The sequence below is a fragment of the Endozoicomonas acroporae genome, from assembly GCF_002864045.1.
In the GTDB taxonomy this organism is placed as follows: domain Bacteria; phylum Pseudomonadota; class Gammaproteobacteria; order Pseudomonadales; family Endozoicomonadaceae; genus Endozoicomonas; species Endozoicomonas acroporae.
Genome location: NZ_PJPV01000045.1, coordinates 53,824 through 109,288 on the forward strand (window position 1 = coordinate 53,824; position 55,465 = coordinate 109,288).

The following is a 55,465-nucleotide window of genomic DNA, read 5'->3' on the forward strand; positions in this document are numbered from 1 at the left end:
CGAAGAAATCCTGCAGATGGTCGAGCGGGGCATTCCGGTGTGGGATTTGCTGCAAAAGGTGACCGGTAAAAACGTTCAGGAGCTGCAAAAGCTCTCTTCGGCTGGCCTTATTGGCCGGGATGTGATGAGGGAGCTGATTCTGGAAATTGGCCGATCCTCCGAAGGCGCTGCCGCCAGGAATATGAGTCTTCTGTCGGGTTATGTCAGTAACCTGAAAGACAGCTGGCAGCAGTTCCAGGACGAGGTGGCCAAGAGCGGGGCTCTGGATTATGCCAGAGAGTCCCTGGCAGGCATCGCTGGTGAAATTGAGCGGATGAACCGTAATGGCCAGCTGTCTGAATTGGCTAAAAAGGTCAGTGATGCCTTTATCGCCATGGGTGACGCTATTAAGCATGCCTTCACTGGAGTTACCGTTGATGGTTTTGTCACCAGTATCCAATCAGGCTTTACCACCATCACAGAATCCATGGCGGCTCTGCGCACTGCCTTTGATTTTACCCGCTTCACCGTCATGGGCTTTTTTAATGCCTTTTCTGCGATGGTTAAGGGCTTTGGCACTGTTTATTCCGGTGTTTTATACGGCATTGTCAGGGTATGGCAGGAAGTAGCCGATGCCTTGGGCTTGGATGGCATTGCTGAAAAGCTGAAAGGAACCACCGATTTTCTTGGCGGCTTGACCAGGGAGTTTGCCCGACAGACGGTTGAGGATGCCAGGGATGTCCGGAATGCGCTAGTCGGGGTATACGACAGCTTTGCCGAAGAAAGCCGAGATGCGGTAAAGACAGCAAACAATGCAGCCAAGACCATGACCCAAAGTCAGAGGTTGCTCTGGCAAAATTACGCCGATGAATTGCTCCAAGGGCAGAAGAAAGTTAAGGAAGCGACAGCCGAAACAGCCCAAACCGTCAAAAGTCATTTTGAGAATGCAGCCGATGCTCTCAGCCAGGTAAACGCAGCTGAAACCCGAACGGAACTGGCCAGCCTTGGGGTAGCCTTGGCTGAAGCTTTTTCTCAGGGCACTTTGTCTGCAGAGGAGTATTACGAGGCGACCGAAGCCAGTCGCAGGAAGCTGGCCGAGCTGAAGACCGAGGCAGAAAACACCAGGGACAGCATAAAAGAAACAGGCGATGCTGCAGAGGAAGCCGGGGATAAGCAAGAACAATCTTTTGAAAACGCCCAGTCTATTTCCGCTGCTTTAGCCGGTCACTATAACGCCATAACCGCCGAACTGATAGGCATGAGCAGTGCTGCTCACGACGCTTTTGTAGCCATACAACAAGGCGGCGGCTCTGTGGATACCACCGCAGCCAAAGGCAGTATTGAAGACCTGAAAAATGAGCTTAAGGAAACCTCCGCAGAAATTAGCCGGTTGCAAAGCAATCAATATCAATTTGACGTGACAGGCATTGGTCGCTGGCTCAATCAAACATCAACCGCTGCCGCTTATGTGAAAAAACAATTTTTAGAGCAAAGAATTGCCCTTGAACAGCTGTTTGAAAGCTATGAACAAGGCGAGATCAATGCCAGAAGTTTTGTCCGTGAGGCCGAAGATGCCGCACAAACCATGAACCTGCTCAATCAAACGGATTTAGACCGCCTCAATAACGCCATTGTTACAGCCAAACAAAACATGGCCAGCTTAGGCGACAGTTCCCGCAATACCCTCAACAGTCTGCAAGATGAACTGGATGAATTGCAGGGCAGGCAATCCGATATTGAGCAGCGCCGTTATCAAAATCAGCGTGACGATCTGAAGGCACAGCACGCAGAGGCCATCGCAAATGGGGATCAGGAGGCGATCAGGAATATTACCTCAGCCCTGCGGATCAGCGAGCAGATTTACAATGAGCGCAGGCGGCAAGCTAATAATGAGAGAACGCAAGCTCTTAAAGAGCGCCAGGGGAGCGCAGACTTATCTACCCCACGCACCATTTCACAAACCCCGCAGCGTATTATCCGGCTCGAATATCCGGGGGGCGATGTGAATGTTGGGGTAACACCGGGGGATGAAACCAAACTGCTGGAAGCCCTGAAAAATGCTGGCATGAGGACGGTCTGATGCAACTGGATACTATTACCCTCCCGGATGATCTTCTTTGGATCAATGAGTTTGAATGGAACCCTGTGGAGCAAAGCACAGAGCGCAGTTTAACAGGAGCATTATTAGTTCAAGAGCAAGCAAAATTACAGGGCCGCCCCATTGAACTGACCGGTGGGCAGCAGGCCGGTTGGGTCTCCCGCAAAACAGTTTTAGAGCTTCAGGATTTAACCGCAGCTCCGGACAAGGTAATGATCCTGACTCTACCTGACATGCGACAGCTTAATGTTATTTTCGACCGTAGCTCTGGCAGCCCGGTTTCAGCCTCCCCGGTACTCGAAGAGGCGTACCCTGCCGATAACAGTTATTACCATCTTTCATTAAGGCTCATAACCGTGCCATGATCAATCGGTTCATGGGTCAGGGAGAGTAATAACGATGACCGTTCAATTATCAGACCATCTAACCCTTGATGGTGTTTTGTATACAGTGACTGGCGCAGAACCTTATCCGATATTTCATCCAGATATGTTGGGAATTGAAGTATCCCCTATGGGTACCTGGTGTTGGGCTGGTTTTCTCGTTGAGTATGAATACAAAGAGGGTCAGCTTTTCGCCAGATCAATGAACTTAGGGGTCTTTGATGATGAGCCGTTGGTCAATGGCAGGAAGCCTGACCCGCGTCCAAAGCATGCTGGCTCGGCTCTTGACTTGACGCCTAACTTAATGCCTGGCCTCAGATACACCGACGTATGGTTGCCTCTCGAATATAGTGGTGAGGTGACTTTTGGAAGAGACTGGTGGGATTATCCGAGGCGTCGGTATTACGGCAGTGCTCGATCTGTTGATTTCAACGAGATCAAACAGGTTTTGTTCTTAGAAGGGAAGATTCAGAAAGTAACGAACATCTCGGAACGGTTCATTGAGGAACGGAACACACTGATTGAACAGGAAGAAGAAAAAAGAGCAAAAGAGTGGAGTATTAAGGAGCGTAGGCTACGGAGAGTCCGCTTTAAACGAAAGATTATGAAGTTTATTACCAGAAAGAAGCAGCCCATGGCTACCCATCTTTTTGACTAATTGGGCATAACTGAAATCAGAAATTACCGCCTGACTGGCGGTTTTTTTTCGCCTGAAAAAAAGGAAAACCGATGGCAATTAGCAACAGCGATGTAAAACTCTTCGAAAGTCAGCGCCTTAGCGATGAGGAAGACGGTGGCGGTCGGATCACTGGTAATGAGGTCATTGATGGCAACGTCAATAACCTGTTTCAGGATATTTCCAGAATCGACCGAACCATTGGTGATGTGGCTCTGCGAAAGGCGTTTATCGGGATCAGCACTGATAACAATGACATTTATCTCGGCAGTCATCTTATCTTGACTGAGCCTCCCAAAGACAAGAATGTCTCGGTTCTGCTGTTCAATACCGACAGTCAGACTGATGAACGCCTGGATGCCAGAGACCGGATCGAGAGTTATGTGGTTCCGGGCATTAAAGCAGCGTGGGAGCTGGTGGGCGATCAGCTGGAAGGGCAGCGATCCGTTGTCGGCTATCAGCGGGAGGAATCGGCGGTTCCTGAAATTGGCGAGGTCTATAAGCTGACAACGCCAGATGAGACAGTCAGCCAGTTCATCCGTATTACAGCCGTTGATTATTCCAATGAGATTTTTACCTATTTCACTGGAGCTGAGTATATCGATTTTACCCGGCGAAAGGTGGAGATGCAGATTAGCGCACCTTTGGTGACCAAATTTATCGGGGCATCTCCCGTTCCCGGCGAGCCGGAGGAGGCAACCAGCCGCATTCAGGAAACGCAGATAGCCGATACCAGCCGTTACTATGGCATCCAGTCTATGAGCGCCAACATTACCGCAGGCGACCTGACGGTAAAGGCTGAGAGCGTTTATGCGCCTTTGGTGCCGAGTGCCAAGGTGGAAAGCCCATTACTGGATCAATATGGCGGTTATACCGGCAAAACCATGGTGGCGACTTCGGCCAGTAGCCGATCAGTCAGCTGTCGCTTTGTTCATATCACTGGCACCCAGAGTCGCACCTATCTGCAGCGGGGTGTTTTGCCCGGAACCCTGACCCTATCGGTGGATGGCGGCACCTTTGAAGATAACGGCACAGGCAATCTGATCCATAAAAGCGGCACCAATAATTACAGCAAGCTGACCGTGGATTATGACCTTGGGGAAGTAAACGTCTGGCGAGTAAGCGGAGTTCTTTCGGCCTCCGGTAATGCGACTTATCAGCCAGCGGTGGGAATTACGGGCTCTGCGATCAGTGGTGCTATTCCCATCACTAACCAGAACCGGGGCTTCAACTACACCCTGAACATGGCTGAGGCCAAGCCAAGGCCGGGGACGCTGGTGGTCAGCTATATCGCTCTCGGCAAATGGCAGGACATCCGGGATTCCGGTAACGGCCAGATGATTGGTTCTGGAACTGGCACCATCCTCTTTGCAACCGGCTCGGCGGCAATTACCCTCGATGCTTTGCCCGATCCAGACAGTGCCATTGTTCTCAGCTATGTGGCACAAAATGATGATGAGGTAACGATCAGAACCGGCTCGGTGCCGGTGGATGATATGACCTTCCGGCATACTGTTCAGAAGCCCGGTATCAAGCCCGGTTCCATGACTGTGACGTATGTTTCATCCGGGGGGAATAAAACCCTGACTGATCAGGGCAATGGCCTGCTGACGGGCGATGGCAGCGGCGCTATTCATTACGCTCCCGGCGAGCTGAGTTTTAAGCTGGACAACCTGCCTGATAGCGGAACCGAAATACAGCTGACTTATGAAGAAGGCACCAGTGCTGGTGGCGAGGTTATTGTAACGGTGGATGATCTTGGCGTAATGAGCGGCACCATACCCGGAGCGCCTTTATTGCCCGGTTCTGTCCAGCTGCAATTTCTGGTTAAGCAGCTGTCCAATGTACCCAACGGCGCAAGGCTGGAGGATGATTGGACAACCTACCAGTCAACCAGAAACGTTGCCAAGCAGATCAGTGATGATACTTCGGGTGGCTGGCGGGGAGTGACCGGCAGCATTAATTACCAGACCGGGGCGTTCACTATTCTGGCATTGGAGAATTACAACTATCCAGAATGGCGGGTAAGAACTTATGGTGGGAATGGTCGTATCAGGGAGGTCGAGGTCACCAATGTACCCAAAGTTCAAACCTTTACTGGTAATACCATTACGGCCATTGCACAGGCCAGCAGTTTAAGTCATGCGCCTTATAATGAAAATATTACCTCGCCAGAGTTGACCATTGATCTGCTGCCCTTGATGGACAATACCGTTTTGCTCCCCGGCAGCGTGGTTTTTGAATGGAATGGTGAAACCTACTTTGACCGGGATGGCTCCCTCTATAAAAACCTGAGCACAGAAACCAATGCCGGTGTTCAGGTTGGCAGGGTCGATTACAGCGGCGGTCTGGCGGCACTGGCCAGCTATCCATCTGGCACTGTCAATACGGCCACCATTCAGGCAGCGGCCACCATCGGGGTCGGCTTTGGCATAAATGCGGTGGCTTTCCGTACTCCCGGTGCTCCTGTTCGGCAGGGCAGTTTGCAACTAACGGCAGTGCGGGTGGATACCGGGGATGTGATTACTGCGACAGCTGACTTTAATGGCGACTTCAGTACTTCAGAGGTAGCGGGAAACATCGACGTGACGACTGGCTGGTGTGAGATTGAGTTTACCGATGGAAACTCTCTTGAAAAGAAGCCAATCTACGTCATCCCGCAGAGTGTCCGTTACAACTGCGTGGTAGAAACCAGCCTGCCGCTCGATGCTGAACTGATCGGCCTTGACCCGGTACGTCTGCCTCCCGATGGCAAGGTTCCCATCTATCGAGCCGGGGATATTGTGGTTATAAGTCATACGGCAACCACCGAGATTGGTACGCCAACGACAGGTCAGGTGATTAACCTGGCTCGTGATCATCAGGCAGAAATAGTGGTGGAAGACAGCAGTGGTACTTTGCTGGCCAGCGATCAATACACCGTCGATAGAGAGGCAGGAACCGTGACCTTTGCCGATCCGTTGAGCCTGATTGATGCCGACAGTAGCCCGCTATCGGCACCCTATGCCATTAAGGATCGGGTGGAGCACATGAGCGTATTGAGCGATGTGCAGATCAATGGCGACCTGTCCATTATCTCCCCAGTGCCTTGGGATTTACCCGCAGGCGAAACCTCGGTCAGCAGTGCGGTGGTCTATGGCGATCTTCAGGCGAGAGTGAAAAACTTTTTCAGCCAGAAGGTATGGGATAGCGGCGATCCAAACTGGACGGATGACCGGGTTGGAGACCAGACAACTGCCCAATACAACTCCATCAACTACCCGGTAGAAGTGAGTAACAAAGGTGCCATTTACGGCAAGTGGGCGATTATCTTCACCAGCACGACTTCCTTCCAGATTGTTGAGGAAAAGCTCGGGATCATATCAACCGGCAGCACAACAACGGATACCGCACCCATTAACCCGGAGGCGGGAGTGCCTTATTTCACGATGAAAGCCGATGGTTGGGGCAGCGGCTGGTCAACAGGCAACGCTATCCGCTTCAATACCGATGGGTGCCTTGCGCCAGTTTGGATTTGCCGGACGGTGCTTTCAGGTCAGGGTACGGAAACAAACGATGACTTTACGCTACAGATTCGGGGGGATGCTGACTGATGCCTGTTACTTTTTATTCTTCAGATGATCCGGGAGCCCCAAAATTTGTTTATTCAGGGTCAAGCGGCAGCTATAAAATCGGAATTATTGATGTCTTGGATGCCATTCTTGTTAATGGCTATAGCGGCAAGACAGGTCTTGGCTGGACAAAGCTAATGACCAGTGCAGTTGCCGGGAGTGATCGCACCGTTTACAGAAATCAGTCAGCTTATGAATCGGATTGTCATTTGTTAGCCGAGAGCAGTCCAACTAATTCAGGCTGTTTTAAAATGCAGATTGCTGATGCTGTCACATCCCCTGAAGATTACTCTGGCTATAGTCAGGTAATTAATACTTATGTAAATGGCTACAAATGGATGGCTGTTGGCGATGAACGGAGTTTTATTTTCTTCGCATACTCTTCCTCTATGTACACAACCTTTAGCAGCAGCTTCAACTCTGTTATGCCTTTGTGTATTTACATTGGTGACGTTGATCGCTTAAACAATACGACACATATCGGTCATGCGTTGATTACGGATGTGATGCATTCAGGTACTATGGAAACTGTTACAAGCTATTCCAGCAGACCGTCTTTTTTTGATAATTTTTCAGAGAGGGTCTTAACTAACAAGACGATTCGGCCAGTAACACAGGTTCCCGGCGAAGAATGGTCTGAAAACAGCTGCTATCATTTTTTGACAAGCATTTTGCCTGACAATGCTGCTAACGCAGCTGGTGCTGGAAAAGATATTGCTTCATTTGAGCAGGCTGCACAGCTCCGTGTCCCTTGGTTTTTAGTAATCAATCAAGTGTACGTCTATCGTCTTCGGGGACTTTACAATATTTTCCCGATGCTTCAGCACAATGATGATAGTAGTAGGGCGCAGATGCTGAAGCCTCTTAATATAGATGGCATAGAATACAGGGGAACGAAGCAGAATGCTGATCGATATAATGGAGTTCCGATGTCTTACTACATTCAAACGTCAGGAGACTGGTAATGTTTACGGCATCATGGCATCTGTTCTCGGAAAAGCCTCCTGCTTATGCTAATCAAATCGTCGGGAAATTAACCGTTGATGGACTGCTTTATGAAGGGATCGTGTTTGCCCTTGCTGTAGGAAAACTGCAATATATCTCTGGCCAACATGTAAAAAACGGCAATGTTCACATTCAATCAATCCCGGAAAGGTACAGCACCAAAACCTTAAATCTGTTGATTTTTAAAGATGGTCGGGCGCTGGCCAGTGAGCCTGTTACTCCCGACAACGTGGTTGTCTATGATCTCGTCATCAGCACCAGCGGAGGCGGTGGTGCGCCAACCGGCGACCCTGCCACTATAACCGGCAAGGTAGAGCGGGTGCTAGACAATCAGGCCGAACCCGCAGCAAGGCAACTGGTGGCTATTGAACATAAGCCCGATGGTTCATGGGCGGTAACCGGCAATACGACCAGTGACGCTGAAAATGGCAGCTATACACTGGATGTGCTGACCGAAGGCGGGGATACCTTTGTGCTGGCGGTGGATGAATATGGTGTGCCTTTTACCGCTACCGCAGCAGTCGTTCAAGGGGACATCATCCATCCAACCATTCCCAATGGCCATGTTTACCGGGTTGAAGCAGGCGGCACCTTGCCAGCTACCGAACCGACATGGTGGATTGATACCGGCACCAACCATACCCGCACCATTGAAGGCGGTATATCCCTCCGGGCGTTTCCTTTCTATCGCCCATTAGTGCATGGCCATATCAAGGCGGAACCCTTGCCATGAGTTATGAGGTTCCCACCGACAGTGTCGATTTTCGGCTGACTGGTGCTTCCTATACTGTGTCATCGTCGGCTATTGCTGACTTTACTTTTGACGGAAGTCCGTCGTTTTATTTTGTACCGCCTCCCAGTGTGATTCGCCCTTATGGATGCCAATGGCAGGGTGCGCTCAATCGCCAGCAGGGCTTTTCTGCGGGCTATTCCAGCAGTCGGCCTGTTAGTACTACCCGGCAGCAAAGTAGTCAGCAGGCGAAGCCTCTGGAAGCCTCACCGTTTGGGGTGTTTTGGGGAGCCGTGGCTAAAAAGCAAGCTAAGATCAGTTTTAGTCACAGGCAGAGCCAGAAGAAAGAAGCGACAGCAGGAACCCGTTGGCAGCAGACTGAGCGGAAAGACAGCGGCAAGCTGAGTGCATGGGATAAAACCATTGAGGCGCAGGATCATAATCATGCCTCACCATGGAATCATCCTTCGGAGCGGGATAGCAATGTATCGGAGAGGATGCAGTCGGTTGATCTGTATGGTGCCAACGAAAGAAAAAGCCCTGCTTATATTTTTCCGCAGCAACCGCTTAACTTTACCTTCCGGGATAGGGAGTACCAGCCACAGGTAAATGGCTCGGTATTTTTCCAGATTGGTGCCTTTGACAAAGAAATCGCAGCTGTTCCTGTGGATAGCAAGCGGCGCTTTGCCTTTCAGAGCAACCGGGCCGAAGATCAGCCGGTTGTCCTGCCATGGGGCATCGGCCAGAAAGCCAAGGATGAAACGGTAACCGGCAACTATGGCGGCGAGACAGACCCGGTCGTTGTGGAAAAGCCGGAGCCGGAACAGCCAGAGATCAGGGAGAGTTATCTGCTTATGAACATCATCACCACTGTCGTTTTGCCTGCCCGGACACCGCTTGAACTGCCCTCAATGGAAATTAGCCTGGATATTGATAGCTTCTCATGGAGCTTTACCGGGCAGTTGTGGGGCGCTTCCAATATCGCACTGGTGGAACCGGACGAGAACGGTCCAAAGCAGATCGAGGTGGATATAAACGGCTGGAAATGGGTATTTATCATCGAGCGTTACAATACGGATAGACGCTTCGGGGCTGAACGTTACACCCTCTATGGCAGCAGCCGCACCCAACTACTCGCAGCGCCTTATGCGCCACAACGAAGCAAGAGCAACAGCACCAACCTCAATGCCAAACAGGCTATCATCGAAGAACTGGCCAATACCGGCTTTACGGCGATCTATCCTGACCTGAACGACTACAGCACACCGGATTGGATTATGCCAGGTGGCTCATTCAGCTATCAGAACCAGACCGCTATGCAGGTGGTGGCCAAGGTCGCTACCACAGCCGGATCAGTGATTATCCCCAGCCGTGATAATGACCAGGTGAGCATACAACCCCGATACCCGGCCAGCCCTTGGCACTGGAACACGGCCACTATGGATAAGATCATTCCTGCCAGTATGGTCATTAGCTTGAGCGCCAACTGGCGACCAGAGCAGGCTTACAATGCGGTCTATGTTTCCGGGACCAATGCTGGCGTGGCGGTCAACGTCAAACGAACCGGCTCCAATGGCGATAACCCGGCTCCCGATATTCTGGAAGACTGGCTCACGGAAACGCAGGTCAATACCGAGCGAGGCCGGAATGAGCTGGCTAAGGGTGGCAACCAGAGCATTACTACCATCGAGTTGCCATTGACCGACACTAATACAGCACCCGGGTTAATTGAGCCGGGAATGTTGGTCGAGGTTCAGGATATAACGCGAGACTGGCAAGCCCTTTGTCTGGCGACCAGTATCAGTGCCAGTGGCGTGGGAACCGTTATTCAATCGGTTGACTTAGAACGTCACTATTAGGAGTAGTTGTCCGAGGGGGCGAATTTCACCTGAGCTTTTCGCCTCGTATGAATAAGTAAGGTACAAAAAACTAGCACAGGGGGGCGAATGTCAACTACCAACATTTGGCAACGGTTCAAGGCTTTAATACCAGAAGGAGTACGGATTGTGGCTACAATTACTGGCCATAATGGCAATGGTACCAGTCAGGCAGAGTTACGTGATGGTTCCGTGATCACTGTAAAGGGCGAATCAATCTCTGTCGGACAAAAGGCATTTATCCAAGATAGTGAGATAAAAGGCACTGTGCCGAGTCTGGCAGAGTATGAGGCAGAAGTATAATAGGCAAGACCGGAGTGAACAATAATTACACTGCGCGGTCAAAAATCAGCAAGATGCCCTCAATGATTTCATATATGTTGGCAGTTATAGGAGCAAGCATCACGTAGAAGAGGATCCAGAACAGTAGCGATTTTGGCCAGACATCAGACATACCTAATGGTAAGGGTAGATAAATTAAATGAGTTCACGGACAGTAGAAAAAAACGATAGAATCAGAACCTTGATCCATGAACATAGCAACCTTTTACACTGCAGGGATGTTAAGAGAGATACTATGAGTAACGTCAACATACAACGTGCAGTCGATCATATTCCGGCGGGCTCAGGTGTCAACGTCTATACCCCTATTGTTGAATTGATAGTAAATGCGATTCAGTCCATTGAATGCAATGACAATGATAGTGGCCTTGTACAGATTGTTGTTCATCGTGAACAACAAGACGATCTGTTAGAGCATTCCACGCCTGCTGTTTGTGGCTTTACTGTTATTGACAATGGTGTAGGGTTCGACACTGAAAATCGAAACTCTTTCGATACACTCTATTCAGACCATAAAATCACTCAGGGGGGCAAGGGTTTTGGCCGGTTTACCTGCTTAAAATATTTTCAAACGTTTAATGTCAAGAGCGTTTACAAAGAAGGTGAGAAACTCTTTTGCCGACGGTTTGAAATGGGACGCCATAAAGACATCGTTACCAATGAGACGATTGAACCGTCTGATCAGCAGTACACTGGATCGGAAATTACCATATCAACCCTCAGAAACTGTAAATTTACTGACAAGCAGTTGAGTACCATTGCCAGGGTTATTGTGGAGCGCCTACTGCCCTACTTCTTTGATAAAAAGAGACAACTGCCTAAGGTTGTACTCCGTGAAAATGATGAGTCCAAACTATTCATACTGAATAATTATCTTGAAGGCCCTGGTGAGAATCTAATTTCTGAGGTTATGTCTGCAGGTGGTCAGTTCACCTTGGGACAAGGAGATTTTCGACAAGTATTCACGGCAAGAGTCTTCAAGTTTTACTCTCCAAGGGAAAAAACCAGTAAAGTCAGCCTGGTTGCACATCGTCGCGAAGTTACAGCGAACTCTTTACATAACTATATTCCAGAATTTATTGATGAGTTCTATGAAAAAGCGGTGGGTAAAGAAAAAACAGATAGAAACTTTATTATCAAAGTCTATGTTTCTGGTGAGTATCTTGACCAACATGTTTCGCTAGAGCGTGGTGGTTTTGATTTTCAGAAGGAAAAGAAAGATAGTGACTTAGACTTTGGGATTGCCCAGTCAGAGATTGAAGTGTCGGCAGCGGAACTGGCGATTAGCGCAGTGAGTAATGATGTCCAAGCTCGGAGAGAAAGGAAAACCCAGCGGATCAAAAACTATGTAGAAGAACAAGCACCTTGGCATCGAAGCTTGATGGGCAAGATTGATGTTACGGACCTGGCATACAATGCCACCGATGAGCAAATCGAGGGAAAACTTCAAAGCGAGAAATATCGATTAGAAGTTAAGACGCGTGGAGCCGTAAAACACCTCCTGGAAAGTGAAAAAACTGAAGATCTGAAGCATAAGACCTCAGAAATTGTACAAATGGTCTCTGATACCAGCAAAAATGATTTGGCTCATTATATTTCCATGCGTCGCAGTGTTATTGACATTTTTGAAAAAAGCCTGCAAACCGGTGATGATGGTAAGTACTCTTCTGAGGGTGTAGTGCATGACATTATTTTCCCCAGAAAAGGAGACAGTGACCAAACACCTTTTGAAGAGCATAACCTTTGGTTAATTGATGAACGCCTCAATTTTACCGAATACCTCTCCTCTGATATCCCTTTGGAAGGAAAGTCAGGTAGGCCAGATATTCTGGCATTTGATCACCGAATGGTTTTTCGGGGCGAGAATGAAGCCAGCAATCCTGTAACTATATTCGAGTTCAAGAGGCCACAGCGAGATGATTTTGCCAACCCATCTTCCAAGGAAGATCCTGTGCAACAAATTATTCGCTATGTTCGCAAGCTACGTGATGGAGAGTTCACCACACCTCAGGGTAGGGAGATACAGATTAACACCAATACCCCGTTCTATGGCTATGTTATCTGTGACTTAAACAAAAAGGTGAAGACTTGGTTGGAAGAAGAAAAAGATTTCAAGCCCCTTCCAGATCGACAGGGCTACTTCCGTTGGCATGATAGCCTTAATCTCTACACTGAGGTAGTCAGTTGGGATAAGGTGCTAAAAGATGCAATGATGCGAAACCGGGTATTCTTCCATCATCTTAAGATTTGACGTAGGACCTCCCCTCTCTCAATGGTGGGGAGGGGGTTATTGATACAAACAAAAATGATTTTCTCTTGTTCTTTATATTGGCTGTTGTAGCCTTGATTCGATTTCAACTCTCGTAGAGATAACTGCAAACAACATCAGTCCAAAGATATTTATCCTCTCCCGGCTCCACATTTTGTTCCTTGGCCCAATGTAAAGATATATCGTGTATGGTATCCAGGCTTGGCCCCATGCACGTATAGATTTCCCGCCATATTTTGTAATTCATTTCTGAATCAATATCATCAAATCTATAAAGTACATACTCTTCATTGGCTCTCTCCCAGTCTCCCTTATGCTTGATCACAAGATGAGACCAGATGGTTCTCACATTACCAATCCAAAAACGATCAGGCCTGAGCAAACAGGCTATTTCAGAGCCAACACTGATTTTGACATAAGGCATTCCTGCCTCCCAAATCAGTGCAGGAAGATCAGAGGTAGAGACACCATCTTGTGAAACGGTTTTTGCAAAATTAAAAATTGCTTGTGGCTTGTTATTAGATAATATGTATTCACTCAAACCGTGCTGAGAAGCACTAAAATTTCCGTAATTGTCTGTATAACCAACAGCTAGTTCTGCGTATTCTTTGGCCTTAGATCGATTAAAAAAATTATTTAAAGCATCTGAAACATTTTTTCTTCGATCATAGTCCTTCCTGGCCAAGTCAAGATCGATATTAAAATCAACTAAATAGTGTTCTTTCATCTAAAGAGACCATAAAAAAAAGCACATCCAACCTAGTTGATGTGCATGAAAAGGACAAATTCTAACAAGCTTACTTTTTAATCATCTCTATATAATTCAACGGTTTTGCCAGAACCTGGATACCATCAGCACTACCGGTTTCAAAAATAGACTTCCAATAGTCATAGTTTCTTTTTCCAGAGAAAACCGTAGTAGCCATAGATCGATCTTTCCAAAGTGGCAACTGGCTCAGATTAACAACGAAGTTTTCAATATTTATCCATAACTGGTCATCAAACTGAGTCTGGAAGATTTTATTATCATCAAGCATTTTTCCCATATTGTAGAAATAGGCAGAAATCACCCGCTTCAATATCTGTATCCAGTTATAGATAATTAATCATGAGGTAAACCCCCGGCTATGCCGGGGTGACTCGCATAGGCTTGGCCGAGGCTACGGTAGGCTCTTTCGAGTGATTTTCTTGATTGTCTATTGTGCTGTTTCAGTCAGGTTGTTGAGAATTGATATGTGCTCAATGTGGGGCGCGCCCGAGGGCGCAATAATAGCCCTTTGAGGGCGTCCCCTAATAAGCTTCCGGCTATGCCGGAAGTCATTTAACTTCTTCCTTGCTGATTCTATAGGCGATCAGGTGATCATCCGTAATATCTCTATCCTTCTTATCGGCAATCTTTTGCTCTATTCTGTGGGTGCCCAGTTCTGGCTGAAACTTATTAATATAAAGGGTTTCCGCAATGATGCTGAGAATTTTTGCAATCTGGTTGATTTCCAGGTTTCTTGGATTGAGCCCTTCATCCGCTTTATCATCGATTGGTCTGTTAAGAATTACCTTGGAATTGACAAAGGTAGACAATATCGACTTATCAAAAGCACTGTAGGAGATGGGTAACTCCTTAGCCTTGCCATCGAAATCAATGTAGTCTTTTAGTTTATTGTCTTCATGCCGGGTAATGGAGTACTTGATTGCATCAATAATATACTTCTTGATTTTGACACCATCGCCTTTGAAAAAGTCCACCAGCTGTTGCTCGGAGAACGAATAATCATCAGCCTGCATTTGATGGACAATCTGATACTGTTTAACCCTTTCTGAATAAAGTGTGCTGTTCAGCTGTCTCATGATCGACTTGTCAAAAGCGATCTGTCTCAAAGTACTGCCAGCATTGGTATTGGTTTCTGTCAGGCGATCGATGTTTGGCTTTATAAATATCCTGGTAACAACCCGCTTGCTGCCGAGTAGTATTTGAGCAACTGCCTTATGCTGTCCATCAAATATTTTCAGCTTATTATTGTCTATTCTGGCCAGACAGAGATGCAACTGTGGATTGCCTTTATCAAACTCTTTAATCAGCTTACCAATGCTATTATTGATCCCTCTTGGGTTGATGATTTCATCATGAAACAAGTACTCAACAGGAACATCAATAAAGCATGATTTCTCACCAGACAGCTGGTCCTGAAAAATTTTCGTCGTGTAGCTTTTGTTATCGCCCATCAGGGAAAATGAATATTTCAGTTCGCCATCATTCTCAACATACTTGAAGTCATACTTTGAGCCATCATAGTAACTGAGAACATCCTTAAGGGATGCAGACTTGCCATTCTCAGCTTTGGTCTTTTCCTGTATCTTGCTCAGTCGCTGCAAGATTTTGGCAATCTTCAGGTTGGCATCCTGCTTCGATTTATTGCAGGACTCATGAGTCAGGGCAAAGTTGGCTTCAGAATCTTTGCCTTTACTGGCTAAAGGCACAATATGGTCAATATTGGTTTCATGAATCTGGAGATCAATTTCACTCTCACAGATAAAACACTGACTATTCTGAATATTCCATAGTTGCTCGGTCAGTTCGCTATATTGATCTTCTGATAACGAAGCAAGATATTTTGATCCCATATCAATCCTAATATTTATCATCTGATAAGGAAGCAGCTACTCTTGGCTTGCCCCCACGTATTTATAAGTGGATGACTCAAAACCCACCAAAACATCATGTTTTATCGGCTCTTGATCAGTGAACATAAAATCCTTTCTAAGCCAATAAACTACCTCTGCACAACCTCTGTAAGCTTTTAAATGCTACAAATGGATGAATAAACAAAAAACACTAAATACTTACCTGTCATGATTCCTGGCAAGGAAGTTATAACTCAGCTCGCAAGTGTAATTCATTAAATCAAAAATAGAGTAAGTGCTTATAAAATAACGTAAATCTGATAGCTCAAAATCACAGTTGCTTGGTAACTTAATGCAGCTAAAGTGGACTAAATTAATATCTTGGGATTCTATTGGAGGAAAACCAAAATAAAATTCACTACTCTCAATAATGTTCCAGGCCAGTTCTTCATTGGATACGTTTTTATTAGTACCTTCAAGAGATGGAAAAGAACTCTCTATACTATCCAGTAAGTTATCTGGGTCATCCTTTCTATCGTTTTCAATCAATTTTATTATTTTCTGATAATACAGTGCTGCATATTTTTCCCTGGATAGATAACTACCACTTTCTGTTTCAACAAAATAGAACAAATATCCCCTAGGATCATCGATACAATCAAAGTACTGCTCAGGCTCTGGAACCCAAATATTGTCAATATTAAACATCACTTGAAAACCAGTGTATAAATTCATTCACCAATGCCGAGAAGCAGCTAAACACTTACACTTATCGACATTGGTTCCTTCAACTCACTATTCACCCACTCCACTCACAAGCCAAAGTCTCCGCCTGCTTCAAAACCAACTCAACCGCAGCCGACGCTCCATCCGGTGGATACTTATACTTCTGCAAAGTACGCCGGACCAGAATCTTCAACCGTGCCCGCACACTGTCCCGCACCTGCCAGTCAATAGTGGTGGATTTACGCAACTTATCGGTAATCTCAACGGCAATCTTTTTGAGAATCTCATCACCCAGTTCCCGAACGGCACTTTCGTTATTGGCCAGTGCATCATAAAACGCCACTTCATCCGGGTTCAGGCCAAGCTCAGCTTCCCGGCTCATTTCCGCCTGAAAGTCTTTGGCCATTTGGATCAGTTCTTCAATCACCTGCGCTGTTTCAATGGCGCGGTTATTGTATTTGCGCAAGGTGGCCTGCAACCGTTCGGAGAACTTCTTCTCCTGCACCACGTTATTACGAGTCTTGGCGCGGATATCGTCTTTCAGCAGCTTTTCCAGCAGCTCCACGGCCAGATTTCTGTGAGGCATCCGCCGTACATCATCCAGAAACTCATCGGATAACAGACCGATATTGGGTTTCTCCAGCCCGCACAGCGCAAACACATCGGCCACGCCTTCCGCCACAATGGCATTATCCAGAATCTGCTTCAGGGCAGATTGCTGTTCCTCCCGGCTGCGCTTTTTATCCACCGTGGTGAACTTATTAATGGCCGCTTTCACCGCCGAGAAAAACGCCAGCTCAAGCCGCAGCTCTTTCGCTTCATCCAGCGTGCTGCACAGGGAGTATGCCTTGTTAGCCGCCAGCACCAAATCCATCAGCCGCTTCTTGCCATCTTTCAAACTCAGCACATAATTGGCCGCAGGCACCAGCAACTCTCTGGCTCGGGTTTCAAAACCACTGATATCCAACCCTTCACCCTGTGGTGTTTTGGCAAACAGCCCACGCAGCGCATCCATCTTTTCCGCCAGCACCGCATAGGCTTCTTCGGATCGTAAGGTTGGCTCACCCTTGCCCCGGGCATCGGTGTAATCTTTCAGTGCCGCCTTCAGTTCATTGGCAATGCCGATGTAATCCACCACCAGCCCACCGGGCTTGTTTTTAAACACCCGGTTCACCCGGGCAATGGCCTGCATCAGGTTATGGCCCTTCATGGGCTTATCCACATACATGGTGTGGCAGCAGGGGGCATCAAAACCGGTCAGCCACATATCCCGCACAATCACCAGCTTCATCGGATCGTTCACATCCTTAAAGCGTTTCTCCAGCCGTTTCTTGGTCTTCTTACTGTAGATATGGGGCTGCAACAATGGCTTATCGGAGGCGGAACCGGTCATCACAATCTTGATCACGCCTTTTTCCGGATCAGGGTCGTGCCATTCCGGACGCAACTCCACAATCTCGTTATAAAGATGGGCGCAGATATCCCGGCTCATGCCGACAATCATCGCCTTGCCATCCATGCTCTCATTGCGGGATTCAAAATGCGCCACCAAGTCAGCCGCCACCTGTTTCAGCCGGGGCGTGGCACCCACCAGCTTCTCTAACCGGCTCCACTCGCCCTTGGTTTTTTCCCGGAGGTTGATATCTTCCTCATCTTCCACCACCTCATCCACCTGCTCAGAAAGCTGCTGGATTTCAGCGTGGTTCAAATCCAGTTTGGCCAGGCGGGATTCATAATAGATGGGCACCGTCGCACCATCCTCAACGGCATCCTGAATATCATAAATGGAGACATACTCCCCAAACACCGAGCGGGTATCCTTGTCCTCCTGGGAGATGGGCGTGCCGGTAAAGCCAATAAACGACGCATTCTTCAAAGCATCTCGCATATGCTTGGCATAGCCGAACTTGTAATGGCCTTCTTTGGTCAATACTGCCTTAAGGCCATATTGACTGCGGTGAGCCTCATCGGAAATCACCACAATATTGTGACGACCATTCAACAGCGGATGATGGTTTTCACCGTCCTGCAGGGCAAACTTCTGCACCGTGGTAAAGATAATGCCGCCAGATTCTCTTTCCGCCAGTAACTGACGCAACGCTTCCCGATCATTGGCCTGCACCGGTGTCTGCTTTAACAATTCCTGGGCACTGCTGAAGGTGGTAAACAGCTGACCATCCAGATCATTCCGATCCGTCACCACCACCAGCGTCGGGTTATTCATGGCCGGCTGTTGCAGCAACATACCGGCATAGCAGCACATGGAGATACTCTTGCCCGAACCCTGGGTATGCCAAACGACACCCGCCTTTTTACTGCCGGGCAATATACGACCACCACGACACGTCTCCGAAGCCGCTTCCCCCAGCTGTTCCTGTGCTGCCAGCACCGTTGCCCGAACTGCTTCCCGCACCGCATGGAACTGATGATAACCGGCAATCTTCTTGATGGTGCGTTCGCCATCACTTTCAAACAGCACAAAGTAGCGAATGTAATCCAGAAACAGCGCCTGGTCGAAAAAGCCCCGAACTAGTGTCTCCAGCTGCCACTCCAGCACTGGCCGGTCTTCTTCATTCTGGATGGTACGCCACGGCATAAACCGTTCCTGGTTAGCGGTCAGGGAACCCACCCGGGCGGTATAACCATCACTGATCACCAGCGCCTCATTAAAAATAAACAGGTCGCTGATTTCATCCTTATAGGTTTGCAGCTGGTTAAAGGCATCCCAGATATCCACATTCTCATCACCGGGGCTTTTCAGCTCCAGCACCGCAAAGGGAATGCCATTAATAAAGCAGACAATATCCGGGCGACGAGGGTTCTTGGTTCCCGTCAGAGTAAACTGATTCACCGCCACAAACCGGTTATTGACAACCGATTCAAAATCCACCAGAAAGGCATGGTCGTTGACCCACTGCTCATCGTCGCCTTTGTAGTCCACTGGTACACCGTCCAGCAGCAGTTTGTGGAAGTGCCGGTTATTGGTGATCAGGTCCAGGCTCTCGGGCTTGGTCAGTGTTGCCCAAACCTGCTCAAAGCAACCTGAAGGGAGATGAGGGTTTAATTGGGTAAAGGCTTTTTCCAGGTCTGGCTTTAGCAACACATCCTGATAATTGCTGCGCATGGGGGTTGGGCCATCAGGAGCAATATCAGGGCCGTGGAGGACTTCCCAGCCAGCCGTGCGGAACCAGCTCAGGCAGGTTTGCTCTAATTCAATTTCTGTAATCATTATATTTAAACCTAGAGTTTACCTTCAGCACAAGCTATCGCGAATTTGATCATTAATTCCAACTGAGAATGATCCTCTCTTCCATCATCATCCAATAGAACTTGATACCAAATAGGTTGGATCTTTGTATCGAGAAGTTTTGTTTCCTTTTCTAGCTTTTCTTGATGATCTTTAATTTCCGGCATAAGGGCAAAATGCCTTGGGATATCAAATGCACCTGTTGTAATAATGTCGGAAAACAAGTCAGTCGTTCGATCTTGCTCTAAGCTACAGCCAAGAAAAAGCATGGAGTGGCTAATAAATATTTGCCTTAAAACCTTAGCTAAAGGTTTTGTATAATCTATTTGCTGGTCTCCATATGCTTCTGCATACTGCTCTCTTGAAAAAATGTAAGTTTCTGGTGAATTATAATGACCATGTAGTTTCAATAAGCATCGATCACCTTGAATTAATTTTGCGGCGAACTGGTTGTGAGTTTGAATTCCATGCATATAGCCTTCTATGGCTTTGTGCTTTTGCTGAAAAACCTTCTCAATTAAACCATCAAAGTTTGTTGTGATTATGCAACCATCACATATGGCAGGAAGCAGCTTTATCGGGCCAGATATATCTTTAGCGTCTGCTCCGTCAAAAGTATTATTTATGAAATTATCTACTTGAGTTTTGTTGTTTTCATACAATAGCTGTACTGCATCCAAGTATTTCGAGCTTACAATATATTGCTTAACTTCTTCGAGATAGCTAAGTGCTGGTTGCATCGCTCTTGTTTCTGAAGTCGATACCCCTTCTAATTTTTTAACCAGTTTTGTTATTGCTTGCTCCCACAATGGATAATCACATGAAAAAGATAGTCCGGCACCTATAAATGGGACAATACGTTTTCGTTTAATGGCTTCAACCAACCTTGAAAAGGATGTGTTCTGATCTGTCTCTTCAAGATAATCCTTAACCTCTTGATATTGATCAATCAAAGACTGATTTTGCCAGCGTTCCAGTTCATCAAGGTAACCTGTTGGGTCATGCCAAAAAAGTACATCACTTAATTCAACGGAGTACTCAACTGGATCATCACCACTTGACCCAATGCCATTAAACTTTAAAGGTCTAGCACCATTCAAAGTGTTATGAAAGTCATCGTTTACCCTATCTAACTCACTTTTTATAGAAGCTGTTAATTTTTTTACTGTTTCAGCTAATCCAGTCCATTCAGTCGTCATCGTTAAACCTTCTGGATCAATTTAAGTCACTGGTAGAAAGAGATCCGGATATCAATTTTGGTAGCAAAGAATCCCGAATACTTTCTAAACTACTCGCTTCGTTATGGAGTGCAGTTATTTTGTGAAAATAAGTTTCTAGGGTTTTCTTGAATACTAAATTTAATTCTGGGGTAGCAATTAGGATATCCTGGTCTTCCATGATCGATTTGGTGAGGTGTGTAAATATTGAGCCTGTAGCACCATTCTTCATTTGCTCGGTTTTTCTGAACATGCTCAGGTATAGAAAATAGCGGCTGACAATATCTTCGTTCACATCCATTTTCCAGATGTGGTAATGGTAAATACTCTTTGGTCCTCTCCAGATATGTGGGCCGAAGGTGGCCGACCAAGCATAAATAAAGTCTTCTTTATCGATAAGCTTATCTTTTGGCAGTTCTAAATCTGAATAAACTGTTTTGCCACCATTTGATAAATTCTGGATTCTAACAATAGGTGTACCATGATCTTTAAATTCAGTATTTTTATAAGCCCTGCCATTAAGCACCCGACAAATATCCTTAAGCTTTTTGAATTCCCAACTGTGAGGAATTTCCCCAAATGCAGATGATTGCATAGCAGAAGGAAACAACGCAGCAATTCGGGCAAGCTCGGCGTAGGCTTCGGGCTGTTCGGTTTGCAGGGTGTCCAGGCTTGCCTCGTCTCGGGCGGAGATGGCGCACATGGCTGCCCGTTCGGCTTCTTCGGCACTGCCACCTGCTGCCAATACTGACATTTTGGCTTTTACCGGATCGAAATCTACGAACCATGATTTGAAGAGAGCCTGAGCCATTTCTTCTAAAGTGCGGTTTATTAGGATATTTAAATCTATCTTGTCATCAATTTTCTTTAGAATATTTCCTACGAGAATTTGCCTATCATATGGGAGTATCTCAACTTCAAAAGACTCCATTAGGCCTTTTGTTATATGTGAAAAGATTGAACCTGTACTTTGAGAACTAATCCGGTTAGAAATATGCTTCAACAAATAATATAGGTAATACTTATCCGTTTCTTCGAGTGGTTCAATTTTCCAAATATGATAATGATAAATACTCCTAGCCCCCTTCCAAATATATGGACCAAAAGTTGCTGACCAAGCATAAATTAAATCATCATTCTCGATGTATTTGTCTTCTGGCAATCTAAGGTCTGAATATACAATATTCCCTCTACCTGTTAGGTTTTGAATTCGAACAATTGGTGTGCCAGAATCTTTAAATTCAGTATTTTTATATGCTCGGCCATTTATGAATTTTGCTATTTCTCCTAGCTTTACACTCTTAAATCCCATAACCTAGCCCTGCGATATTTTTTTTGATTTCCTTTTCCAGTTGGTCACTTTCTGCAAACTGTTCTTGCAGTAATCCAGTTAAACGCATCATTTTGTCAGCAAACGGCTCACCATCATCATCCTGCTCAGCAGCACCCACATAACGCCCCGGCGTTAGTACAAAGTCGTGTTTCTGAATATCTTCCAGAGAGGCTGCAAAACAAAAACCGGGCTTATCTTCGTAGCCTTCGCCTTGCTGCCAGGCATGGAACGTGTCAGCAATTTGCGCGGTATCTTCCGGTTTAAAATCCCTCAACACCCGATCTTTCATAAAGCCCATATTGCGAGCATCAATAAACAGCGTCTCGCCCTGACGATCCACCTTGCCATTACCGCTCTGTTTGTTTTTGGTTAGAAACCAGATACAGGCAGGAATCTGGGTATTGGTAAATAGCTGCCCCGGCAGTGCCACCATACACTCCACCAGATCAGATTCGATCAGCTTACGGCGAATCACCCCTTCATTATTGGTATTGGAACTCATGGAACCATTGGCCAGGAGCAGCGCCATGGAACCGTTGTCGTTCAAATGGTGGAGCATATGCTGCATCCAGCCAAAGTTGGCGTTGCCTTTGGGCGGAGTGCCGTATTGCCAGCGCACATCCTCCTCCAGCCGGGCATGCCACCAGTCCTTGATATTGAACGGCGGGTTGGCCATGACAAAGTCGGCGCGCAGGTCCGGATGCTGGTCATCCAGAAAACTATCAGCATTCTTTTTGCCAAAGTTAAAGTCGATGCCCCGAATCGCCATATTCATGGCCGCCAGCTTCCAGGTGGTGGGGTTGCTCTCCTGACCGTACACTGAGATATGCTTTTTCTGCTCGCTGGCGTCGTAATGGCGCTCTTTGGCGTGCTCCTCAATAAACTTCTCACTGGAGACAAAGAAACCACCGGAGCCCATGGCCGGGTCATACACCCGCCCCTGAAAGGGTTGCAGCATTTCCACAATCAGGGTGACGATGCTTTTCGGCGTGTAGTACTGGCCACCCTGTTTGCCTTCCGCCAGGGCGAACTGGCCGAGGAAGTATTCATAAACGTGGCCAAGAATATCCTTGCTGTGCAGCTCCAGCTTTTCGCCCTGGTATTCCGGGTTGCGAAAGCTGGTGTCGGAGAAGCTGTTAATCAGGCCGATCAGTTTTTCGTTATCCAGCTGATAGTTGCTGATGCGGTTGAGAATGCCTTTCAGTTTGCTGTTGGCTTTTTCAATTTCATCCAGGGCATTGTCGATCAGCCAGGAGATGGAACGCAGCTTAACGTCTTCCCCCTGTTCGTTCTGCCAGATCACGGAACCGATGGCCAGGGTGGCGGTGTCTTTCAGTGTGCTCCAGCGGGCATGCTTCGGCACCCAGAAGATATTTTTCTCCTGGTAGTAGTCGAGAATTTCCAGCTCATCGGCAATGGCCTGCTGGTAATCTTCCTCGGAGTCGAAATCGTCCCGGGGCAGGTAGTAGATATTGTCATCGTCGTTTAGTTGAAACAGCGTCTTCAGTTCATCCTGACGCTCTTCAAAAGCGTCCGACACATATTTCAGAAAGATCAAACCCAGCACAATGTGCTTGTAGTTGGCGGCATCAAGGTTACTGCGCAGTTTGTCCGCAGCTTTCCATAGCTTATCGTCCAGCGCCTTAAGGAACTGCTGTTCAGTGGTGTTCATAGAGTGGCCGTAGATAGGTTCTGAGAGGCTTCCCCCACGCTACCGCCCGTGGCTTGTACCATCGTCTTTATTGACTCAGGGGAGCGGAGGGCCAGATAGCTCAGAGAGGAATTTTGGGAAGGGAGTAATTGTACGCTTGTGAGGTTATAGGTGGTAGTCGTGTATTTGCGAAGCACTGATTAGAAAAAAATTTCACTTTTTGGTTTGCATGCGACACAACTCGTCGCAGGGGTGTTTTATGATGGGATTCTGAAACGGGAAAGCGTTGCCGAATGGCGATGAAGTGAGCTTTCTATGCTACACCTGTTTTGCGGAGTCTGACAAGGATATGAATAAACGACAAAGCTCTCTGGAAACCACTATTCTCATCATTGAGTTACTGAAGCGCATCCCCAAAAGCTGGTGGATTACTGCTCAACAGCTGAAACAACAGCTGGCCGAGATTGGATTGGACCGGGATATACACACCATTCAGCGACATATGAAGTCTTTGGTAGAGAGCAGTCACTTCCCCATTGATATGAATAACCGCAGTAAACCTTATGGCTACCGGTGGAGCCAGCAGGCTGTGGGCTTTACTGTGAACGCCCTGAGTATCCAGGAGTCGCTGATCCTGCAAATGGCGCACAAGACGTTGAAGAACTTGTTGCCCAGCAGCTTGATGGATTCCATGTCTGGCTTTTTTGAGGAAGCCAATCGAAATATCAGCCATGCCCAGGATCCCGCCAAGGAGATTCAGTGGTTATCCAAAGTGGTGGTGGCACCTGAGACACAACCACTGTTACCTCCCGAGTTACAACCAGATGTATTCAATGAAGTCAGCGGTGCTCTCTACAACAACTACTGGCTGGATATTGCTTACAGAAATGCTGGTGGAGAGGTAAAAGAAAAAACCGTTATGCCCCTGGGACTAGCTCAACAAGGGCCTCGGTTGTACCTGGTCTGCCGGTTCCAGGGGTATGACGATGAACGGAATCTGGCGATGCACAGGATGTTATTCGCTCGCTCAACCTCAATGACCTTTGAACGACCAGAGGGGTTTGACCTTAAGCAATACAGCAAGGAAGCACGCTTTACCTTTGGGGAAGGCCGAAAAGTTAAGCTTTCATTTCGCATCAGAAAGGACGCGGGGCTTCATATTCTGGAATCCCGGATATCAGAGGATCAAACCTACCGAGAACATGAGGACTGCTATGAAATCAGCGCCACCGTTGTGGAGTCACGTCAGTTGCAATGGTGGCTGAACAGCTTTGGTGAAGATGCATGGGCTATCGATTGTCAGTCAATTGAAGCAGTGGTTGCCTGATTCAACCTTGGACATTACTTAAAAACATAACAACATGGACGGCGTTATGATGGTAAAAAAAATCGAGCAGTATTTTCAGTATTTTGGAGTAGCCCCGAAAATTCAGGAGGTAAGCCTCAAGGTGCTTCCAGCTGTTATTCAAAAGCTGGATATTCCTGTTACTCCACATAATAGCTATAAAACAGCGGCGGATTATGTCCTCAATCTTCATGAACTGGGCTTTGATGAACTGCATTATGTTCTTGGTATCAGTAACGATCACTGCCTGTTTGGCAAGGCGGTAATTCGAGTTGGCGACCACTACTATGACCCAACTGTGATTGCCAGGCACTGCTTCCTGCCCAAAGATCAGTTTGTCAGCATTTACGAAATGCCCATGAACGAGCTGAAGGGTTTTATGGCAGAGCATAATAATGAGATGCCTTCCATTTTGAATTTGGAAGTCGTGGAGATGCTGAAGCGTGGGGCAAAAAATCCTGAGCTATAGCAAGTTGTAACTAACTTTAAGACTAGGCCGAGCCTGGGAGGCAGGCTCGTGACACCTACTATTTATGGCAACCCGGCCCACAAGCAGAACGCAGCAAGATATTTCTTTATGAGATGACGTACGGTGTTCTTACAGACCATCATTCGACAGAGTTTGCCATCGAATATCTGACTATAATTTCAGCATCCAGAGATGATTGATCACCCCTTCCTTTTCTCTATTTTAAATAAAAACGAGAAATCAAACAGTTACATGCATGTTTATTGTTGCTTGCATTGTGATCATTGCCACGGATGGTTATCCCTATGTGGCCTTTGGCACCGAACCCAGTGCCATGACCCTGGAACGGCTTGATACGGCACATGCCTGCATCAGCAAACGTAGCATGGTGGATATGGGGGATATGGCCCTGTATGCCTCCCCCGATGGTCTGGTACGCATCGCTGGCGGCCGGGCAGAGTTGATGACCCGCAATATCATCAACCCGGAAGACTGGCGGCAACGGTTCAAGCCACAGACCATCCATGCCTGCTTCCATGATGGCCGGTACTTTGGGTTCTATGGTGATTCGGCGGACTCTCCAGACGAGAAGGGCGGCTTTATCTTCAGCCCGGACAGCGGCACCTTTACCGAACTCGGCACTTATGCCGATGCCTGTTACCGTGACCTTCAGGACGACAGCCTGTATCTGGCCATTGGCAATGCTATCAAGGCGTGGGACAAAGGCGCGGCACTAATGCCCTATCGCTGGCGCAGCAAGGTGTTCCAGGGTAAACCTGCCCTGTTCAGTTCGGCAAGGATCATGGCCGACAGTTATACCGATCTGGTGTTTCGGGTGTTTCGGGTGTTTCGGGATGAACAGCAAATTCTGGAACTGCCGGTCACGTCTGACCGGGGCTTCCGGTTACCCGCAGGGCGGGGCAGTCGCTGGCAGTTTGAGTTGTCAGGGACCGATACGGTGACTGCCTTGATTGTGGCCAGCTCGATGGCAGAGCTTTAGGAAAAAACTCAGGGCAGCCATTCCTCCTGCATAATCTGATCGAACGTCCATGGGCTTTCTGGCGGAAAGGTTTTCCGGGGCAGTTCGGTTTCTTTGGCCGCAGCCAGTACTGCGTAGTCATAGGCAGACGTATAGATAGCATCAAGGAATTGTTTCAGTCCGGGGTTTTCATCCAGCACCTTTCTGGCTCGCTTGCGCTGTTCAACCACCGTTAAACGCCAGCTACGGCCTCGTCGTTCCGGTTGGTATTGCCATTTGAGCAAGTGCGAGAGAAGTCGGGTCAAACGGCTTTCCAGTGCGTTGTATTCGCTGCGACCCATGCTGAGTACTTCCTCGGCCAGATTGGCAATATCCAGTTGATCCAGCCTGCCGGTACGCAGGAACTCGGCTTGTTGTTGGGTCCATGAATAGAAGTCTTGGTTGTAGAGTTGGTTGTCAGTATCCATCAGTTTGCACCCATCACCGTTTAGCCCATCAGTTTAGGACAGCTTTTCAGGAGAATCATGCCTAAATTACCCGCACTGCCCGCCTCGGTAGACCGCTACGTGCGCGAGTTCCTGAACAAACTGGTTGGCCGCTCCGGCAAGGCCGGTGACCGGGTGGCGATGATCAGCGACTTTACTGACCTGGGGCTGGCGAAGGAGAAAGGCCAGCGGCTTAGTATGCCTGCCAGTGCCGTGGGCAGCGTGACGGAGATACTGGAGCCGGTCAATGGCGTGGAGCTGCCGGACAACCCGGTAAACGCCGCCGGACTCAGTGCTGCCGGTGTTTTTGGGGCCGTGATCCTGCAATGGGAGGCACCGGCTTACAAGGGGCATAACCATACCGAAGTGTGGCGGGCGCAGGTGGATGACCGGGCACAGGCTTCTCTGATTCATGAAGCCAATGGCAGCCGCTATACCGATGTCACGGGTAATACTGTCCCGTATTACTACTGGATACGACACATCAACAGCAGAGGTCAGGTGGGAGGCTACAACAGTTTATATGGTGTTCTGTCAGCAGGCACAGCAGGTACAGACCATATACGCAGTCAGGTACAGGGCATTATTGATGACAGCTACTTTACACCGGACTGGGCAGCCCATACCAACGATCAGGAAGCGTTGCTGACCAGTGCTCATGGCCGGATTGACAGCGAAACGGCAAGCCGGGTGAAGGATGTCGCCTCACTTAATAACGGTCTGGCCACAGAGATTGCTGACCGTATCGCTGCCGTTCAGTCTGAGCAGACGGCAAGAGCGAATCAGGATTCTGTCCTCAGTGGCCGTATAGATACTGTGGTCGCTGATCTGTCCACAGAAGAAGAAGCCCGAATAGCAGCAGTTAAAACGGAGCAGACTGCCAGAGTCAATGCTGACAGTTCATTAGGGCTGCGTATTGATCAGGTCGAAACTGATCTGTCCAGCGAAACCACCACCCGACAGGCGGCCATCACCCATGTCCAGCAGGCAATCATCAATGGTGATAAGGTCAATGCCACCGATATTGCCAACCTGACCGCCAGTGTGGACCAGAACACGGCCAGTATTACCACCCAGCAGACCGTCACCGATGGCCTGAAAGCCGAATACACTGTGAAGGTGAGACAGGAAAGCAACGGGCAGATTACCGTAGCCGGAATTGGCGTAGCGTCCGGTCAGGCCGATGATGGGGAGACATTCTCACAAATCGCCTTTGCTGCTGAAAATTTCTTTTTTAACACGCCCGGCGGAAATGCCCAGCCGTTCGTGATTGTCAATGCAGGCACTGATGCGTCACCGGATTACAAAATGGTACTGGATGCAGAGGTGCAGATCATCGGTGCGGTGAGCATCAGCCAGCTTGAATCCGGTGAATTGCAAAACGGCACGGCCCTGACCGTTGGCCAGGGTTCCATAGAACTCAGCACCGCCAGCGATGGTTATGGTCAGATTGTCATCACCGGCGCAGGCGGCATTGCCTCCAACGATTACCTGGTCTTGAAGCAGGGCCGGATCGAGTCGTTTGTTTACAGCCAGAGCGAAGGTCATATCCGTTACAAAGAAGTGCGCCGAACTGAGAGTGGCATTGCCTCCAACGGCCAGCAGGTGACCATTCCGGCCTACTTTAAAAGCCAGCCGACGGTCAATCTTTACCCCCGTGATATTTCCGTTTACAACGCCAGCTACCCCAACCAGAGCCAGCGACTGGAAATGGATCACACCACCGTGCAGCCACACCCTACCATTGACGGGGCCTGGGTGTTTACCCCTTATGCCCGGTTGCTGCTCTCAGATGGCAGCACCACCGAAGCCCATGGCCTGAGCTATTTAGGCAGCAACACCAGCCAGCGGTGGGAAATGACCGGTATTACTGGCCTGAAGAATATTACGGTTCATGGCCGGGCGGCCAGCAGCCGTCATAGCGGCAGCGGCAATACCTGGCAGAACCGGCAGGCAACCATGACGCTGGAGTACCGGACCGGCAGCGGGAGCTGGATCGGTGCAGGCAGCACTGCCGTGAACATTAACCAGTTCAATACCCATGCGCTGCAACTGAGCAAGAGCCTGACTCAGGGCACCTATGATATTGCCGTGACCCTGAGTGCAACGGACCGGTCCGGGACGTTTGCCAGCGGGGCGCTAGAGTATGATTATCAGCAGGCCAGCAAGAGCGGTTCAAGCTGGACAGAGACGCTGTATACCCCTCGCGGTAAATATTCATCCGCCAAGACACTCACCCGGAACATCAGCATTGACAGTTACGCCCTGAGTGGCTGGGAGGTCACCCGGATTGATTACCGCGCAACGGTGGCGTTCACCATTAAAGCCCGGACCGGGTATGACGGCAGTTGGATCACCAATAACAAGATACCCGGAGAAGCCTATATAGAAGTGCCTGACGGCAATGGCAGTGTGACGAAATACCGTGTTTATAGCGGGACTTCTGAGGGTGGCTACTATAACGAAGATGTGTGGAAGTATGAAGATTCCCGCGTAGTCAACGTCTCCTGGTCAGACACTGGCTATAAAGACGGGAATATGCGGGGGCCCGTCAAACTTTACACATCAAGAACGGCGAGCACCTATAAAAGTTTTGGTGAAAACGGGACCGCTATTGCCACAGGTTACGCCAGTGCCACCATCAGCAACATCACCGCCACCGTCTACTACCGCAAAGCCAGAACCCAGAGCAGCGCCGCCAGCAATACCTTTTACTGGGACAGCAGCCGCTACGACCTGGGCGCCACCGACATCAGTATTTCAGACGCCATCGTACATTGGACCGCCACGGGCGAATAAGGAGAACACTCATGGGCATAAGGAGATCACAGGGTCTGACCCGACACCAAGTAACCGACCAAAGCTACGGTCTGACCGGCAACAGCGCCTACCAGAAAAGTCTGGATCAGATGGGGGATTTTAATACTTTCTCCCTGGGGTCAGGCAGCAACCACTTTTGGACGAGAAACAAACCTCAACCACAAATGCCGGACATTACCCCCCGCTATGCCTACGACGACAGCGAGCAGCGGTACAAGATCAATGTGGATGCCGCCACGGACGTGGCCGACAAGCTGAAAGACTACGGCGACAAGCTGTTTGATGTGTTTGACAACTACCAGCCTAACTTCCAGTACCTGGGCGACAACGCCACAGTATCCGATGCCCAGCTTGAGAGCCGGTTGGGGGAGGCGACCAGCGACTATCAGGCCAACGCCGACCTGCAACAGGCCGAGTACGAACGGGATATGCGCCGGATGGGTGTGAACCCCAACTCGGCACGGTTTGCAGGCTTTGGTACCAGCAATGCCCTGCACAAGGCGGCGGGACTCTCGGCCATCCAGAATCAGGTACGTGATACCGCCAGGGAAGAAAGCTGGAACCGCAATCTTGATGTAGCAGAACTGGGACTGAATACTGCCAAAGTGGCCACCGATGGGGTCAGCAGTGCCGCCAATGTCTACAAGCTGGCAGCGGATATGTACACCGACAACAAGATCAAGTACGACCAGTTGAACGAAACGGCCAGGCAGTTTGATGTGGGTTACGGATTCCGGCAGGACGAGATGAAACTGGCGGCGCAGAACCAGGCATTTAACCAGGCAGCCCAGCGGTGGCAGAACGGGCTGGTGCAGCACTATGAAAATAACGGCAAACCGAATTACAGAGAGTCGTTTGGTTACGAGTATTAAGGAGGAACACCATGTATATCGGATCGGACGGCAGAGTCTATCAGAACAAATTCGAGTCACTTGGCCATGGCACCAAAATGCCCGGTTATGCCGATGAGCAGTACGCCATCACTCAGCGCCTCGGAGAGCTGCGCAGACGGCAGCAGGAATACAACGGTGTGCAACAGCAGCAGGCATTGACCCAACAATCCATCGACAAGAACGATACCGACCTGTTCTATGACCGCCAACGCCAGCACGATGAACTGATCAACCGGCAGTACGGGATCGGTCAGACCAGCGGGCAGGCGGCCGTGCCGTCAACGCCACAAGGCAGGCAGGCCGGTTATGGTATGCCCATGGAGAGAAAGGAAACGGTGGCCAGCCCGCTGACGCAGGATGCCGGTAAGCTGAACCGGATGCTGCAAAAGTACCATCAGGGGCAGGACCCACGGGATGCAGAAGATGCTATTAACTTTATCAACCAGCACCCCGGTATTAAGGCCGGTAACGTATCCTCCATCCAAATGAACCACAGCGACCGCAACGAAGATCCACTGGTCAGCCTGCTCGGTGACGATGGCAACCCGGTCAAGCAGTTCTATCTCAGCTCCCTCTCCAACCTGAACAACTTTGCCGGTCAACGGCAGCAAACCTACGACCCCGGCAGTAAGGGTGCCAGCGATCCTGCCAAGCTGATGGAGCAGCTTATGCCCATGGCCGAAGCCATGGCTACCCAGTCACTGGCCGGTCAGAACCTGAGTCAGGATGAACTGGCCAAGCTGAAGCCCCCAGCCGTCAGGGCTGCACTGGACCAGTTGATGAAGCCCTACCAGCCCCGCGACCCCGGTTATCAGAATGGGCAGACGCAATACCAGAACGATAACCCGGACTTTGACCTGTTTGGTCCCAGGGAGACAGAGGCGGCTCCCAAAGAAAAGACCTATCAGGATGTCATTGATGAACTGGTTGGAGCACCGCCGCCACCTTCTGCCGTACCATCAACCCCTGTTCCAAAACGGGGTTATGGCCATAACCCCGGCTCCTATCCCATGCGCAGGGCTCCCGGCACTTTCCTCGACTTCAACCCCGTTTATGGTCGCTAACTGACCACCGATCACCGACCACCGACCACTGTCACGGACGACCCTATGAACTGGCACGATTTTATTGCGACGCCCGCCTACCAGCAGGCCAATGACGCCGAACGGGAGCAACAACGCCAGCAGTACTGGCAGCAGCATATTGCCCCCCATGTACCGGATGAACACTACGTAGACGCCTACCTCCAGTTTAACCAGCGCACCAAACCACGGGGCAACCCGGACAGCGGTGTGCTCGGTGATATGGGGGATGCCTTTTTGCACGGTGCCTATCAGGGCTCTGCCGATCTGGTGTCCGGTGTTGACCGGGTGTTTGGTGGCAATGGTCAGAATGCCCCGGCTAACTGGTTGCGCAAAAAGGCCGAGCAGCAGATTGACGATATGTCTCCCTCTGCCGGTCAGGCGTTGCAGGGCTTTAATATTGGCACCCAACCCGATGGCCGTTTTGGTTTCAGTGACCAGAGTACGTGGGCCGGTGCCGGTCTGGGCATTGTCTCCGGTCTGGGTTCCCTGATCCCCTCCATGATCCCCGGTGGTGCCGTAGGCCGGGGCTTGAGTCTGGGGGGCAAGGCACTGGCCGGTGTCGGCAACAAGGCACTGGCCGCCGGTGCGGGCAGGGCCGCCAGCGTGGGCACACTGGCCGAAGCCCGTGGCGTACAGGGGCTGGCCAATACCATCGACAAGGTAGGCAATCATACCGGCTATGGACTGACCGGCGGTGCCATGATCGGTGGCGCTGCGGCAGAAGGCGCAAAAAATACCATCCTGAATCTCGGCTATGAGGACCTGAAAGACAATCCCCGGTTCCAGGAGCTCTACCAGCAGACCTATGAACAGGCCGGGGGCGGCGATACCCGTGCGCCTTTTGAGCAGGCCAAGGCACTGCTGGCCGAAGAAGCGGCACAGGCTGCCTTCCTGCCGGGCGCAGGGGTTGGGGCATTGTCCATGGGCATCGGTGGTCCTGCCCTGGAAAACATTATCCTGAAAAACGCTGGCACCCGTGGCACCAATGCCCTGAAAGGGTTGCTGACTGAAGGAACCCAGGAGTTCGGTGAAGGCTACGGCCAGCAGATGGCCGAAAACTATGGCCAGCAGCAGGCCGGTCAGACTGTTGGCCTGACCGATAATGCCCTGGGGCAGGCCTTGACCGGTATGGTCATCGGTGGTCCGGTGGGTGGCCTGGTGGGTGGCCTTGGCCGGGTACGGAACCCGGAACAGGTCACTGCCACTCAGGAAAAACTGAACGACTTAATGAGTCAGAACCAGACCCTGCAAGACCAGATGCAGGAGCCCAACGCCGACCAGACCATGCTGGCAGAGCAACTGCGGCAGAACTCCATGGCCATTGCCAATCTGGAGAGCTGGTTGCAGCATCATGGCGAGCAGGTGCCGCAGGCCGAAGCACAGGCCGCACCGGAAGGCTGGGCAGATCATCACCAGGGCTATACCGACCCATTGACCGGGCAGCACCACCCGCCTGATCCGAAAATGGAAGTTCCTACAGGGTGGTATGACCATAACCCGAATGATCCTCCCGGTGGTGGCGGTGTGTCCGACAACCCGAATGCCGGGCCGCAGGATTTCAGTGGTTACGACCCCCAGGACGGGGGAAGTGCCACCAAGCGCCTGGAGCGCGACTGGTATGATCAGCCAGCCTGGCAACGCAACCGACCCGGTAATCCGGCAGAAGCAGTGCGGTTTGGCCAACGCTATGTAGAGACTGCCGACCCCGCTAACAACATGGAGCAGCCGAGCCAGTGGCAGGGGCGAACCGTGGGGCAGGAGGGGCAGTACCCGCGCAGGCAGCCAATGGATACCCGCACTGTGGGTATGCCTGAACAGGAGCAGAAGCCGGTACCAGAGAAGAACCGCTGGAAGAACCGGACAGTCACCAGAGAAAAGTCTCAGCCAGTCGAACCCCGACAACAAGCCCTGCCCCATTATCCGCAAGCCGACTTTACCGGCAACCGCCATGGCAACGTATCAGCCAATCCTGAAGAAGCACAGCAGGACAGCCAGCAGCGTCGCCGAGATCAGATCGACAAGGCCCCCGCCCAGCACCCTGGCTCCCCAGAGTATACCGGCGACCCCGATCAGGACCTGACCAGCTACACCGAACGGATGAACAGCCTGAACCGCCTGTTCCGTTCGTTCAACTGGCGCAAAGGGGATACCGGCAAGAAGCGCCGCGTCCGCAGACTGATCGAAAACCAGCGCAATCTGGAAATGAAAGCCCGTAAAGGGGGCCGGGGCTTTACGCCGACCTCCATGCAAGAGGCATTGGCCAACCTGAAGGCCATGGTAGAAAGCGGGGAAGGTATCCGTTTTGAACGGGAAGTGCAGGCCATCGAGGCTCGCCAGCGGCAGGAAGGGATGCGACTCACTCCGCAGCAGAAGTCGGGGACACCTTCTGGAAAAAAGCCGGTACTGGGCAAGGCCGACGAAACGGTGATGGCCGATGAACGGGAAGTCAGCACGCAGTATGCCCTCTATGAACAGTCCGACCTGATCACCAGCCACAACGACACCGGCAGGGTCAACCCGGACTACCCGGCAGAACTGCAACCCAGGGATCGGGCAAGGCAGGCCAGTGAAACCCAGATCCGGGGCATTGCCAGCAAGCTGAACCCGAAGAAGCTCGGCGCTAACCCGCTGGCCAGCAGTGGCGCGCCGATCATCGGCAGTGACCGGGTGGTGGAAAGCGGCAATGGCCGGGTGTCTGCGATCCGCAAGGCATACCGCCTTTATGGGGACCGGGCTGAAGCCTACCGCCAGTACCTGAAGGATAACGCTGATGCCTTTGGCCTGAAGCCGGAGGACATTGACGGGTTCAAAGAACCGGTACTGGTGCGCCAGCGGCAGGGCGAGCTGGACACGGACCAGCGGGTATCTTTCACCAAGGAGGCCAACAAGTCCGAAACCGCTACGATGTCCCCGGCGGAAAAAGCCAAGCTGGACGCCAGCCGCATTACCCAGGAAGACCTGGGCCACTTTGATACCGATGGCACGGGCGACCTGCTGCACCGCAGCAATGATACGTTCCTTGCCCGGTTCGCTGACCGACTCGGAGATGAAGCCGGGGAGCTGAAGACGAAGGACGGGAACTGGAATAAACAGATGCGCGACCGGGTGGAGTCGGCCCTGTTTATGAAAGCCTACGATGATGAACGGTTGAACAGCCTGTTTGCCGAGGACGACAAACCGGACCTGAAGAACCTGATCAAGTCGCTGGCTATGGCGGCACCGCACTTTGCCAAGGCCAAAGGTATAGATCCTGAGCTCGGTGGCTATGGTGTTATTGATTCACTGGTGGAAGCCAGCCGTATCTTGCAAGACAGCCGCAACCGTGGCCAGTCGGTGGACGAGATTCTGGACCAGCGTTCCCTGCTGGACAGTTTTAGCCCGGAAACGGAACTGTTCGCCCGCTGGCTTGATGCCAACCTGAACAAGTCGAAGCAGGTGGGGCAGGCACTCTCTGAGCTGGCCAGCCAGATTGAGCAGTACCTCCAGAGGCAGGGGCAGGCCGGTGGGGATATGTTTGGCAGCGAAGAGGCTACGCTGAATGATCTGATCGACCAGACCAACCAACAACTGGAGAGAGACTATGGCGACAAGAGCACTCCGATCAAGGACCCGAAAACGACCCGGCAAACCGGACCTGTTCAAGATGCTGAAGGCAGCAACGGAAAAGGTGAACCGGGAGAACCCGCAGGGCGAGCAACTGAGTCTGCCCCAGGAACCGAGAAAGCAGCCCAAAGGGATGAAGTAGACGACCTGCTGGATGCCGTTGATGCGGGAGGCCGCCCCGATGGCACCCTGGACAGTGATGAATGGACGGATGATGACTTTGCGGGGATTGAGGGAAAAGACGGCAAGTACGACCCCCAGGTCGGGGGAAGTGCCACCAAGCGCCGGGAGCGCGACTGGTACGACCAAGGCCAGGCAGGAGCAGTAAACAATGAGCGAGATTCCGGGCAAATACAAAGCCGGAAAGGACCCGGAAAAGGTGATCCGGTTGCCGCTGGTCAACCCCCACGGACGGGGGAAGTGCCACCAAGCGCCGGGAGCGCGACTGGTCAGCGGGACCTATTCGCCTCCCCCGATCTATCGGGTGACGAAAGGAGGCAGCAAATCATCGAGAACCAACGTGTTCTGGTTAAGCACGTTGAAACCGGCACCATAAGGGCAGGCACCGACACCATCCACACCCACGACGACCTTGCCCACTTCATCGCCCCGATCCGCAAGCTGGCGCAGGAGGAAATGTACGCCATTGTGCTTGATGGCAATAACAAGGTGATCAATGTCATCAAGCACAGCAAGGGGCAGAAAGCCTCTGCCTCCGTGTCACCCTGGACACTGGCCGGTGCGGTGGTCGCCACACCGGATGCCAAAAGCGTCTGGTTTGCCCATAACCATCCGTCCGGTGATCCTAAGCCAAGTACCTCCGATGTGCATATTACCCACAGCCTGAACGAGGTGCTGGACGGCAGTGGCGTAGTGAATATGGGTCATGCTGTGGTGGGTATCACCGGCCACGCCAGGATTATGGATGCCGATGGTACGGAGCAGACAGGAGCGGTGGCACCTAAGCGCATGGCTCGCAATAAAGCATTCCCCATTACCGAACGGCGACTGCGCTTTAACCGGCCTCACATCAACTTCAGCTCACCGGAAACGGTGCGCCCCTTTCTGGATACGATCAGTGGCAATGCGGTGGTGTTGCTGGACAGCAAATACAATGTCACCGGCGTCCTGCCATTGTCGGACAGCGACCTGAAGACCCTGCGACACCCCACGGATAACCCCCAGGGACGGGGGAAATCCCACCAAGCGCCGGGAGCGCGGCTGGGGAACCCGGCGGCTGCCCGGATTATGACGGCACTGGACAGCACCAACAGTTCGTCGGTCATCCTGAAAAGCAGTGGTTCGCCACTGGCCATGAAAGGCACCCGGAACCTGATCAACTTTTTCAACCGGGGCGACCGGATTAATGTGCTGGATCACTTTACCGGCAAGGAGGGTGATTACCAGTCAGCCGCTGAACAAGGCTTCCCTAACCTGAACGAGCGAGGCTCCTTCTACGCCCTGCGCAAAGACACCAACGCCAAAGGCATCCAGTCCGGCCCCCTGCGGCTGAAGCTGAAGCCGCTGGAGCAGAAACTCGGTCAGGCCATTCATGTATTGCAGTCTGAAACCGAACTGCCCTCACACCTTTACCAGAAAGTCATCAGCGACAAGGCTCAAGGCCGTGTCCGGGGCATGTTTGACCCGGACACGGGCGACACCTACCTGATCGCTGCCAACCTGGACAATGTGGGCGAGGCAACCCGTACCGTACTCCATGAACTGGTGGGCAATAAAGGCGTCCGTGGTTTGCTGGGCAAGCGGCTGGATACCGTGCTTGATGAAATCCACCGGGATATGAGCGACCGGCTGAAGCAGGCACTGGCCAAACGCTACGCTCGGCAGATGGAAGGCAAGAGCGAGGCAGAAGCCAACCGGATCGTTGCCGAGGAATACCTGGCACACCTGGCGGAGAAAGATCCGAAGAACGGCCTGTTGACCAAAGTGGTCAGCATGATCCGCAATGCCTTGCGCCGGTTGTTCCCCAACATCAAGTGGACCGATGCCGATGCGGTGGAGTTGCTCAGTGCGGCCCGTGGGCATCTGAAGCGTAATGGCAGCTTTAATCCCAACGGTCCGACAGGCAACCGCTATAACGACGCTGGCCGTGCGCCCACCTTTTACTCTGCCGTAGAGCGCAGTGCCGCTGCCGTGAAGTCGGACAAACTGCCTGCCCAGAGCTGGCTGAATGCCATCAAGAAAGGCAACTTTGTCCAGGATGAGGAGATCAGATGGCTGGGTCTGGATCTATGGCTCGATAGCAAGCAAGGAGAAAAGCTCAGCAAATCTGATATACTGTCGTTTATTCGCGAGAATGAGGTCAGCATCGCAGAAGACCTGGCGACTTCAAATACCGCAGCCAATGAAGAAGAGCTGGAAGAGCGTCTGGATGATATACGTCGACGGTTTATTAATGAGCGTATCGGCGATTATGAGCACGGTTACCATCTGGATGAAATAGAAAACGCCCTGAACACTGCCAGGGAGGAGCTATGGGACAGCGAATATGAATACAACTATGACGAACTGAAAGATCGCTACGAGCACGAAGCCCTGGACGACCATGAGATAGAAAGCCTGCTGGATGAGGACGGCAATCTGATTAAGTCTGCTCTCCATGAAGAAGCCACCTGGAGAGCCAATAACAGCATCGAAAATACCGACAGCAAAGAGCTGGTCACCGATCACGTCAGCTATCAGGAAAAAGAAGAAGCGGCACTGGCCGTCTGGGAAGATGAGCGGGAAAGTGATGCCCGGGATGATCTGGAGGCTGAGCTTCGTGATGAGGCCGGTGTCCGTTACCGGGAGTACACCATGGCCGGTGGCGAAGACTACTCCGAACTGATTCTTACCCTGGAAGACAACCGCACGATTATTCCCTCAGACCCTGACCAGAGAAACCGGAACCCGCTGACTCAAGAGGAGATTGCAGTATTAAACAAAGGCAGTATGCCGAAAGACTTGTTGGTTTATGAAGCCCATAATAATGATCTCCATAGCTGGATAGTCGCACGTTATAAAGACAATCAGTCCGAGATTATTACCACGGGCCATGCCACCGAAGCCTCAGCGATTGCCGCAGCACTCAGTGAAAGCCAGCCATTTACCCAGTGGGGCGTGGATAGCTATACACACCATCACTGGGGGGACCTGTCGAACCCGCTGGCTCATGTACGATTCCAGTCGTTTAATCAAAATATCCATGGGCGAAACGAGAAGATCCTGTTTATTGATGAGGTGCAAAGCGACTGGCATCAGGACGGGCGGGCTATCGGCTATCAGACTCCGGAAGCTGCGAGGCAACATGAGCAACATGGGAACCGGATCGCAGAATTGAAAAAAGAGAAGGCCAAAAAGACCGATGAAGAACAGGCCGTGGTCACCCGGCTTTATCAGGCCAAAGACAAACGGGATGAACTGTACGAACGGCTGTCGGATGAAGAAGGCTGGAATCACTGGGGTGATGAAGAACTCAGGGAAAAACTGCAAACCGAAATCGATCAGACCATCAGCACCATTGAGGAACTGACCCATCGCAAGGCCCGGTTACTGGATGAACTGAAAGCGCTGGAGCAAGAACTCCAGTCTCTCCATAGCGGCAAGGCACCCAATATTCACCGTATGGTGCCCGACGCTCCGCTGAAAGAGAACTGGCCCAACCTGATTATGAAACGGATGATCCGCCATGCTGCTGAACAAGGCTTTGACCGGATCGCCTGGACCAGTGCCATGCAACAGGTGGAACGGTATCCCGGTCTGGGTCAGGTGGTTCGGGAATTGCGGGTAAGTAGTTGGCCAAATGGAATCGTATATTTCTGGCTAAGTGGGCAGTTACTATGCAAGGCACAACGTAGGGAGCATAGCCGTAGCTATGTGACCGGAGTTGTAACGCCGCAGAGTGACTGCCCACTTAGTCAGAAAATACGATTTCATTTGGTTAACTACTTATATCCCCGGCTGAATAAAGAAGGCGTCGTGCAAGATTTTGAGCTGGAAGCTAAAGACCGCAATGGCGTCACCCGCAGTATGGTGGCACCCGAGTCGTCACTGGCAGACTAAGTAGTTGGCCAAATGGAATCGTATATTTCTGGCTAAGTGGGCAGTTACTATGCAAGGCGCAACGTAGGGAGCATAGCCGTAGCTATGTGACCGGAGTTGCAACGCCGCAGAGTGACTGCCCACTTAGTCAGAAATATATGATTTCATTTGGTTAACTACTTATATCGGGCATCGTCTGGCGGAGCAGGCCCGGGAAAAAACCAGAGACGTTTATGAAACGCTGAAACAGGAGCGCAGCCAGTGGTCAGCAGAGCAGGATGCTGACGATGAGCAGAAACGCTGGTTTCTTCGGGCTGCCAATGGCGATGCCCTATACACCCAGGATGATGAGTTTCTGTATTTCAACTCCGAAGCTGAGGCGATTCACCAGATTGATCAGACGGTATTTGCCGAGCATAGCGAAGAGTTCACCCTGGAAGGTATGAATGAAGTGGTGGGTAAGGATGGCAAGGGTATGCGTGAGTTCTACGACAAGCGCCTTGCCAATTACATGAAAAAATACACCAGGAAATGGGGAGCGAAGCTGGATCCCATTGAGATGGCGTTCCATCAGGAAAAGTATCCCTATGAGAATAAGCAGGACAAGGTGTGGTCCGTGACCGTCACCGACAAAATGCGCGACTCGGTACTGAAGGATGGCCAGCCGCTCTTTTCACTGAAAGATGACCCCCAGGGATGGGGGAAATCCCACCAAGCGCTGGGAGCGCGACTGGGACAAAAAGATAAGAAGCCCGACAACTCCCCCCGCTATGCCCTGAAAGATATACCCGACGATGTGCAGTCAGTGATCAAAGATATCCATGGCGGCATCAATCCAAAAAGCAAGCTGGACCGGCTGAAAGAGCAGTGGGATTCCCGCACCCTGGTTGAACATATCCAGCGGTGGCAGGTAGAAGCCAATCAGGGAATATTCAACCGTTTTGCCATTGTTGAGCACAATGAAAAACAGCTGAATGATGGCAAGTTGCTGGATGCTGCCCTGTCCGCCAGCAAAGCAGCGCACCTGAGCCGGAACTCGGAAAGTGTCGCAGAAGCGGTGCTGTTTAAAGGCACGCCGATGCTGAAAGACGGCAGCGTGATAATAAAGCCAAACAGCCAGGGGATTGTGGAGGTGTTTACCCCGGTGGCCGAGCGGGGCGAACTGGAAACTCAGGAGGTCTGGGCAGGCAGTATCCGGGCGAGGCGGATTATCGATGAAGACAAGGCCGCCAGAGCCAAAGGCAATCAGTTGCTGATCCAGGGGCAGACCATGAAAGAGACTCTGGATGCCATTGCTCCCGATGAGTATCAGGGTGGGCGCTCTGCCTGGAACCGTGATCGCAAGCAGATGGAGAAAGACCTGAAACTGGGTAAGGATCTGAATCAGCAGAGCAGGGAGAATCTGTACGACGAACAGAAGATAAAAACCATCCAGAACTGGGTAGACACTCAGCCGCAGCTGAAAGCCCGGTTCAATAAAGTAAAAGACAGTTATCAGGCCCACAATAAAGACCTGCTGGACTTTATGGAGGCTTCCGGTCTGCTGGATAAGGACGTTCGCAAACTGTTTGAAACCGACGACTACCTGCCCTTCCATCGGGTACATGACCTGGAAGCGAAGGAGCAGGATGGAGGTCGCATCAAAAGAGGATTATCCGGCCAGAAGTCAGGAATCCGGAAACTCACCGGTGGCGTCGAAAAGATCGCACCACTGGAAGCGATGGTTCGTAATACCCGAGCGATGATTGATGCCGCTTTCAAGAACATTGCCCAACAGCGCATTGTGGAGGATGGGGTGCGCCTGGGTGCACTGGAGAAGATGGAAGCTGCCTTCACCATGTCTGATCAGGAAGTGGTTGAACGACTGCGGGATATGGAGCTGGATACCAACCTGACACCGACCCAAATGCGTCGCTGGAAGGCCCTGTTAAGCGCCTATGTGGAACCGGGCAATGGCGTGGTCAGCGTATCGGTTAACGGTAAGCTGGAATATTATCAGACCAAAGACCCACTGTTGTATGCCGCCATTCAGGATCTGGGCTCACCGGCCCATAACGCCTTTGAGAAGCTGATTGGGCTCCCTCGCAAGGTGCTCACCACAGGGGTAACCTCACTGCCTGATTTTTGGCTGCGCAACCTGTTCAGGGATACCCTGTCCACGGCGGTGCATATTGCCCCGGAGGTAAATGGCAAACCAATGAAGCTGAATCCGGTGGCCGGTGCGGTCAGAGGTTTCCGAAAGTCATTAAAGGAAGATGAAACCCGTTGGGCGCTGGCCATGGGTGGCGGCATGAGCGGCGGCGGCTATTACTCCATCAATTCGGATAATGTCCGCAAAAAACTGTCACCGGAAGAGCGGAAGCGAATCATTAACCGCCCCGGACAGTTGTGGGATTTGTGGAAAGGGTTCGGTTCCCGTTTTGAAAACGCCAACCGGTTGCACGTCTATGAGCGTGCCATCGAACAGGGCGGTTCCACTGCCGAAGCAGCCTTCCAGTCTCTGGATGTATTGAACTTCACCCGCAGCGGCCAGTGGCCATTGATCCGGTTTATGGTGAACTCCATTCCGTTCTTTAACTCTCTGTTGCAGGGAGTTAACCGGCTGTGGCGGGGCATCAAGCCGAGTAATACCTGGGATTTGTCGTCATTTTCCGGTCCGGTGATTTTCCGTGGCCTGCTTTATGGCATGGCCGCCTGGGCATTGATGAAACACTACGAGGACGATGACCGATACAAAGAACTGACCAATGATGACAAGCTGGGGTATCACCACTTCTGGATCGGTGAAGGCAAAGAGGGTCATTACCGGATACCCAAGCCCTTTGAAGTGGGCGCCATCTTTGCCACCCTGCCGGAGATTATCACCCAGAGCCTGGATGGCCATGAGGATATGAAGTGGACCAGGGATATGATGTACGGGCTGGTGATGAATATCTTTAATCTTGACCCCATCCCGCAAATCATCAAGCCAATCTGGGAAGTGTCCGAAAACCGGGACCGCTTCCGTGACCGGCCCATTCTCCCCATGCGCTTGCAGAACCTGAAGCCAGAGGCACAGTACGATCCTTACACCAGCGACACCCTGAAAGAGCTGGTGCAGTGGATACCAGAAGAAGCGCCGGACTGGATGCGTTCCCCCAAAAAGCTGGAGCATCTGATCAGGGGCTATTTCGGGTCGCTGGGCAGTTATACCCTGATGGCCGCCGATGCCATAACCCGAAAAGCAACGGGTGCTGCCGACAAACCAACACCCACTCTGCAAGACAACCCATTACTGGGCAGCTTTGTGCGAGACAAGGTGACCAACCGCAACCGTTACACCGATGAACTGCACGAGATGACGGTAGATATTAACGAGATCGCCAACAGCATCAACCGCTACCAGGAATCCGGCGAAGGCCAGCGAGCCAAAGATCAGGAGCAGTCTGCCGCCGCAAAGCTGAAGCACAAGGCAGGACTCCAGAAGGCGAATCGGGAGATAAACAAGCTGAGAGACCTTGGCGAGCCAAATGTTCCTTTTGTTCATAATATACGTCCATTTATTGTTATCGGTTTATTCAGTTGAGGATGTTGAGATCCGTTGAGAACTATCGTGCTATAAAACTTATGATATGTAAATACATACAGTGTTTCAATATGAGTACTTTTTGAGAATATTCAGGTGTAAGTTATGGGGTGTGATATCTAACTCATTGATAATAATGCACTGCTGGAGTGGATTTATTGAAGCTGCTTTTATGTTGTCTGCAATTAGCAGAAGGATATATACAAAAAACAGAATTGTAATTATTGGCCGTGTAAGAAGTGTAAAATATGGGTATCGGCTGCATCTTGCCAAACAAATACCACTGTAAACTTTTCGATGGTACTATTTTATGCCTATGCAACTAAACATTGAGTGTCGTTCAAAAAAGGCGTTACCTGACTATTCCTGAAAATGGCTGGATGGGCGGTAGCGTCGTTGCGGATCAGGAAAGTGTTGCAATGTTTTTTTGATTTAAGGCATTGGGTAGGACAAGCATAAAGCCGGTTTTTTCCGGTCAAGAACATGTAGTGTGTAAAAACCAAGACCCCATCGTTTTTCCAATGGTTCAGGTGATAAAAATGAACGACACCCATAGTAAAGTTATCGGTTATGTACTTTGGATTTTCGGTTTTCTTGGCGCTCACCGCTTTTATTATGGCAAACCGGTAACAGGGACTATCTGGTTGCTCACCCTTGGTCTCTTTGGCATAGGCTGGCTGATCGATCTTTTCCTTATCCCGGCCATGGATCGGGAAGCGGATTTTCGTTTCCATAGTGGCCAGTATGATTACTCTGTTACATGGATCTTGCTGGCATTCCTTGGTGTATTCGGCGTCCACCGTATGTACCTGGGGAAATGGATATCGGGAATTTTGTATCTGTTTACCATTGGCTTTCTTGGCCTTGGTGTTATTTACGATTTTTGGACGTTAAACGACCAGATCTCGATTAAAAACAGTGCGAATAGTTCTGCATCAGAAAACTGAAAAAGTGGGTTGAACAATTTTAGGGCAAGAATTGAAAGGCAGTTTTTAATCTTCGATGTGTTCAAGATTCAAGACCCGACCCCGGTTTCCGCGCCCCCGGTTTCCGTTCGATGTGTTCAAGATTCAAGACCCGACCCCGGTTTCACGCGCGACCCCGGTTTCAGACCCCGGTTTCACGACCCCGGTTTCACGACCCCGGTTTCACGACCCCGGTTTCAGTCTGTCAGGACAACGGTCAAAGAAGGTTGCCAGCCGCCGAAGCGGCCTGCTGTAAAGGTCAATGGTTGATTTTCTTTTGCCCTGAAGTTTCAGGGTGGTGAGGTGTTTTTGATACAGTTTGTCAAACCGGATTTGCTCAGAACGTTCCATGTTGCTTCCTTATATAAGCCGCGCCGGAGTGGTGTGGATATCAGGAAGTATTGGCAATGGTTGGGTGGCTGGGATGAACGGATTTTTTGCCGCGTTAGCGGCTTGGTTCAACAACAGCATCAACGGGTCTTCGCCCGTGATGCAAAGGTTAGAGCAACCAAGGAGGTATCGTGCAAAGAAGAGGCACATATTATATGGGAAGAGTTCTTAAACTAGGAACTCTTGACCAAAAGAAACTAATTGATGCAATTAAAGAACCTGTATCAGTAAATTTCAGAGGCAATTCATGGACATTTATTGACGTTGAAGAGCATAGAGACAACTTTGATCATTTTATATTCGGGAGACTTAGCAAATATAAGCCGCAAGGTGAAGTAGTTGTTGTTGATACAGAGAAACGGACTGAGGAAACTCAATTTGAAAACAATTTACGAGTTGCATCAAGCCCCTTTGTATATATCCCTGAGCATTCCGGAATAGCTTTTCTAAATATTCACAGTCATATTGAACAAACAGTTTTCATTAATAGATTTTGCTCAATAGTTGAAGAGACTCATAGTAACTTTTTCGTAGATTGTGATATAGAAATGATTTCTGATCTTCGTAGCTTTGCAGCTAAAGTTTCATCATTAGAAGGAATCTATGAAGTTAAAGCAAAAGTATCACCTCCAAACCCAATGTTTGGCTCTTTGTGGGAAGATCTAAAAAATTATCTTATAGATAGAAATACCGATAGAATGAATATAGATGAAGAATCTCCTGAAAATAAGCCATTGAACACAAACCTGCCTGAACACATTAAAAAAGCTTCTGAACAGACTGAGGAAAACGAGTACAGAACTGAAAAACCCTTGCCCATTAGTGATGCTGCTATATTAATGGCTGCTGACGGCTATGGTCATGGCTTGGTAAGAGGTAAATCTGGTGATGAGTTCATTACTATCAAAACTTCAGAAACTGTAAAAAACTTTTCATTTTTTACAAGCCCAGTTCCAGCAGAACTTTATCAAAAAGCCAAAAAGATATTTGATGATATTAAAGAAAAACGTCATTTAGGGCATTAAATTGAAACGAATCTTAGATATCTTAAAGTTCACGATCATTTCACCAGAAACATTATTTCTTCTACTAATGTATTTCTTCTGGAAAAATGACTATTCGTTTTTAACCTTGCTTGGTGAGAAAATCAGAGGCAATGAGGAAATTTGGAAATACGTTCCTGTATTGCCTTTTCTTTTTGCCGGTGCAACTTTTAAGTTTTCTTCAAAATTAAGAGCGCCACTCGAAAACAGTTCAAACAAAGAACTCTATGAGTGGCCAAGTTATCAAAAAGTAGTTGACCGTGTAATAGCATCTATTTTCATCTGTATTCTTTGCTGTGCAGTTAGTTTAGCAATTTGGATTTTTTCCAGCGAAATACCTCAAGCTATGTTGGGAATGTTGTTTTTATCATCTGTTGTTATATCTGGTATTAGCACATTACTGGTTTACCTTGCATCACATACAATCAGAGAGATACTTGAGAGGCATGGTTGCTCTAAATCGGGTAAGGGCTGATCTTTCTTCAGCCCTCCCCACAGCACCCGGCATGCGGGTCCGCACCGGGCGGTTCAACGATGATGGTGAAACCTGATCCATAAATCTTCAAGAAAAACGGGGTCAGGTCTTTAATCTTGAATCCATTCAAAAAAGGATCTAACACAGCTTCGGTTTATCTGATTTATGCGTCAAGAAAAAATACCTGGCCCCGGTGTTTACTGTCAGGTGCTTCTACCAAATAAAAAATAATTTATGCTTCCAATAATCGATCAGAGGACTCAAAGGTATTGTAAATGAAATATTACAACCCCAATAAGCCATTAAATGTAAGTGAATGGCTCGTTCTTGATGATGAACAAAGAAAAATACTCGTCTCTAACTTTCATGAGTCCACAGAAGAAGAATTTCAAGATGATGGTGCATTGACAATGCACTGTTATATGCATGTGGTTGTTGAAAATCAGATCGCCACAAATGTTGATCTCGTCTCTGAAACGGTAACAAAATTGGTAAGGCAGGGGCTATCACGGCATGAGGCACTTCATGCGATAAGTGCAATAATTGTGGAAGATGTTTTTGATATGTTGAAGGGTACAAAAAGTGAGTTTTGTCTCAAGAAGTACCGAAGAAAGCTCGAGAAGATTACGGCCAAGAGATGGAGAAAAGGCCAATATTAAAACCAACTGCTAAATAATCTCAAAAAATATAAATTTACCCTGTTAAGGACAGACATGACCGACATGACCGACGATAACGATATAAAAATTGAAAGCAAACACCTTGAATACGAAATGGCTCAGAGCTCTGCCCAACATCATGATAGTTTGGTATGGTCTGTCTCCACCTTAACATGGGGTGTTAGTGCGGTTCTTTTAGGCTTTGTTTTAAGTAATATAAATGAAAATTCATTAGGTATTGTTATCCTGCTTTTTTGCCTGATCGGTATTTTCCTGATCCTGTGCTCATGGATGTTTTCCAGACAATTTCGAAGCATTAGAAATCAAAAATATGTGCGTTGCAAAGAACTTGAGGAAGAGCTCGGCTTAACCCAGCATAGAAATATCAAGCACAAAAATGGCAGCCAATCTTTGATGTACTCATTCATCATGGTTTTGTTTATTGCAACATGGGTGGTTGTTTTTGTGAAAGTCGTAGCAAGTTATTTTGGTTACGACTTGGCAGTCATTTAATGACTTCTCTATTTCTTTAGTCATAACCACACCATCAACTCCAGGAAGTATTCGGTTATCAGAAGCTGGCGACCAGTAGCGGTTCTGTTCCAGAACCTCAAGCAGTTATGTCACTGTTTGAGTCCTCATCGTCCAGTGATGCCGCCAGGTTTAGCTGCAGTGGCAAAACCCATTGCTCCCAAATGACTTCCTGTGAAGAAGCCACCTTTTACCAGGATAATTGCCCTGGCACCAATATGGACGGTGACCGTGATGGCATACCTTGTGAAAGGCAGCTGTGCAATCAATAAATCACAATGCTAATAAATAGAACGTAGCATCACCTGCGAACCTTCCCAGTTTCAAAAGTAAAAGCAATACCCTCGAGACCATCATCCAATAAAACATACTTCATCAAGGCAGTATCGAAACTCAATCCAACCTGTCTGGCGAAAGCCTGTTATAGCCAGAGGCAATGAATCATGAATAAAACTTTTGCAGACCGTCTGGCCACTGCCATGAAACTGAAGGGAATAAAAACCGCCAGCGCCCTGTCCCGTGACACGGGCATCGAGCGCAGCTACATGTACCGCCTGGCCAGTGGCAAAATTGATAATCCGCACAAATATGTGGAACGGCTGGCGGTGGCCACCGGTGTCTCCAGCCATTGGCTGAGCACGGGGGTGGGGGATCCTTACGACCCGGAACCGGAGAAACCCAAAGAGCCGGCAGCAAATGCGACCATGCTCACCCATGTAACCGTTGTACCACCGGAAGGGGATTGGTATGAAGTGACTGCCAGGGTGCCGGATGTATTTGTCAGCCAGCAACACAAACCCCGGGATAAGAAACTCTACGAGTATTACTATGTGCCGGAAACCATCGAGTGCTTTACCGGCTTCACCCTGTTGGTGGTAGAACGAGAATTACGACCAGGGCCGGGTATGTTTCTGGCCCAGCGTGAAGTGAATGGTAAACAGCAGTTGTGCAGTTTTCTGATCAGTTATAAAGGACTGGATCAGACCAGCACCCGGCAGCCGGATATGCAGACCATTGGCCGGGTGCGGATTATGGATTACTGGGAGTTGGATACGAAAAGGTAGGAGGATGGGTTTCCTCACCGAACGAGGGAGCCTGGGGAAGCAACGTCCAAATCGGAATTTATAATAATATGGACAACTATGACGGGGTCGGCTGGACTGACTGGATGCTGCTCAAAGAATTAGACAGAGCCTTTATTCCGGATCAGCCGGGCGTGTATATGATTGCAGCTCATCGGAGAATTCACCGAGCCCATGGTACTGACAAACAGGGTATTCTTGATATCGGTGAATCGGATAACTTGAAAAAGAGGATGGCAGCGTTCAGAGCTTGCTCCCTGGGGCATCGGAACCGTGGCCATATGGCAGGCTGGAGATTCTACAATTTCAACTTTGACAGCATATTCCCCCATGAAAAATTATGGATATGCTGGAAAACATGTCGGCGAAAAAAGGAAGCTTATGCCCTTGAGGGTGAACTTTTACAGGCCTATTTTTCGAAGCATTATGAACTCCCTCCGCTGAACTATAAGTTTAACTGGGCCTCTCATGCTGCACATGACTGACAGGGCAACAGTGACAAGTGCCGCCCCTTCAAAAAGGCACCTTCTCACCATCCCACTCCCAGATTGCCAGATCACTCTCTGATGGCTCAATATCCAGGCCATCATCATCCGTCTGTATATACTCCCACAGTTCATTCTGATGCAGCCAGATGGGGTCCGCGCTGCGGAGCATGTCTTCCCGTTCCGCAAATGCTTCAAGGGTATCCTCTCTTTTAATCCGCACCTGCTTGCCGTTGATAAAAATCCACTGGTATTTCTTCTGGCGTTCCGCCCTGGCGGCTTTACGGATTCTTTTCTGTTCAGCAGTCAGCTTTTTCTTTACTTTAGGCATGTGAATCGTCCCTTCTTTAATCACCCGAATAATCTCCTCCTCAGTCAGGCCAAATTCCTTCGCTGCGTTCTTATGGCTCAGGGTGGCACCTGGTGCTGTCCACTGGATATCGGGCATCGGGTCATACCTTGGCAAAATGATTTCAACGGATGTTTGAGAGTCGGGCTTCCTTTTTGAATGAGCCCAAGAATAAACACGCGCCCTCACTTTTTCCAGAATAAATCTGTGGATAAGTTGTTGGCAGGTTGTGTTTATTCTGTCAATAGTTCGTTATAACCCTTTGCAGTACCTGCCTGTAGAATTATTATTCCCTGTTTCAGTTATCCGGAATTTGTGTGGAAAAGATTGTGGATAAACCGTTAGGGGATAAAGGCAGCCTTTCAGACAGGCGGGTTGGGAATGGCTGGTTAAATATTGATCAGTCGTTCTTCGTCAAATCTTCCCGTTATACAATCAAAAGGAAAGCCCTCCACCTGGTTTATCCTGACCGGGGGCAGGGCAACAGCCTCAAACGTCACAAATCATTCCGATGTGTCGCCATTGGCTGTCTCTTCCTGGTGAAGAACCCTACAAGCTTTCGCTTTAAAAGCATTCTTTGTTTTCGGCGCTCTTCTACCTTCCGCTCTTTTTTCCACTTTTCTTCTTCCGCTTTGATCAGGGTTTGCCGCTCTTCTGCATACTGGTCCGAGACATCCGTTATCTGCTGAATCTTGCCTTTTGCGAACATAACCTTCTTGATCTCGTTGTACTCAACTGTCCGGGGAGTGGCATGATGGCCAGGCCCCAATCTGCCAACCCAGTCATTGCCAAGAAGTATCTCACCGGTATATTCAAGAGGCAGCCACACATCGGTGTAACAGCGGCCAAACATTAAAGCCAGCGTCAGATCATCACACTCCGGCAGCGGGTCCGGTTTCATGCCATTGACTAATGGTTCATCTTGAAACACGCCTAAATTCATTGACCTGGCAAATAGCTGACCCTCTTTGCATTCATAAGTGACGATATAGCCAGCCCAACAAAAGGTACCCATGGGCGATACGTCGATGCCCAGCATGTTCGGATGAAATTATAACTATCGAATATCAGGATTTAACCCAGGGCAGTCGCATCAGATGTACGATAGTTTAGCAAGTATCAAAAATGAGGACGAAGTTCCAGATATTAATTCCCTTTCTATATCAGACAAGAATATTCTCAAGACTGGTAGTTCTGAAGAGTCAATAAGACTAAACTATAGTGGATATGAAGCTACCACCCTGGGATTTAACCGGATCTGCTTTGGGTAGTGATACTTTTTCTCAAGCAGGATATTTGAGAATCGAGTTTTCTCTTACAAGAATTCAAGAATCAAGACCCGACCCCGGTTTCCCGACCCCGGTTTCCGACCTGCTCCTGATTTCGCCGGTTACGGTCAAGTGCCTTGTCTGGTGACTGGTAACATGTCTGAACGAAGCGGCGTCCTCCAGAACATCAAGTAGAGATTCATTGTTAAGCATCTATACACAAATGGATGAGTATCTTGTGTCGTGTAATTAATGTAAGCACCCATAGTTATCAGGACATTGCTCTGTATAATGGCCGGACGTTAAGTAGTTAACCAAATGAAATCATATATTTCTGACTAAGTTGTCAGTCACTCTGCGGCGTTGCAACTCCGGTCACATAGCTACGGCTATGCTCCCTACGTTGCGCCTTGCATAGTAACTGCCCACTTAGCCAGAAATATACGATTCCATTTGGCCAACTACTTAAAAGTGTGATTTATTTGTTATGCATAGATTTGATGTTCCGGGTGTAGTAACCCGTCATATTCTTCATTAGCACTCTTCATAAAAAATAAGAAACTTCTAGCTTTACCGCCTTCTTGCAAGGCGAAATTTATTATTAAAATTCAGGATATGACTATGTCTACTACCGGTACTGTTAAGTGGTTCAATGACGAGAAAGGTTTTGGTTTCATCGCCCAGGAAAATGGCGGACCAGATGTGTTTGCACACTTCCGTCAAATCATAGGTGATGGCTTCAAGACTCTGGCAGAAGGCCAGCGAGTTGAATTCACCATCACTCAGGGCCAGAAAGGTCCTCAGGCTGAAGATATTCGACCACTGTAATGGTCGGGGCTGCAATGTTGTAGCCTCTAACCTCACGTAAGGTGAGGTGAAGAAGGGCGGTGCTTTCGGGCACTGCCCTTTTTTTGTGCTTTTCAAAAAAGAAAAAGGGAGGAGGTTTTAGACATTCAAAGATCAAGACCCGCCCCCGGTTTTCCAGAACCCGATCTGGAAAAAGCGCTCTGATCAGTAGATATCCTCATAATCCGGGTACTGTTCCGGAGCTTCGCCTTTGCGTTCGGTGACCATGATCTCCGAAGTAGTCTCTTCACTGCCGTACATGACAACGATGTTGAACTCCCAGTAATCACCATAATCAAATACAAACGTTATTTTCATTCCGGAAACCGGATGAAGATGACTCAGCCGGGTTTTATAGGTAGAGCCGTCGCAGTCATCGACAGCCGGATGAGCAATTTTTCGGTCCGCACCAAATTCATTCAGATACTGAAAGTGATAAAGGTGATCATTATCAAAATCAAAGGCGTCAAGGATGGCTTCCGCCAGGTCATCAAGCAGATGGTTAGCCGATATTTTCAGTGTACGGGTACACTCATTTCCCAAAGCGACTGACAGTACATAACTGGCAGCAATAACCGGTTCCGGCTGCTCAAAGGTGCGTTGAAAATCTGGCCGAACTGCCTTTATCGCAGGTAGCAGGTTGATTTGCTCATCATCGTCTTCATATTCGCCGCTTTTCAGTGAATCCATAAACCCTTGCCGACAAGTGCTTAAAAACAACTGCCCCCAGGATGTTAATTTCAGAGAATGGATTTTCCGATTGTTATCCTCAAGGTGAAACTCGGCCAGTCCGGTCATTTTGAGAATGGACATATTGAATGCCTTACCCCTGCGCAACCAGAAGCCGGGATCATTAACAGCTTTGCCTTGCCAAAGGTCATTGTCGCCGAAAATCATCATAAACCCGGGCAGAAAACGATCATCCATAGAACTGATGCGCTCCCCGACACTCATGGCATAGCCTCGATTAATCCATGCTTCAAGCAAGGAAAAATACCGCTCAATATCATTCATTCCCTGCCACTGCTGGTACAGGGTTTCATTGATATGGAGTTCTGCATTCCCCCTGCTGTCCGGCTGAAGGCTGGCAAGACTTGAGCTGCGAACCAACAGTAATAGCCCCATGATTTGTGCATAATGAGGGAGCATTGGTCGTTGCAAGGTCAGCATTTCTGGCTTTGACAGAAGGCTGTTAAGTGACTGAGCCCATTTAATCGGAGGCAGATTCTTGTTTTTCGATAAAGGAACCGGGTTTTTAACCAGGTAGTCCAAAAAAACATCAACATCCCGGATAAATATCTGCTGGAGGTCAGACAGGGTGAAAGCCGCTATGGCTTCCGTCGTTTTGGTTTCAAATATCATTGCGTTCAATTTTATTTCCATTGCCAACCAGCATGTTGATGAGTTCAGCGAAAGCACAGTGGGAGCGGGTTCACAGAAAGTTATAGCTTAGTAAAAGTCACTTCAGTAAAGCAGGTCAGAAAAGCCATCCGGTAAGCGGTCGAGTTCATATTTTATAAATTCTTTATGAAGGTTTCAGTATCAACCAAATTATATTTTGGTCAACCTGCTTACTCCCCCTTGACAATCCGATTGTCAACCAAGGTTCGTTGACTCAGATCAACTCTTTCGTTTCGGTAAATACGTAATCTGTACTTATCCATTGAGTGATTGCCGAGGTCGATAGTGATTGTTTCGGAGCCTGATAATAAGAACAGAAAAACTAACTCTCTGGCTAAGAATAAATACCACCCCAATAATAATAAAAACCGCTTACGGCTGATTTTTCAGCACTTGCAGCCTTGCTTCGGGCGAGGTTTTTTTATTGATTGATACGGGGAATAAGCAGTGTATTCCGTATCTGAGCGGATAGGATGATACGGCACTGTTCGTAAAATAGCCGGCTCAACAAACAGGCTAAGACCTTGAGTTGAGTGAAGCATCAAGGATGAGGTTATAAGTAGTTGGCCAAATGGAATCGTATATTTCTGGCTAAGTGGGCAGTTACTATGCAAGGCGCAACGTAGGGAGCATAGCCGTAGCTATGTGACCGGAGTTGCAACGCCGCAGAGTGACTGCCCACTTAGTCAGAAATATATGATTTCATTTGGTTAACTACTTACAGTGTCACAGTGATGTGAACCGACGGAAGCCTCGAAAAACCAAGCAGGATGCCCGGGAACCCCTGACGACTCCGGTCGTTCTCTACGGCCCTCGCTTTATGCGGGGTTTTTGTTTTGATGAGTTATTCACTGCTGTTCAAAAAATAAACAATCTGTTTTTGTTCTGCTTTTTCCCCTGTTTCATTGATTATCCCACGGGTTGTGCACCGGGTTATCCACGGAATTAGTGGACGACTAAAGTTATCCATCATAGGGTCGACGGCTGTGCCACTGTCCGTCGGTATGAAAAACGGGTGCCGTGCCTTTTATGATGAATGGAATAATACCAATTCCACCTTCTAAATATGAGATCGAGCAAGTCATTTTGGACAGCTGGGCAAGGCGGAATGACGAGTAATAGCAGGGCTATTGCGAGGAATTCCAACGAAGATCCAGCTGTTCAAAATGGCTGCGCAGTTCATATTTAGAAGGTGGAATTGGTATAATCAGGACCCGGCCACGTTATTCTTCAGGCCTTTCTGAAGACGTTTCTGCAACGCCGCCTGATCAGGTATCCATCCCTTGACCCTGAACAAAAAAACAAGCATAACGATCAACCTTTGGCTGGCCAGCGAATGGCAGATAGTTTTGCGAGGGGAGAATCAAGATGAAACCGTTAACCCGGCAAGATGTGGATGATATTGTGCAGTGGGGAAGGTCGTTATCAGAAGAGCAGGGCACCCGACTGCTGGATCATTTTGAAAACCACCAGAGTCAGCTTTATAACGCCGTCTACGGTGTGCTGTCAGACGCTATTGCTGAAGACAGTGTCGATATGGCTAACCTGTTTATGGATCTCTGTTTTGATATCGTTCTGGTCTATCACCGGACCCTGGGCGAAGCCCCACAGGAGCCAGAGGATACCCGGTGGCTGGAGTCTAAAATGGCCTTGCTGGAGATGCTGAGTTCAAGTCGCTCAGCCCCGAAAGCCCGATGGCATCAAAACTGTCCTCAACGCTCAATGATCGGTTTGTCCAGCGTTGCATGGAGTCCGGCACCCCGGTGGCACTGCTTAATTACCTGGATGATCAGGTGCTTCACTATGCCAGCTTCAATTCGGCACGGATCCCCGCCATCGCTCTGACCAATAACCTGCTCTTTGTCGTGGTTCGTCTGATGGACAGTCTTTATGAATACCAGCCGGAAACACTTACCCGCTAACAGGAGGAAATGATCAGGTTCCATTACGGGTGGGTAAGTAAAGTACTACTGCGCAGCTGCTGGACAAGCCAGGAGGTTCTGCCGATCTGGTAAGCCCGAAGCTCTTTATAAAATGCAAGACACGATGCCAGCCTCGGTCAGTACTCCCGGGGAGCTTCCCCTTTTGCTTCGGTAAGCATAATACTGTTCGGTATTTCATCCACGCCATCGACGATCTGGAGTGTAAACTCCCACTCAGTGTCGAGGTCATAAATAAACGTCAGATGGTCACCTGGTACCAGTGGCAGATCTTTAAGGCAGATGTCGTTGGTATGATCCACATCGGGCTGTTGTATCAATGGATGTTCTATGTGATAAGAGTGACCATAGCAATCTTCACAAAAAAAGTAGAAGAGCTTGTGGTTGCTGAACGAAAAGGCACTGAGAATCGCGTTTGCCAGTTGATCCAGTGTAGATTCGGCAGGCACCATCAGGGTTCGCCGGCACTTATAGGCAAACAGTGAAGCATTGATGATATAGCTGTTAAATGCGTCGGCTTTTTGTGGATGAAGCAACTGCCGGATGTCTTCTCGCCAAGGTTGAACCACGTTCTGCATACCATCGACTTCGTAAAGTTCATCCACGCAACCCCGGGGAATCGCCAGCCCTTCCAGGTCTATGGATCTGTGAAACCGGTTAAAGAGAACCACGCCGAGGGGAGTGAACTGCAGGTGTTTCAGCTGATGGCTGTCCTGCCATTGAAGCTTGACCAGGCCAAACAGTCTCAACAGGCTTACATTGTATGCCCCCAGTTGAGACGGCAGAACTTCAAGGCCCAGCGTCTGGATAGGGTCTTCTGTGAATAAACCCTGCCTTAGAAAGTTAACGCCAGCGCAACCCAGGATACGACTATCACGACTGCCAAGATCTTCACCAATAATGCTCGCATGGCCCATGGTGAGCCAGGCGTCCAGCAGGGAAAAATACGGCTCTTCGCCGTTTCATATGGATTTCAGGATGTCTGC

Annotated in this window: 41 protein-coding genes (1 of these 41 cut by a window edge); 27 read left to right on the top strand and 14 right to left on the bottom strand. The window is 49.4% G+C overall.

Going from position 1 to position 55,465, the window contains the following annotated elements; translation table 11 throughout:
• The 9 genes from CX664_RS07420 to CX664_RS07460 form a co-directional block, all read left to right on the top strand.
• On the top strand, positions 1–2,059 hold the 3' portion of the coding sequence (locus tag CX664_RS07420) for a tape measure protein (protein WP_101746123.1). The gene continues 941 nt to the left of window position 1, outside the view; the window shows 2,059 of its 3,000 coding nt (coding positions 942–3,000); the start codon falls outside the window, past its left edge; its stop codon occupies positions 2,057–2,059.
• A complete protein-coding gene (locus CX664_RS07425; RefSeq protein WP_101746124.1) occupies positions 2,059–2,442 on the top strand; it encodes a hypothetical protein in 384 nt (127 codons plus the stop codon). The genes CX664_RS07420 and CX664_RS07425 overlap by 1 nt, the downstream gene beginning before the upstream one ends.
• A 34-nt stretch (positions 2,443–2,476) precedes the next feature.
• Complete coding sequence (locus CX664_RS07430; RefSeq protein WP_101746125.1) at positions 2,477–3,118, top strand: hypothetical protein; 642 nt, start codon at positions 2,477–2,479, stop codon at positions 3,116–3,118.
• A 71-nt stretch (positions 3,119–3,189) separates the two neighbouring features.
• Positions 3,190–6,729, top strand: a complete 3,540-nt coding sequence (locus CX664_RS07435) for a hypothetical protein (RefSeq protein ID WP_101746126.1) — start codon at positions 3,190–3,192, stop codon at positions 6,727–6,729.
• Entirely contained in the window at positions 6,729–7,712 is a 984-nt protein-coding gene (locus CX664_RS07440; protein ID WP_101746127.1) for a hypothetical protein, read from the top strand. Before CX664_RS07435 ends, CX664_RS07440 begins: the two co-directional genes overlap by 1 nt.
• On the top strand, positions 7,712–8,485 hold the full coding sequence (locus CX664_RS07445) for a hypothetical protein (protein WP_101746128.1): 774 nt from the start codon (positions 7,712–7,714) through the stop codon (positions 8,483–8,485). The genes CX664_RS07440 and CX664_RS07445 overlap by 1 nt, the downstream gene beginning before the upstream one ends.
• Positions 8,482–10,341 carry a hypothetical protein gene (locus CX664_RS07450; protein WP_101746129.1) on the top strand — a complete coding sequence of 620 codons (1,860 nt, stop codon included), beginning with the start codon at positions 8,482–8,484 and terminating at the stop codon, positions 10,339–10,341. Before CX664_RS07445 ends, CX664_RS07450 begins: the two co-directional genes overlap by 4 nt.
• Before the next feature lie 147 nt (positions 10,342–10,488).
• Entirely contained in the window at positions 10,489–10,662 is a 174-nt protein-coding gene (locus tag CX664_RS26275; protein ID WP_180966414.1) for a hypothetical protein, read from the top strand.
• 274 nt (positions 10,663–10,936) lie between these two features.
• Positions 10,937–12,952 carry an ATP-binding protein gene (locus CX664_RS07460; RefSeq protein ID WP_101746131.1) on the top strand — a complete coding sequence of 672 codons (2,016 nt, stop codon included), beginning with the start codon at positions 10,937–10,939 and terminating at the stop codon, positions 12,950–12,952.
• A gap of 103 nt (positions 12,953–13,055) precedes the next feature.
• On the opposite strand, the gene CX664_RS07465 is transcribed toward CX664_RS07460, so the two are convergent.
• The 8 genes from CX664_RS07465 to CX664_RS07500 form a co-directional block, all read right to left on the bottom strand.
• Positions 13,056–13,697 carry a hypothetical protein gene (locus tag CX664_RS07465; protein WP_101746132.1) on the bottom strand — a complete coding sequence of 214 codons (642 nt, stop codon included), beginning with the start codon at positions 13,695–13,697 and terminating at the stop codon, positions 13,056–13,058.
• A gap of 70 nt (positions 13,698–13,767) precedes the next feature.
• Positions 13,768–14,049 (bottom strand): hypothetical protein, encoded by a 282-nt coding sequence (locus CX664_RS07470; RefSeq protein WP_101746133.1) that lies wholly within the window; start codon positions 14,047–14,049, stop codon positions 13,768–13,770.
• Between the two features lie 238 nt (positions 14,050–14,287).
• Complete coding sequence (locus CX664_RS07475) at positions 14,288–15,589, bottom strand: HNH endonuclease (RefSeq protein WP_180966415.1); 1,302 nt, start codon at positions 15,587–15,589, stop codon at positions 14,288–14,290.
• 219 nt (positions 15,590–15,808) lie between these two features.
• The gene (locus tag CX664_RS07480; RefSeq protein WP_101746135.1) at positions 15,809–16,297 is read right to left on the bottom strand and encodes a hypothetical protein; all 489 of its coding nucleotides are present in this window, start codon (positions 16,295–16,297) and stop codon (positions 15,809–15,811) included.
• Positions 16,298–16,388: 91 nt separating this feature from the next.
• Complete coding sequence (locus CX664_RS07485; protein WP_244910634.1) at positions 16,389–19,544, bottom strand: type I restriction endonuclease subunit R; 3,156 nt, start codon at positions 19,542–19,544, stop codon at positions 16,389–16,391.
• Positions 19,545–19,555: 11 nt separating this feature from the next.
• Positions 19,556–20,761, bottom strand: a complete 1,206-nt coding sequence (locus CX664_RS07490; RefSeq protein WP_101746136.1) for an SIR2 family protein — start codon at positions 20,759–20,761, stop codon at positions 19,556–19,558.
• Positions 20,762–20,777: 16 nt separating this feature from the next.
• Positions 20,778–22,091 carry a restriction endonuclease subunit S gene (locus tag CX664_RS07495; protein ID WP_101746137.1) on the bottom strand — a complete coding sequence of 438 codons (1,314 nt, stop codon included), beginning with the start codon at positions 22,089–22,091 and terminating at the stop codon, positions 20,778–20,780.
• Complete coding sequence (locus CX664_RS07500) at positions 22,081–23,784, bottom strand: class I SAM-dependent DNA methyltransferase (protein WP_101746138.1); 1,704 nt, start codon at positions 23,782–23,784, stop codon at positions 22,081–22,083. Before CX664_RS07500 ends, CX664_RS07495 begins: the two co-directional genes overlap by 11 nt.
• A 328-nt stretch (positions 23,785–24,112) precedes the next feature.
• Between CX664_RS07500 and CX664_RS07505 the strand changes: the two genes are divergently transcribed.
• From CX664_RS07505 to CX664_RS07515, 3 genes are all read left to right on the top strand, one after another.
• The gene (locus CX664_RS07505) at positions 24,113–25,090 is read left to right on the top strand and encodes a helix-turn-helix transcriptional regulator (RefSeq protein WP_101746163.1); all 978 of its coding nucleotides are present in this window, start codon (positions 24,113–24,115) and stop codon (positions 25,088–25,090) included.
• Positions 25,091–25,136: 46 nt separating this feature from the next.
• The gene (locus tag CX664_RS07510; RefSeq protein WP_101746139.1) at positions 25,137–25,577 is read left to right on the top strand and encodes a hypothetical protein; all 441 of its coding nucleotides are present in this window, start codon (positions 25,137–25,139) and stop codon (positions 25,575–25,577) included.
• A gap of 256 nt (positions 25,578–25,833) precedes the next feature.
• Positions 25,834–26,577, top strand: a complete 744-nt coding sequence (locus tag CX664_RS07515) for a hypothetical protein (protein ID WP_101746140.1) — start codon at positions 25,834–25,836, stop codon at positions 26,575–26,577.
• Between the two features lie 8 nt (positions 26,578–26,585).
• On the opposite strand, the gene CX664_RS07520 is transcribed toward CX664_RS07515, so the two are convergent.
• Positions 26,586–27,023, bottom strand: a complete 438-nt coding sequence (locus CX664_RS07520) for a DUF29 domain-containing protein (RefSeq protein WP_101746141.1) — start codon at positions 27,021–27,023, stop codon at positions 26,586–26,588.
• A 57-nt stretch (positions 27,024–27,080) separates the two neighbouring features.
• On the opposite strand from CX664_RS07520, the gene CX664_RS07525 reads away from it, so the two are divergent.
• The 6 genes from CX664_RS07525 (at position 27,081) to CX664_RS07550 (ending at position 43,992) form a co-directional block, all read left to right on the top strand.
• Positions 27,081–29,840, top strand: coding sequence for a phage tail tip fiber protein (locus tag CX664_RS07525; RefSeq protein ID WP_101746142.1), 2,760 nt, complete (start codon positions 27,081–27,083; stop codon positions 29,838–29,840).
• An 11-nt stretch (positions 29,841–29,851) separates the two neighbouring features.
• Positions 29,852–30,733: a hypothetical protein gene (locus CX664_RS07530; protein ID WP_101746143.1), complete on the top strand. Its 882-nt coding sequence runs from the start codon at positions 29,852–29,854 to the stop codon at positions 30,731–30,733.
• A gap of 11 nt (positions 30,734–30,744) precedes the next feature.
• The gene (locus CX664_RS07535) at positions 30,745–31,818 is read left to right on the top strand and encodes a hypothetical protein (protein WP_101746144.1); all 1,074 of its coding nucleotides are present in this window, start codon (positions 30,745–30,747) and stop codon (positions 31,816–31,818) included.
• Positions 31,819–31,863: 45 nt separating this feature from the next.
• Entirely contained in the window at positions 31,864–39,501 is a 7,638-nt protein-coding gene (locus CX664_RS07540) for a JAB domain-containing protein (RefSeq protein WP_101746145.1), read from the top strand.
• Between the two features lie 421 nt (positions 39,502–39,922).
• Positions 39,923–43,045 (top strand): LPD38 domain-containing protein, encoded by a 3,123-nt coding sequence (locus CX664_RS07545; protein ID WP_101746146.1) that lies wholly within the window; start codon positions 39,923–39,925, stop codon positions 43,043–43,045.
• Positions 43,046–43,584: 539 nt separating this feature from the next.
• Positions 43,585–43,992, top strand: a complete 408-nt coding sequence (locus tag CX664_RS07550; protein ID WP_101746164.1) for an NINE protein — start codon at positions 43,585–43,587, stop codon at positions 43,990–43,992.
• A gap of 201 nt (positions 43,993–44,193) precedes the next feature.
• On the opposite strand, the gene CX664_RS26280 is transcribed toward CX664_RS07550, so the two are convergent.
• A complete protein-coding gene (locus tag CX664_RS26280) occupies positions 44,194–44,361 on the bottom strand; it encodes a hypothetical protein (protein ID WP_180966416.1) in 168 nt (55 codons plus the stop codon).
• A gap of 170 nt (positions 44,362–44,531) precedes the next feature.
• On the opposite strand from CX664_RS26280, the gene CX664_RS07560 reads away from it, so the two are divergent.
• From CX664_RS07560 to CX664_RS07590, 7 genes are all read left to right on the top strand, one after another.
• Positions 44,532–45,425: a DUF4747 family protein gene (locus tag CX664_RS07560; RefSeq protein ID WP_219622139.1), complete on the top strand. Its 894-nt coding sequence runs from the start codon at positions 44,532–44,534 to the stop codon at positions 45,423–45,425.
• Position 45,426: 1 nt separating this feature from the next.
• Positions 45,427–45,918, top strand: a complete 492-nt coding sequence (locus CX664_RS07565; protein ID WP_101746148.1) for a hypothetical protein — start codon at positions 45,427–45,429, stop codon at positions 45,916–45,918.
• A 275-nt stretch (positions 45,919–46,193) separates the two neighbouring features.
• Complete coding sequence (locus CX664_RS07570; protein WP_101746149.1) at positions 46,194–46,577, top strand: hypothetical protein; 384 nt, start codon at positions 46,194–46,196, stop codon at positions 46,575–46,577.
• 63 nt (positions 46,578–46,640) lie between these two features.
• Positions 46,641–47,090, top strand: a complete 450-nt coding sequence (locus CX664_RS07575; protein WP_101746150.1) for a RipA family octameric membrane protein — start codon at positions 46,641–46,643, stop codon at positions 47,088–47,090.
• Between the two features lie 107 nt (positions 47,091–47,197).
• A complete protein-coding gene (locus CX664_RS27760) occupies positions 47,198–47,380 on the top strand; it encodes an excalibur calcium-binding domain-containing protein (RefSeq protein ID WP_101746151.1) in 183 nt (60 codons plus the stop codon).
• Positions 47,381–47,551: 171 nt separating this feature from the next.
• Complete coding sequence (locus tag CX664_RS07585; protein WP_101746152.1) at positions 47,552–48,172, top strand: helix-turn-helix domain-containing protein; 621 nt, start codon at positions 47,552–47,554, stop codon at positions 48,170–48,172.
• 68 nt (positions 48,173–48,240) lie between these two features.
• Complete coding sequence (locus CX664_RS07590; protein WP_101746153.1) at positions 48,241–48,675, top strand: hypothetical protein; 435 nt, start codon at positions 48,241–48,243, stop codon at positions 48,673–48,675.
• 28 nt (positions 48,676–48,703) lie between these two features.
• Here CX664_RS07590 and CX664_RS26960 read toward each other — a convergent pair whose 3' ends face one another.
• Entirely contained in the window at positions 48,704–49,123 is a 420-nt protein-coding gene (locus CX664_RS26960) for a hypothetical protein (RefSeq protein ID WP_219622140.1), read from the bottom strand.
• Positions 49,124–49,520: 397 nt separating this feature from the next.
• Positions 49,521–49,955 (bottom strand): hypothetical protein, encoded by a 435-nt coding sequence (locus tag CX664_RS07600; protein WP_145999886.1) that lies wholly within the window; start codon positions 49,953–49,955, stop codon positions 49,521–49,523.
• A gap of 952 nt (positions 49,956–50,907) precedes the next feature.
• Here CX664_RS07600 and cspE point away from each other — a divergent pair.
• Positions 50,908–51,120, top strand: coding sequence for a transcription antiterminator/RNA stability regulator CspE (gene cspE, locus CX664_RS07605; protein WP_163373036.1), 213 nt, complete (start codon positions 50,908–50,910; stop codon positions 51,118–51,120).
• Between the two features lie 183 nt (positions 51,121–51,303).
• Here cspE and CX664_RS07610 read toward each other — a convergent pair whose 3' ends face one another.
• The gene (locus tag CX664_RS07610; RefSeq protein ID WP_244910635.1) at positions 51,304–52,500 is read right to left on the bottom strand and encodes a plasmid pRiA4b ORF-3 family protein; all 1,197 of its coding nucleotides are present in this window, start codon (positions 52,498–52,500) and stop codon (positions 51,304–51,306) included.
• Between the two features lie 1,407 nt (positions 52,501–53,907).
• Here CX664_RS07610 and CX664_RS07620 point away from each other — a divergent pair.
• Positions 53,908–54,384, top strand: a complete 477-nt coding sequence (locus CX664_RS07620) for a hypothetical protein (RefSeq protein WP_101746158.1) — start codon at positions 53,908–53,910, stop codon at positions 54,382–54,384.
• A 214-nt stretch (positions 54,385–54,598) separates the two neighbouring features.
• Here CX664_RS07620 and CX664_RS07625 read toward each other — a convergent pair whose 3' ends face one another.
• Entirely contained in the window at positions 54,599–55,396 is a 798-nt protein-coding gene (locus tag CX664_RS07625; protein WP_101746159.1) for an IS1096 element passenger TnpR family protein, read from the bottom strand.
• Between the last annotated feature and the right edge of the window lie 69 nt (positions 55,397–55,465).

Coding starts and splice junctions, on each gene's coding strand:
- CX664_RS07535 (WP_101746144.1), top strand. CDS start 30,745: ATGTATATCGGATCGGACGGCAGAGTCTATCAGAACAAATTCGAGTCA.
- CX664_RS07435 (WP_101746126.1), top strand. CDS start 3,190: ATGGCAATTAGCAACAGCGATGTAAAACTCTTCGAAAGTCAGCGCCTT.
- CX664_RS07620 (WP_101746158.1), top strand. CDS start 53,908: ATGAAACCGTTAACCCGGCAAGATGTGGATGATATTGTGCAGTGGGGA.
- CX664_RS07425 (WP_101746124.1), top strand. CDS start 2,059: ATGCAACTGGATACTATTACCCTCCCGGATGATCTTCTTTGGATCAAT.
- CX664_RS07500 (WP_101746138.1), bottom strand. CDS start 23,784: ATGAACACCACTGAACAGCAGTTCCTTAAGGCGCTGGACGATAAGCTA.
- CX664_RS07520 (WP_101746141.1), bottom strand. CDS start 27,023: ATGGATACTGACAACCAACTCTACAACCAAGACTTCTATTCATGGACC.
- CX664_RS07590 (WP_101746153.1), top strand. CDS start 48,241: ATGGACAACTATGACGGGGTCGGCTGGACTGACTGGATGCTGCTCAAA.
- CX664_RS07540 (WP_101746145.1), top strand. CDS start 31,864: ATGAACTGGCACGATTTTATTGCGACGCCCGCCTACCAGCAGGCCAAT.
- CX664_RS26280 (WP_180966416.1), bottom strand. CDS start 44,361: ATGGAACGTTCTGAGCAAATCCGGTTTGACAAACTGTATCAAAAACAC.
- CX664_RS07610 (WP_244910635.1), bottom strand. CDS start 52,500: ATGATATTTGAAACCAAAACGACGGAAGCCATAGCGGCTTTCACCCTG.
- CX664_RS07445 (WP_101746128.1), top strand. CDS start 7,712: ATGTTTACGGCATCATGGCATCTGTTCTCGGAAAAGCCTCCTGCTTAT.
- CX664_RS07440 (WP_101746127.1), top strand. CDS start 6,729: ATGCCTGTTACTTTTTATTCTTCAGATGATCCGGGAGCCCCAAAATTT.
- CX664_RS07480 (WP_101746135.1), bottom strand. CDS start 16,297: ATGTTTAATATTGACAATATTTGGGTTCCAGAGCCTGAGCAGTACTTT.
- CX664_RS07450 (WP_101746129.1), top strand. CDS start 8,482: ATGAGTTATGAGGTTCCCACCGACAGTGTCGATTTTCGGCTGACTGGT.
- CX664_RS07505 (WP_101746163.1), top strand. CDS start 24,113: ATGAATAAACGACAAAGCTCTCTGGAAACCACTATTCTCATCATTGAG.
- CX664_RS26960 (WP_219622140.1), bottom strand. CDS start 49,123: ATGCCCGATATCCAGTGGACAGCACCAGGTGCCACCCTGAGCCATAAG.
- CX664_RS07550 (WP_101746164.1), top strand. CDS start 43,585: ATGAACGACACCCATAGTAAAGTTATCGGTTATGTACTTTGGATTTTC.
- CX664_RS07510 (WP_101746139.1), top strand. CDS start 25,137: ATGATGGTAAAAAAAATCGAGCAGTATTTTCAGTATTTTGGAGTAGCC.
- CX664_RS07545 (WP_101746146.1), top strand. CDS start 39,923: ATGAATGAAGTGGTGGGTAAGGATGGCAAGGGTATGCGTGAGTTCTAC.
- CX664_RS27760 (WP_101746151.1), top strand. CDS start 47,198: ATGTCACTGTTTGAGTCCTCATCGTCCAGTGATGCCGCCAGGTTTAGC.
- CX664_RS07485 (WP_244910634.1), bottom strand. CDS start 19,544: ATGATTACAGAAATTGAATTAGAGCAAACCTGCCTGAGCTGGTTCCGC.
- cspE (WP_163373036.1), top strand. CDS start 50,908: ATGACTATGTCTACTACCGGTACTGTTAAGTGGTTCAATGACGAGAAA.
- CX664_RS07530 (WP_101746143.1), top strand. CDS start 29,852: ATGGGCATAAGGAGATCACAGGGTCTGACCCGACACCAAGTAACCGAC.
- CX664_RS07475 (WP_180966415.1), bottom strand. CDS start 15,589: ATGGGATCAAAATATCTTGCTTCGTTATCAGAAGATCAATATAGCGAA.
- CX664_RS07460 (WP_101746131.1), top strand. CDS start 10,937: ATGAGTAACGTCAACATACAACGTGCAGTCGATCATATTCCGGCGGGC.
- CX664_RS07625 (WP_101746159.1), bottom strand. CDS start 55,396: ATGGGCCATGCGAGCATTATTGGTGAAGATCTTGGCAGTCGTGATAGT.
- CX664_RS07430 (WP_101746125.1), top strand. CDS start 2,477: ATGACCGTTCAATTATCAGACCATCTAACCCTTGATGGTGTTTTGTAT.
- CX664_RS07515 (WP_101746140.1), top strand. CDS start 25,834: ATGTTTATTGTTGCTTGCATTGTGATCATTGCCACGGATGGTTATCCC.
- CX664_RS07585 (WP_101746152.1), top strand. CDS start 47,552: ATGAATAAAACTTTTGCAGACCGTCTGGCCACTGCCATGAAACTGAAG.
- CX664_RS07465 (WP_101746132.1), bottom strand. CDS start 13,697: ATGAAAGAACACTATTTAGTTGATTTTAATATCGATCTTGACTTGGCC.
- CX664_RS07490 (WP_101746136.1), bottom strand. CDS start 20,761: ATGACGACTGAATGGACTGGATTAGCTGAAACAGTAAAAAAATTAACA.
- CX664_RS07525 (WP_101746142.1), top strand. CDS start 27,081: ATGCCTAAATTACCCGCACTGCCCGCCTCGGTAGACCGCTACGTGCGC.
- CX664_RS07495 (WP_101746137.1), bottom strand. CDS start 22,091: ATGGGATTTAAGAGTGTAAAGCTAGGAGAAATAGCAAAATTCATAAAT.
- CX664_RS07575 (WP_101746150.1), top strand. CDS start 46,641: ATGACCGACGATAACGATATAAAAATTGAAAGCAAACACCTTGAATAC.
- CX664_RS07570 (WP_101746149.1), top strand. CDS start 46,194: ATGAAATATTACAACCCCAATAAGCCATTAAATGTAAGTGAATGGCTC.